Raw genomic sequence first — 55,881 nt, forward strand, 5'->3', positions numbered from 1 at the left:
TTTCTAGTAGCTTTCGAGCTACCGCAAAGGCCCTCGCGCAGGCTCCGCCATTCTCGAAACCCCTGCTGCGAAGTCCGCCGTAGATACGGATAATGGCACGCATGGCTCAAACCTCATCGACATCGCTCAAGCACATGTGGGAAACCCGCCCGCGGCGCATCACGAAAGACCAAGGTGGTCGGGCCGTATTCGGCGGTGTGTGCACCGGTTTCGGTGCCCGCTACGGCTACGACCCGGTGGCGGTGCGTATCGCGTTTGTGCTCACCGGGTTTATTTTCGGCGGTGGCATCTTCGCATACCTGCTGTGCTGGCTGCTCATGCCGCGTCTTGGGGAGGACATGAGCCCGGGCCGGGCGATCTTTACCCGCAAGGATCAGCGCAGCCCCATCGAGCAGAAGGAGTGCCGCACCGGCTGGCTGCTTCTGCTCGGGCTGATCATTTTCATCCCGGCGGCGGCTGACGCAGGCGATAACCGTGTGACCTTTGGCGTGTACGTGATGTTGCTGTTCATGTGGGTTTTCGCCTACGCCGAAAACCCGACGCCACCCGAGCAATGGCGTGACGACGACCTCGTGTGGCGCGACCAGAAACGCCGCCGCGGGTTCAGGCGCTAGCGGTAGCGCTTCGGCACATCCGGCGCGCCGAGCGTGAGCATGAGACGGTTGGCCCAGTTGAAGAAGGCCGACGAGTTGATCACGTCGATGATTGCCAGATCATCCAACCCGACCTCGCGCAGCGCCTCGACGTGCTCGGCACCGAAAGCAAACGGCGTGCGGGTCAGCGCAACCGCAGCCTGGCGGATCGCGTCCCAGGTGTCAGAGCCAAGGTCCGCCTCCACGCCTTCGTCCAGGAGACGGTCGATCGCCTCCGCGTCGCCGCCTTCCTCCTTCGAACGTGCCTGGTGCACGGATGCGCAGTACTCGCAGCCGTTCAAACGGGACGCGACGGTAGCGGCAAGTTCGCGCTCGGCACGGCCCAGGCCACCTTCGGTGTTGTAGAAGATGTCCAGGTCGGTCAGGGTGCGCGCTTTGAGCGCCTGCGGGTCGCGGGCGAGTAGGCGGAAGTACTCCATGCCGATGCGCTCCCGCTTGATCAGGGCGTCGCGCTGCTCGTCGGTGAATTCGGACTCTTCAAGTGGCGCCACCCACGGCTTCCACCCCAGGGAGTGGCTGACAAACTTCTCGGGTGCGACGACCTCCGGTTGCAGGGTCGCCGCTGCGGGAGTCCAGCCCGGGTCGGCGACACCAGCGGCGCGCTCAACAGCAGCATCGCCAGCACCCGAACCACCCGCAGCCGCTCCCCCAGCCAGCACCTGCACACCGTGTGCAACGCGCAGCTGGAACGCAACGAACGAGATGAGTTGGCCGAGTGAGACGATCGCGTCCTCGCTGTAGCCAGCGGTCTGCAGGTGGCCGATCGCAGCCGGGGAAGCGTCCTTCGGGTGGAAGGTCAGCAGGTGGGCGAAGTCGAAGGCGGCGGCGAGTGCGTCGTCGCCGAAGGTGACAAAGTCCCCGCCCGCGTACGGGCCGGTGGACACACCTGCGCGCACCGCGTCTTCGACCACGGCAACGAGCGCCTCGTCTTCGTCGGCAAGCAAATCCGCGTAGAACTCCGCGGCACGCTGTGCACCGGAAATGCCGGCGACGAAGGCGGCGACGGCATAGCGGGTGGATACCGGCAGGGCCTCGATCAGCGCCGGGTTGGTGGGCTCAAACAGGGCCTCGAAGCTGCGCTGGGCGTTTTCTACGGCTTCGGGTCGGCGGCGGCGCAGTTCGGCAAGGTCGGCCGGGGTTTCTGCGAGCAGGTCGATAATGTCGTTAGACAACAAACTCTCCTAACTGTCGGGCACGGAAGACGGTGCCGGGGATGGCATCGATAAGTTCACGAGTGACATCGTCGTGCGGGTGCGAGAACACTTCGTCGGTGGGGCCATATTCCACTTGTTGGCCGCGGCTGAACACACTCACGGTATCCGAGATCTGGCGCACCACTGCCAGGTCGTGGGAGATGAACACGTAGGTCAGCCCTAATTCGCGCTGGAGGTTTTCCAGCAGTTCCAGGATCTGTGCCTGCACGGTCACATCGAGTGCGGAGACGGCCTCGTCGAGCACCACGAGTTCCGGCTCAACGATCAGCGCGCGGGCGATAGCGACGCGTTGGCGCTGCCCGCCGGACAGTTGCGCCGGGGTGCGCGTGGCGAACCGCTCCGGATCAAGCGCCACGCGCTCCAAGTACTCGTTGGCGCGCGCAAGGCTTTCGCGTTTCGACGCCCCCGCGAGGTTGCGCAGTGGCTCCGCCACAATCTCGCCGACCCGCATCTTCGGGTCTAGGGAAGAAAACGGGTTTTGGTACACCATCTGGATGCGGTTGCGGAAGTTGCGCTTCTGCTTCGGGCTCAGCGTGGTCAGTTCCTCGCCGTCGAGGGTGATGCTGCCCTCAGCAGGCTGGTTAAACATGGCGATCGTGCGGCCTGTGGTGGTTTTGCCGGAGCCGGACCCGCCCACCAGCGCATGGGTGGAGCCGCGCGCGACCTCGAAGGAGATATCGGATACGGCGGTGAAGTCGCCGTACTTCACGGCAAGGTTGTCCACGTGCAGGAGGGTGTCGGTGGTGACAGGGGGTCGTCGATACGCATTTGCCACGGACAGCGACGGCACGTTTGCCAGCAGGCGCTTGGAGTAGTCCTGTGTGGGGTTGGTCAGCACTGTGCTCACAGGGCCGTGCTCGACGACGCGGCCGCGCTCCATGATGACCACGTCATCGGCGCGATCGCCCGCCACGGCAAGGTCGTGGGTGATGAAAATGACGCCCAGGCCCAACTCTGCTCGCATCTCGTCGAGCAGGTCAAGGATGGTTTTTTGCACGGTCACGTCGAGTGCGGACGTGGGTTCGTCAGCAATGAGCACCTCGGGCTCGAGCGCCACCGCAGCCGCGATAAGCACGCGCTGCTTCATGCCGCCGGACAACTCGTGCGGGTACTGGTTGTAGCGCTTTTCAGGATCATCGATGCCGACGCGCTCAAGCAGGGCAATTGCTTGACGACGACGCGACGCCGCGTCCCCCACCCCATGAATCTCCAACCCATCCTCCACGGATGCGCCGATGGTTTTCAACGGGTTGAGCGAGTTGTTCGGATCCTGCGGGACCAAACCAATCTTTGCGCCGCGCAGCTCGCGCCGCTCGGCAGCGCTCAGGCTGGCAAGATCCTGGCCCTTAAACCGGATGGAGCCCGCGCGCACGTTGCCGGTGGGACCCAACAAGTCGAGCGCCGCCATGGCGGAAGTGGTCTTGCCAGAGCCGGACTCGCCGACGATCGCGGTCATCTTGCCGGCATCGACAGCAAACGCGATGTTTTCCACGGTCGGCTCGGCATCACCGTACGCAACGGTAAGGCTGTCAACTTCAAGCAGCGGTGTGGTTGCGGTACTCACTTCGCATCACCTTCTGTCTGAATGACCTGGGAGATGTGGTTGGTGGACATCACGGTGGCCACAATGGCCAGACCCGGCAGCAGGATCAGCCACCAGGCGGTGGACATGAAGTCGCGGCCTTCCGCGATCAGCAGGCCCCACTCCGGCACTGGTGGCGGTGCGCCGTAGCCCAGGAAGCCAAGGATGGACAACTGCAGGATTGCGGTGCCGAACTGCAGCGCAGCCAGCGCCAACACTGGGGTCAGCGAGTTGGGCAGCACGTGGCGGAACAACACCTGGGTCTGGGTTGCGCCAGAGCCGTAGGCAGCCTCGACGAAGTCTGCACCGGCAATCTGGATCACCTGCGAACGAGCCAGACGAGCGAACGTGGCCACCGATGTCATACCGACAGCAAACGCCGCCTGCAGCGAACCGAAACCGGTGACGATGATGATGGACAGCGACAGCAAAATGCCCGGGATGGCCAGCAGCACGTCCACGAACCGCATAAGCACGGTCTCTACCCAGCCACGCTGCGTACCTGCAACAAGGCCAATCAAGGTGCCCAGGACCAGGCCGACCACCACGGCGATCAGCGCGCCGAGCAGCGATTGGCGTGCGCCGTAGACCACGCGGGAGTACACGTCGCGCCCCACGGCGTCAGTACCGAAGATGTGCTCACCGTTCGGCGCGAGCAGCGCCACATCCACGCCCTTGTACGGGTCGTAGGTGGCAAACACGCCCGGCAGCAACGCCCACAGGGCAGCGATGACCAGGACGATCAGCGACAGGATCGTCGCCGGCGAGCGCCACCGGCGGTTCTTGCGCGACTTCGCCCGCACGCCAGCGCGCACATTCGCCCGCACGCCAGCGCGCACATTCGCCCGCGCAACAGGATCCGTTGCTGCTTGTGTTGTTTGTGTTGTCATCGGGCGCCCTCCTTCACGGCAGCCTGAGCGGTGCTCTTCTTAGCCTTGTTGCGCTGTTGCCCCGCATCCCGCAGTCGCACATCAAGCACCGGGTAGAGCAGGTCGACGATGAGGTTGATCAGCACGTACGCGGTCGCGGCGATGAGCACCACACCGAGCAGAACCGGCATGTCGCGGCTAGATACCGCGTTGACGGTCAGCGACCCCAACCCGGCGCGGCCGAAGACGGTTTCGGTCACCACTGCTCCGCCGACAAGTTCGCCGAACAGCAGGCCGGCCATGGTGATGGCGGGCAGCAACGAGTTGCGCAGCACGTCGCGCCAGAAGATGCGGGCCTCGCTGGCACCGCGGGCGCGGATGACTTGGACGAATGGTTGGGCGCGGACTTCGTCGATAGACCGGATGAGCACCTGCATCAGCGGCGCCGCCATGGGCACGGCCAGGGTCAGCGACGGCAGGATGAGCCCCTCGAGCGGGGTCGGGTCGACCACGTTGACCCAGCCGAGTTGGAAGGAGAAGAACTGCAGTAGCAGGATCGCGATCCAGAAACCTGGCAGCGACACCATGAACGACGGCAGCGCGCGGAAGAAATTACGCACCGCACCACCACCCGGCAGCGTGGCCACATAGGCGGTCAGCAGCGCGACGATGATGGCAAGTCCTATCGAGGTCGCCGCAAGCGCAAACGTGTGTGGCGCAGCGTCGACGATGAGGTCGAACACCGGCGTGCCCGAGGCAACCGAGAACCCCAGGTTGCCGGTAAACAGCCCGGCAAGGGTGGCCAGGTACTGCTCGACGAGCGGTTTGTCCACGCCCATCTGCTCGCGGATCTCCTCGATCTCTGCCTGGGACAGCCCAAGCGCGGGGTCCGCATAGCGCGCGGCCACGCCGTCCGATGGCAGGGCGGAAAGCAGGAAGAACGCAAGCGTGTAGGCAAGCAGCAGCACGAGCAGCGCCTGCCCAACGCGTTTCAGCACAGTGTTACTCATTTAGTTGTCCTCCCCATCACGGTCGAAGTACACCGAGTAGAAACTCGGGCGGGCCACCGATTCGGTAACAAAGCCCTTCACGTGTGGCGCAAGTGCGTACACCTGCGGCTCCTCGAACAACGGCAGCACGTAGGCCTGTTCTGTGAGGTAGTCCTGCACCGCCTTCGACGCGGCCGCACGGCCCGCATCGTCCGGTGTGGAAACCACCTTCTGCAGCAGTTCCTCGAGTTTGGCATCCACTGGGGTGCCATCTCCTGCGTTGTTCAGCAGCGAGTCGCGGCGGTTCACCGACAAGTGCGACTCAATCACGTCATAATCCGCACGCCCCACCATCGTGTGCATCAACTGCACGCGGTTGATGTCCTTCTGCGCTGCGTTTTGCGTGGCACGATCACCGGCCACCATGTTCAACTCAATGCCGAGGTCACGCAGGTCCGACTGCACCATCGTGACAATCTCTTTCGAGCGCGGCTGCGGCAGCGCGTGGTTGACCGACAGGCTCAACCGCTGCCCGTCTTTCACGCGGATGCCGTCGGGGCCGGGGGTCCAGCCGGCGTCGTGGAGAAGCGCACGCGCACGATCCGGATCGAACGTGTACGCGCCGGGCTGCTCCGCGTAGCCAAGGGCACTCGAGGTCATCGACGACGTGGCCAGCGGGTAGGAATCCGACAGCAGAATGCGGATGATCTCTTCACGGTTGATGCCGTGGATAATCGCCTTGCGTACTCGAATGTCCTGCAGCAACGGGTGGTTAAACCGCATGGCCAATTGGTTGTTCATGCCGTTGGTGGCAGAGGCAACCACCTGCACACCCTGGTCTTTCAGGTGCCGCTCCACTGGCGGAGAGATCGTGCGCGCGGCGTCCGCTTGGCCGGACAGCAACGCGCCGGAGCGGACGGCTTCTTCGGCGGCGAAGGTGTAGTGGATGCCGTCAATGCGCGCCCGGCCCTGGTGCTCGAGCGACGGTGGCGCCCAGTCGTAATCCTCGCGCGTTTTCAGCACGAGGTCAGTGCCCAGCGTTTCACTATCGACGACAAAGGGGCCCGAACCGATCACATTCGCCGCCCCGCCTGGGCCGAAATCCTCGTTGCGCAGCTGCAGGGAGGAATCCGCCAGCAGGCCCGCGTTGTACGAGGACGTAGCCTGCGCAAACCCTGGCGACGGTGCGGTGAAGTGGAAGCGAACCGTGTCCTCGTCGACAACTTCGCCGTAGTCGTAGTTGGAGATCTGCTCCGAGACGTTGAGCAGGCGATCCTTGTCGCCCTGGCCGTAGAGGTCGAAGTTGTCCACGATGTTCTGCGCGGTCATCGGTGTGCCGTCGGAGTAGGTCACATCCGTGCGGATATCGAAGGTGAACACGGTGGCGTCCTCGTTGATCTCCGGCAGGTCGGTGGCAATCCACGGCTGGAGTTCGAGCGTTTCAGGGTCTTGGTAGAGCAACCTGTCTGTTAACTGATTGACCACACCGCCGTTGGGGTAAAACCCGGCAGCCGGCGGGTAGAGGCTGTTAAACCAGTTGGATTCCAGGTAGGTGAGCACATTGTCACCCTCTGCGTGAGATTCAGCGCCACCCCCTGCGGTGCAGCCGCTCAGCAGGGCAACTGCACCTACAAGTACAACTGGGGCCGCGACCGTTTTCTTCGGCACGTTATCGTCCTCTTTTCCCTTGTGGTTTTCGGCACCATACCACTTTTAGACAATTCGGTTCTTTCTTAATAGACTGCGCAGTCTATACACGTTATAAAGATTCATCGAAATCGTGGAGGTACATCGCTGTGGGAGCAGACATCGCCATCGTCGGAGCAGGACCGCGAGGCATCTCCATCACCGAGCGCATCGCAGCCTTCCTCAACGACCGTGGCGCTACACCACTGACGTTGCACATCATCGACGACGCCCAGCTCGGTGCCGGCCGCATCTGGGACACCGAACAAACCCGCACACTGTGCATGAACACCCTGGCTGGCGCGGTAACCCTGTTCACTGAGCCCGGCGCGACCGTCACCGCACCTGTGCTCGAAGGCCCCACCATGTTTGAGTGGATCCAGGCGCTTCGCGGCGAATTCGCGCATCCGCTTATCAGCGACCACCCGCCGGCCGTCCCCAGCACCTTCGACGCTGAAATCCGTGTGACGCGACCTGAATCTAATCCTTCGCGTGCGTTGTATGGCGAGTACTTGCGCTGGGTGTGGCAGGTTGCGCTGGCCGAGCTGCCGGACTCTGTCACCGTGGTTGAGCACCAGTCCCGCGCGATGTCGCTGTACAGCGACGGAGGCCGAGACGCGATCTTGCTTGCGGACGGCACCCTGATCCACGCCGACGCCACCGTGGTTGCCTCCGGCTGGGTGCTGCCCGCCCCGACCCCGGCGCAGCAGGCGTTTGCCAAATCTGGCTTGACCTACATTCCGCCCGGCAACCCGGTTGAGCAGGACGTGGACCGCATCGGCGAGGGCGAGCGCCTGCTCGTGCGTGGCATGGGCATGGGCTTTTTCGACCTCATGGCGCTGACCACCATCAACCGCGGCGGCCGCTTCTTCGAAGACGACACGGCCCGCTCCGGTTTGCGTTACGACGCCACCGGCGAGGAACCCCACTTCATCGTTACCTCTGGCCGCGGCTACCCCTACCTGCCCAAGTCCGAGTACAACTCGCTGCCGCCAAAGGCCGATCTGTCACGCCTGCGCGCCGCTATCGATGCCAACCCTGCCGAGCCCGGCACAGGCACTTTGTCGTTCGGCCGCACCCTGTGGCCAGCGCTCGCCCGCGATGCCTTCGCCGAGTACTACCGCACCCTCGCGCGCGTGCGCCCCGAGGCGCTGAAGGTGCCGCTCGAGGAGATCATCACGCGTATCGACGACACCGACCTGGCCGTCCACGCCTCCCCCGAGGACATCCTGCCGGTCGCCCGCGCCCTGACCGAAGCACTCGAGGGCACAAGCACCGAACCGTTCGACATGGCTGCCTGGGTCGACCCGCCCGCCGGCACGGAAGATCTCAGCCTGGACGAACTCCAGCGCGTGGTCACCGACTCCATGGCGGGCGACATCGCCGAGGCCGTCGCCGCCTGGGACTCCCCGATCAAGGCCGGGCTGTGGGCGATTTCAGCCGGCCGCAAACCCAGCGCCATCGCCACCGAAAACGGCAAAGGCACCCCGGAGGTGGCCCGCTCGCAGTACATGGCGTTCGGTCAGATGGTCGGCTCCGGCCCGCCACTGTTCCGCACGCGCGAACTGCTTGCACTTGCCGACGCTGGCCTGGTGACGTTCCTGGGCCCGCAGCCGGTCGTCGATACGCAAGATGGCGCATTCACCGCGACCAGCCACGGGCGCAGCGCCACCGCGACCGCACTCGCCGACGCGTTCCTGCCTGGCCCGGACATCCGCAACACCAAGGACCCGCTGGTGCGTTCGCTTATCGACGCCAACCGTATCCGCCCCTTCGCCCACACCGCCTCACCTGAAACCGACGATGCCACCCGCCGCGCCGTCCACCCCGACGGCACCTTGGATCCCCGCCTGCACATCGTGGGCATCCCCACCGGTAAGCAGTGGGCGGACACGACGATCTCGCCGATGCCGGGCACGAACCCGCTCATGCTGCAAGAAACCGACAAAACTGCGTTGTCGCTGCTCACCCAGGCGCGCGTGCTCTAGGCCTGTTCTAGGCCGGCACTAGATTAAGCGAACGTGTTATCGTCTACCTACATTCATTCGTTTTCGAGAATTCAGAAAGAGGTTTTTCCTTGAAGTTTGGAACTAAGCTTGCTACTTCTATCGCTCTAGCTTCTGTGCTCGTACCAATGCCAGTCGCTACGTCCGCAGAGATTTCTCAGAACGAGGTTCAGCAGCCAACTAGCACCGGGGCGGGAAATGATGTCCTTGAGGAAAGGATTGCTAAGGCACAAGAGGAGCGACAAGCGCTTCTCGTAATCAATGACGCTGATGAGAGCGGATATTCCGCTGAAGTAGTAAACGGTAACGTTCGCAAAGAAGCGGACACAGTATTTGTAGAAAGCCCGAAGGGCGAAGAAGAAGCTCTGCCCACTTCAAAGACTCTCACTACTGGAGAGAAAGTAAACATCGAATACTCGGTTGAAGGTGACCAGATCACTGCAAAGTATTCAACGAACGTTGATCCAGAGTTAGTCGATGCCGCCCTCATTCAACCTCGGTCTACTGCTGGGTGTGTGGGGGCCATCCTCGTAGGGATCGGAGGGACTACAGCATCTGCAGTCGGAGTCGCCACTGCGCCGCTCACAGGTCCTATTGGCCCTATGATGGCTGCAGCTACCATGGCAACCGCATCTGGTTCTATCGTAACCGCTGCTGATCAGTGCGGATAAATATAAGTACCACGAACAGTAAGGAACGAAATGAGCCTTGGACGCAGAATGCTGATCATTGCGTTGAGTACGAACATTGCCATGCTTTGTTTAGTGAGTGCTGTTCTCCAGATAGTTCTGCCGAACGATGCACCGCAGTGGCTCATCTTTGGAAATATTGTTGTCTTCGTAGCGTGTGTCTACTACACATACAAAGCAGTGACGGTGTGGCCGGATGAAGAAAAGGCAGCCACAATTAGTTGATTGCCAAATTTCCTGGAGCGCTACCCTAAGTCGCGCGCAACCGCCCACCGGGTCAACTGGTGGCGGTTCGACGTCTGCGTCTTGCGCAAAATGTTGGAGGCGTGCGTCTCCACCGTCTTCACCGAAATGAACAGCCGCTCGGCGATTTCCTTGTAGGTGTAACCACGCGCAAGCAGCCGCAACACCTCAAGTTCACGCCGGGTCAGCGAGTCCACCGCCGGGTCGTCCTCCTCCACAACCGGACCAGAGGCAAACGCGTCGAGCACAAACCCGGCAAGCCGTGGCGAGAAGTACGCGTCCCCGCCACGCACCCGCTCAATCGCCTCCGCAAGCTCCTCACCTGCGATGTTCTTGGTCACGTATCCGCGTGCCCCTGCACGGATCAGCGCGATGACATCCTCGGCAGCGTCGGAGACGCTCAGCGCCAAATACGAAGGTCCCGGCGCGCGCTTGAGCACAGCCAACCCGCCGCCGTCGGGCATGTGCACGTCCAGCAACACCACATCCGGGCGCTCCTTTTCGATCCCGCGCACCGCCTCCGCAACCGTGCCCGCCTCCCCAACGATGTCCAGCTGACCGTCGCCTGCGGCAGCCAGTTCGGCCTTCACTCCGGCCCGAAACACCGAGTGGTCGTCTACTAAAAACACGCGCGTCATAGGTCTAACGCTAGTTCGATCTCGGAGCCATTGCCTATCGACGACACCACGTTAACCTCTCCCCCAACCCGCTCAACCCGGCCCACGATGGAATCGCGCAGCCCGTGCCGGTCCGCCGGCACCGCATCCGGGTCGAAGCCGGCACCCCGATCGCGCACAAACACTTCGAGCCTGCCCGCGAGGTGCTCCGCGTAGACGTCGATCGTGTCCACCCCCGCATGCTTTGCGGCGTTGACCATCGCTTCTCGGGCGGCAAGCACGACTGCTTCGGTGCGCTCATCGAAAGGAATGTCCTCGCCCACCGTGACCGGTTGAATCACGACCCCATAGGCGTCCTCCACCTCGCCCGCAGCTTTCTGCAACGCGGCGAAGGTGGTGGTGTGGTTGGACACGGTGTCGTCGAAAAGCCATGCCCGAAGTTCGCGCTCCTGACCACGGGCAAGGCGCACCACCTCGTCCGGATCATCCGCCTGGCGCTGAATCAGCGCCAGAGTCTGCAGCACCGAATCGTGCAGGCGCGAGGCGATCTCCGCGCGCTGATCCGCCACCGCCTTCGCCTCACGCTCCGCGACAAGCGAGTTGGTCAGCTTGGCAATCAGCGGCACCACAAGCACCCCCACACCCAACACCGTCACCAGCACGGAAACAACCACGCCTGCAACCCCGGCGCTCTCCCCAAGCAATGCCACAGCGAGCACCCCGCTCATGATCAACAGCGCGCCTAAAGTCAACGCGGCGATGTTGCCCCACGAATCCGTACCGCGGTCGTACGCCTGCAACGCAATGACCGCACCGACGATGAGCACGCCGATGATGAACACCACCGTGGAACCCGCGCCGGAGGAAATCTGCAGCGACGTCAACGCACCAGCGAAACCTGCAAGCACCAGGAAGATGTCGAGCGCACTCGGGCGCTGCCGCGGCGCGGCACCTTCAGCAACCGGGGTAAACACCCACAGACCTGCGTACAGCAGCACGCCGAAGCCACCAGCGAAACTCGCCGCAACCAAAAACAGACGCACCCATTTCACGTCCACCCCGAGCAGGTCAGCCGCCCCGGACGCCACGCCAGCAATAACGCGGCGGGAACGATCACGGGTCAGCCGAGGATACAACGCAGACATGTCCCCTATCGTTGCACGGCAACCCCCTCAGGCACATCGGGGTAAACCCTGAGATGAAAAATCAGGGTCGTTCCCGATACCGCGCTTGGCGTTGCCTCGCAACAATAGAAGCCATGGAAACCAACACACTGAAGCGCATGTGGGAGACCCGCCCGCCCCGCATCCCACAAGACCAGGGCGGTAAGGCCGTCGTCGGCGGTGTCTGCGAAGGCATCGGTGCCCGCTACCAAATCGACCCAACGCTCATCCGCGTCCTGTTCGTCGTATTGTCAATCGCCTTCGGCGGTGGCCTGTTCCTTTACTTGCTGTGCTGGATCAATATGCCCCGCTTCGGGCTGACCCGCACCCCAGCAACTTCGATCGCCACCCCGAAAGAGCAGCTGACCAAGGTAGAGAAGAAAGAGCGCGACACCGGCTGGCTGCTGCTCCTCGGGCTTGTCATCTTCTTCCCCTCCGTTGCTGTTGCCAGCGACCTGCGCGGTGTTTTGGTTACCTTCGCGCTCTTCGCGCTCGGCTGGTACCTCGCCTACCAGCGCCAGCCAGAGGCACCGGAGGGACTCGTGGTGGGCGTGGAGTCGCAGACAAGCAAAGGCCCTGTTGTGGACACCTCCCACCTGACCGTGCCGGAAGGTTACGAACACCCCGGGCAGAAACCACCCGCATGGGACCCACTCGGCGCGGCACCTGAGCTGTGGCACCTGCCGGACCCTATCGAGCCGGCTCCGGAGCGTGCGCAACCAAAGAAGCGCTACTGGCTGTGGATCCCCGTCACACTGGTGCTAACAACGGCAACGATGTTTGCGCTGGGGGTAACCAGCGAAGTGCGACTTGGCAATTACAGCCGCTTCGGCAGCGCGTACATCACCGTGTACGACGTCGACGAGCTACCAGACCAAATGGGCACCAGCGGCTTCATCGGCGAGTCATACATCGACTTCACCGATCTCGAACCGCTGAGTGAGCCGAAAACGGTCAACATTGCGAACAACATCGGCAGCACCGATATCATCCTGCCGGAAAACGTCCCCGTCGACATCAACTGCAAGGTGAACATCGGCGAGGCCGCATGCCCCGAAGAACGACAAAACGCGGACACAGACAGCGCACTACTGACGATCAACGTGTCGCAGCGCGTCGGATCCGTGTCCGCGTACTACGCCCGCGAGGACGCGGGCGAAGGAAACTGACTTACTCCCACTCGATGGTGGCCGGTGGCTTGGATGTCACGTCCAGCACCACGCGGTTGACGTCAGCCACCTCGTTGGTGATGCGGGTAGAGATCACCTCAAGCGTCTCGTACGGGATGCGCACCCAGTCCGCGGTCATCGCGTCCTCAGATGCGACCGGGCGAAGCACGATCGGGTGACCGTAGGTGCGGCCATCGCCCTGCACACCAACCGAACGCACGTCGGCCAACAGCACGACCGGGCACTGCCAGATCTGGTCATCCAGGCCAGCCTTGGTCAGCTCCTCGCGAGCAATCGCATCAGCAGCGCGCAGGGTTTCCAGGCGCTCCTCGGTGACCTCACCAATGATGCGGATACCCAAGCCCGGGCCCGGGAACGGCTGACGGTTCACGATCACCTCAGGCAGGCCGAGCTCGCGGCCGACCGCGCGGACCTCGTCCTTAAACAGCAGGCGAAGCGGCTCGACGAGTTCGAACTCCACGTCATCCGGCAGGCCACCGACGTTGTGGTGGCTCTTGATGTTCGCGGTGCCGGTGCCGCCGCCGGACTCCACCACGTCCGGATACAGGGTGCCCTGCACCAGGTAATCCACCTTGTGGTCCGACAGCACATCAGCCACGGCGCGCTCGAAGGAACGGATGAACTCCGCACCGATCGCCTTACGCTTGGCCTCCGGCTCGGTCACGCCGGCAAGCTTGTCCAGGAAGGCCTTGCGCTCATCCACAGTGACCAGCTTCGCGCCGGTCGCGGCGACGAAGTCCTTCTCCACCTGCTCGCGCTCACCCTGACGCAGCAGACCGTGATCCACGAACACACAGGTCAAACGGTCACCAATAGCGCGCTGCACAAGCGCTGCTGCCACGGCGGAATCCACGCCGCCAGACAGGCCGCAGATGGCGTAGCCGTCGCCGACTTGGTTACGGACATCGTCGATAAGCTGCTGCGCAATATTCGACGCCGTCCAGTTCTGCTCCAGACCAGCAATCTCCGTGAGGAAGCGGGTCAGCACCTCCTGACCGTGCGGCGAGTGCATCACCTCCGGGTGGTACTGCACACCAGCAAACTTGCGCTCCGCGTGCTCAAACGCAGCAACCGGCGCACCCGGGGTCGAGGCAGTGACTTCAAAGCCCTCCGGTGCCTGCGTCACAGAATCGCCGTGGGACATCCACACCGGGTGCTCATCCAGGCCAGCGTGCAGCACGCCACCCTTGACAGCCATCGCCGTGCGGCCGTACTCGCGGGCACCGGTCTCCTCGACCTTGCCGCCGAGCGCCTGCGTCATCACCTGGAAGCCATAGCAAATACCAAAGATCGGCAGCCCCAGCTCAAAGATCTCCGGATCGAGCTGCGGGGCACCCTCCGCGTACACCGACGACGGCCCACCGGAGAGCACCAACGCCTGCGGGTTCTTCTCACGAACCTCCGCAGCCGTAATAGTCGACGGCACAACCTCCGAGAACACATGCGCCTCGCGCACACGGCGGGCGATCAACTGCGCGTATTGCGCACCAAAATCAACGACAAGAACAGGGCGTTTCTGAGCGGTAGTCACGGCCCAAATACTAGCTGATGGCATATAAATCCGAATATATTGTCCATTCTTCGACGTTTCGCCCCAGAATGATCTGCATGACATTGCGTGCCCCCTCCCCGGTTGAACCCAATACCGACCGCACCGCCGTGTTGTGCATCCTTGGGTCCTGCCTGTTTCTGCAGCTTGGCGCAGCTCTTGCCACGCAGCTTTCCCCCATGCCGGAACCTGGGCGACGAGTTCATTCCGACTACTCATCGCCTCCGTCATCCTGCTTGCAATCTCACGGCCGGCGTGTTGGCGCTGGACTCCCGAACAATGGGGTGCAGCGATCGTGCTCGGAGTGTCGTTAGGCTGCATGAACGGGTTCTACTACGCCGGTATTGCAACTGTGCCACTCGCATCCGCGGTAACCATCCAATTCCTCGGCCCGCTGCTGCTCGCCGCGGTGTTGTCCCGTTCGGTACGCGACGGCATCTCCGTCGGGCTTGCGCTTACAGGTATGGCGCTGCTTGGCGTTGATTCGCTCTCCGGTGAGCCGCTCGACCGCCTCGGCGTGTTCTACATCCTGATCGCAGGCGCTGCCTGGGCGGTGTACATCCTTGCCAACAAGCGCACTGGCCGCCTCATCGCCGGCCAAGGTGGGCTCGCGGTTGCCCTTGCAGTTGGTGGTTTGGTGACGTTGCCCTTCGGTTTCGAAGGCGCACTCGTTATCGTTTCCGATACCAATCTGCTGCTCCTCGCAATTGGTACCGCAATCTTGGCGTCGCTGCTCCCAACATCACTGGAACTGATTGCTATGCGACGACTCCGCCCCCAGGTATTTTCCATCCTCATCTCGTTCGAGCCTGCATTTGCAGCACTCGTCGGATGGCTTGTGCTCAGCCAGGGCCCCTCCCCGCTGAAGCTTGCGGCGATTGCCTTGGTTATCGGTGCTTCCGTCAACCAGACACTCGCCGGCAAGCGACTGCGGCGTCAGGTTTAACGGACCGCAGTGCTGAGGCTGTCCAGAGCCTCGCGCACCTTCTCCGTCGAAGGTGCCTGTGCGAGGCGCTCAGCTGAGCGGTGCAGCTGGTTAATCGAGGCATCAGCAGCAGCCATTGCCTTGTTCACCTGCTCCACCAGCGGTGCGACCTCTTCGCCCATGTCGTTGGTGTTCTCAGACCAACGACGAATCATCTCGAGCGGAATCTTGGTCAGCTCCGTGATGGAGTTAACCTTCAGCTCCACGCGGCGACGGAACGACGAGTGCAAGAACACGGCGTCATCCATGTGCTTGACGTCAGCCTCGAGTGCGTCGACGAGAAGCTGCATCGACTCCTCCACGTTAGCCTCCGTGGAGAACTGTGCGGTCTGTGCGGTGTGCAGACGAGCCAGAGCAATCGCCATACGTGCGTTGGACGTCTTGGCGTAGAGCTCCTGAGCGGTCTCCTCGAGGGTCCTCGCGTTCTCGTCGATAATGCCACGCATCGTCGCCCACACCTGCAGCGGTGCGAGCAGCAGCGTACGCGATGCACCCTCGGTGACCACGTTTTCCATCTCGGCCTTCACGTTGTTGGTCACTGCGTTTTCCTCGACCAGCGTCGCACTGGCCTTGCGCAGCTCCTCAGCAGCGTCCTTAATGGCGGTCTGCACCGTCATGAACTCGTCGAGTTCACGGTAGAGCGTCACGGCAGCCTCGTAGATGTCGCCGGAGCCTTCCGGAAGCGTAAAGCCTGCATCCTCACGTGCCTGGACCTCAGCAGGAAGGACTTCGCGCAGGAATGCGTCGTAGTCCGGCAGCAGCTCCGTAACCTTCTCCGCGCCCATCACTGCACGCTCGCGGCGGCCAACACCGTTGGCCTTCGCCTCGTGCTCAACGATGTTTGCTTCTTGGTAAATACCAGCGGCTGCTTCGAAGTTCTCCGTCATCGGACGGGTACGCACCGAGAGGTAACCGCCGTTTGGCAGCGGCGTAACAGTGGCAAACACGTCGTACGCGGAGCCACTCTTCGCCTTATTACGCACATACGCGGCGAAAGGACGGCCCTCCTCGATGGTGTCCCACATGAGTTTGAACGCCGCACCAGGCATCTCCTCATGACGGATGAGGTTGTGCGGCTTACCGATCATCTCTTCGGCGGAGTACTGCGCGTACTTGATGAACACATCGTTCACATGCGTCATCACACCTTTGGCGTCAGTCACCGAAAAGAAGATGTCGTTCACATCAACTTCGTGGAATGGGCCCTCAGGGGCGTCGCGAAGAATCGTTACACGGCTAGACATAGGTCGATTTCATCCAGTTCTTAGTTACGGATTGCCAAATCGGCTTTCTGGAAAGCTTTGATCCCAGTATAGCCACATTTCGCCATAATTCTTTTCAGTCCACCAATGAGATTCTTCGCACCCCACGGATCGCTCGATGGACCGAAGAGCACGACCTCCAGTGGCGTCGAAGAAGTGAAGTCAGGTTCCTTCCGCACGCTACCTCGCGGAAAACGTGGGTGAGCTGTCTGAGCTTCCCAATACACGCCACCGGCAGCGGCCTCAGTTGCCTTCGTTAATGGGTTGCCAAGCATAACGGCATCTGCACCACAAGCGATGGCTGCAGCAATCTCGCCTGCCCCCCAAATAGTGGTATCCGCAAGAATGTGGACATAACGTCCACCAGTCTCATCGAGGTAATCCCGACGTGCTGCCGCGACATCTGCGATAGCGGTAGCCATCGGGACATTCACCACCGTGTCGGCATCGCCCGAACCGACAATGACACCAGCAACGCCAGCGCGCATCAGGTGGGTCGCGGTCGTGTAGTCATACACACCACCGGCAATGACCGGCACGTCGAGCGAACCGACGAACTCTTTCAAGTTCAACGGTTCCCCACCTTTTTGCACGTGCTCTGCAGACACGATCGACCCCTGAATGAAGAGGATTTCTGCACCTGCGGCGATAACTACAGGCGCCAATTCGCGCACGTTCTGCGGGCTCACGCGCACCGCAACAGTCACGCCAGAGTCACGCACCTGGGCGATACGTTCCGAAAGCAAGTCGTGATCAAGTTCTGCGGCGTGCAACTCCTGCAAGGTGCGCACGGCACGCTCACCTGCCTCGACAAACTCCTGGTACTTCTCAGCCGTATCGACGTTAAAGGGGTCCTCGCATGATTCCACCACCTTCTTCACCGCAGCCTCCAGATCAGCGTGTCGGCCCCACAGGCCTTCCGCGTCAATCACACCGAGGCCACCCTGCTTGCCCATCTCGATAACAAACTCAGGGCTTGCCAACGCGTCCGTCGGATGGGACGCAAGCGGGATATCGAACGTGTAGGCATCAATATGCCAGGAGGTGTCCACATCCTGCGAGGAGCGGGTGCGTCGTTTCGGAACGATCGACAAATCACTCAAGCCGTAAGCCTTGCGGGCTTCGCGCCCAATGCCGATTTCCACGTAGTCACGCATGTTGTGCTGGTTCTCCTACTGGCGGTAGTTCGGTGCCTCGACGGTCTGCGTGATGTCGTGCGGGTGGGACTCACGCAGGCCCGCGGTGGTGATCTGGACGAACTGCTTGGTCTGCAGCTCCTCGATAGTGGATGCGCCTGTGTAGCCCATCGCGGCGCGCAGACCGCCAACGATCTGGTGGGTGATGGAATCCAGGTCACCGCGGAACGGCACGCGCCCCTCAATGCCTTCCGGCACGAGCTTGTCCTCGCTTGCCACATCCGCCTGGAAGTAACGGTCCTTGGAGAAGGAACGCTTCTCACCAGTCAGTCCACGGCCCTGCATTGCACCCATGGAGCCCATGCCGCGGTAACGCTTGTACTGCTTGCCGCCGACAACAACAATGTCGCCTGGCGCTTCCGCCGTGCCCGCCAACATGGAGCCGAGCATGACGGTGGATGCGCCGGCAGCCAATGCCTTAGCCACGTCGCCAGAGAACTGCATGCCACCGTCGGCAATGATCGGCACACCTGCAGCCTTCGCCGGCACGGCCGCCTCGAGGATGGAGGTAATCTGCGGTGCACCAACACCTGCAACCACGCGGGTGGTGCAGATAGAGCCCGGACCGATACCGACCTTGATGGCGTCTGCGCCAGCGTCGATCATGGCCTTCGCAGCGCTACGGGTAGCCAAGTTGCCACCGACAACGTCGACGCGGTCGCCGAATTCCTTCTTCACACGAGAGACCATCTCAAGTACACGGTTGTTGTGTGCGTGCGCGGAGTCGACAACGAGCGCGTCTACGCCCGCCTCAACGAGCAGACCAGCGCGCTCAAATGCGTCCTCACCGGTACCGACGCCAGCAGCGACAAGTAGACGGCCGTTCTCATCCTTCGAGGCGTTCGGGTACTGCTCGCTCTTGACAAAGTCCTTCACCGTGATCAGACCGGCAAGCTTGCCTTCGGAGGTCACAATCGGAAGTTTCTCCACCTTGTTGGCGGATAGCAGATCGAGCGCTTCCTTCTTGTCCACACCCTCCTGCGCTACAACCAGCGGCATCGGGGTCATGACCTCTGCAACCTTGCGCTGAGCATCCGGCTCGAAGCGCATGTCGCGGTTGGTGATGATGCCAACAAGACGGTCAGAACCGTCAACTACAGGAAGGCCCGAGATGCGGAAACGGGCGCACAGTGCATCGACGTCGGCGATGGTCATATCGGGGGTGGCGGTAACCGGGTTAGTCACCATGCCGGATTCCGAGCGCTTGACCACATCGACGTGCTCCGCCTGGTCCTGAGCGCTCAAGTTACGGTGCAGCACACCGATACCGCCCTGGCGCGCCATCGCGATCGCCATACGGGATTCGGTCACTGTGTCCATCGCCGCCGAAATAATCGGCATGCCGAGACGGATATTGCGGGTGAACTGGGCTTCGGTGCTCACCTCAGATGGAACAATGTGGGACTCCGCCGGAAGCAGCAGCACGTCATCAAACGTCAGCCCCCTCAGCGCCACCTTGTTCGGATCGTCGCCACCCGTCCATACTCGTGCCTCAGACATCGACATGTTCTCCTCTCCCGCGCGATTGTTTTCAGCAATGATATAACGCCGCGCAAGCTCTGGGGCTATGCGGGGATGACGCCCTGATTGGCCTAGCAAGCGGCCACTTAATAGGCTGGGCACCGTGAATTACGACGACATGATGCCGCTGGACCCGTTCGCGGACGACCCAAACGATCCGGCGTCGTTCATCGAAGACGATGAGATCGTGGAGCCCCTCTCCCCTGAGGAGCGCGTCGCCGTCATCCAGGACCTTGCACACGTACGCGACGCACAACGAATGCTGAAGCCGCGCGGAATTTTGGGCATCCATTTCCTGTGCGAGGACTGCGACCAAATGCACTACTACGACTGGGAGATCATGGAACAAAACATGATCGCCACCCTCAACGGGGAACTTCCCCCGGTGCATGAGCCCAGCGCGCAACCGAACGTCACTGCGTACGTTCCGTGGGATTACGCGATGGGCTACCTCGATGGTCTCGAGGCACGCTAGCTAGAAATTTTCCGACGAGCCCGCCCCGCCCGGCACTACCGGCGCGGGCGTTGCTGCGTACCGCGATGCAGAATCGACTGGATTCGACGGGACATTATCGCGGACCGTCGGCCGTGCTGGCGGCTGATCTCCTGGGATCGGAGTTTGCTCGCGCGAATCGGACGGCTCCACCACCGTCGGTCGCGGTTGCTCCTGCGGCTGGCGCGGCGGCAAGCTCCCGTTCGAAGGCGCCACGGCATCCGACCCCGGCGCCGGTGCCCCAGCCGGCGGCTGCGCATTCTCCGGAGCAGGCGCAGGGTTCTGCTCCGGCGCCGGCGCAGGCTGCTGCACGCTCGGCGGAACTTCAACTTCATGGACCTCCACCACAGTCGTGGTTTCAGTAACCGTGCGTGGCGCTGGCTGCACTACGTCTTCACCGTTACGCGCCTCACGCATCTTGATACCTGCCATAAGCCCCCTAGCCTGCTCAAGCAGGCTTCGGGCGGCCTCCATATCCCCGCTTTGGTTCGCTGCCTCCAGCTCGTCGAGCGTGGTTGCCAACTCCACCATCGTGGTTTCGTTCGCGGAGCTCTGCGTGCCATACACCGCAGCGCCAGTGCCGACGATAGCCACAGACGCAGCTGCAGCACCGACCACACCTGCGACCCATGGGTTGGCGGTCCGGCGGCGCGCGCGGGCGTCGTCAAGCGATGCAACCGGCGCAACCGGCGCAACCGGGATCACCGTGGGAGCCGCTGGCATCGGGCGATCGACGTCCTGCTTTAGTCCAAGCAGCGCCGCAGCCAGTGGGTCACTGCCGTCACTGGGGTCTACACCACTCGAAAGCGCATCAAGAAACGCATCGTCGCGAACGCACTCTTCTCCAAAGTCGCCGCCACCAAAATCACGCGTCATGGCCTGAATGGTCTCCTTCCAACTGCTCACGCAACTTGGACAGCGCCCTATGCTGCGCGACACGCACCGCACCTGGAGTACTGCCCACTACCTCTGCCGTTTCTTCCGCCGAGAGGCCCACAAACACTCTCAGAATCACAATGTCGCGAGCCTTATCACTTAATGAATCGAGTAATGCGCGAACTTCGTTACTTCCGTCTGCAACAACGGCTGCATCCTCCGGCGTGAACGCAACAACCTCCTGGTCAGGGACATCTTCAGTAGGCGTTGTCTTGTCACGCACCAGGCTGCGGTGCGCATCGGCGACCTTGTTAAACGCAATGCCGTACACAAACGCCATGAACGGCCGCCCGGTATCCACGTAGCGGTCGATGGACGTCGCTACCGCCAAGCAGATCTCCTGAGCGACGTCCTCCGCAGTCGGCATGCGCCCGCCTCCAATGCGCGCCCTGGCGTAGCGCAGCACCCGTGGATGGACGATGGCAATCACACGCTGGAGAGCACGCGCATCCCCTTCGGCGGCACGTGGAACGAGGGTGACAAGTTCATCTTCCTCGTCACCCGCTGTCGCGCCGGTATTGCCAATCACAAGCAAACACTATAAACACTCATTCCCCCGCCATATGAGTTACCGACGCGTATCCAAGAATTCACCAACCTTTAACTCTTGCCATTTTCCCTGCGAATTGCGCTTTTATTCACAAGAGCCTCCGAGAAACGCCCGTGCCGTAACCGCGCGGCAACCCTTTGTTCACCCACCGCCGGAACACTGCACTGCTGGTTGTGTACATCACGTTTTCCACGGCAAAGGAGATCTCACACCATGACGTTGCCACAGCAACTCCCCGGCCCCAATGCAGACTTTTGGGATTGGCAGCTTCACGGCGCCTGCCGAGGCGAAGCCTCGGAAATCTTCTACCACCCCGAGGGTGAGCGGGGCCGCGCCCGCACGCAGCGTGAGAATCGAGCGAAGGCTATTTGCTTCAACTGCCCGGTGCTTACCCAGTGCCGCGAGCATGCCCTGCGTGTGGCCGAGCCCTATGGCATCTGGGGCGGCATGAGTGAATCTGAGCGCTCCACTGCCCTGCGCCGCGGCCTTGGCAGCGTGAAGTACGTCGCCGCCGTCAAGTAAGCGCATGACCGAAGAATCACGCCAAAAGAAAAACAGTGCCCTACCGAAGTGGGGCACTGTTTTAGCGTATCGACGACACCCTAGTGGGCGTGTGCGTGACCTTCCTCGCCGTTTTCGGCCGGCTTGGTCACCACGGATACCTCCGTGGTCAGCACCATGCGAGCCACGGATGCGGCGTTGACCACAGCGTTGTGGGTCACCTTCACCGGGTCGATGATGCCCTGGTCGATGAGGTTGCCGTACTCGAGCGTGGCGGCGTTGAAGCCCTCGCCGTTGTTCATCTCGGCAACCTTGGACACGACGACAGCGCCGTCGAGACCAGCGTTGTCGGCGATCCAGAATGCCGGCTTGGACAGTGCACGTGCCACTGCCAGCACACCGGTCTTCTGCTCGCCTTCGAAGCCTTCAGCAAACTCCTCGAGCTGCTTGGCAATCTGCACCAGTGCGGAGCCGCCGCCGGCGATGATGCCTTCCTCTGCTGCCGCGCGGGCAGCGTTGATGGCGTCCTCGACGCGGAGCTTGCGCTCGTTCTGTTCGGTCTCGGTCGCTGCACCGACGCGCAGCACCGCGACACCACCGGAAAGCTTGGCCAAGCGCTCCTCGGCCTTTTCCTTGTCCCAGGTGGAATCCGTGGTTTCGATCTCGCGGCGGATCTGCTCGCGGCGCTCCTCGACTGCCTCTGCGGTGCCGGCACCGTCGACGATGACCGTGTCGTCCTTCGTCGTGGTTACGCGGCGTGCGGAGCCAAGGTGGTCCAGGGTGGCGTCCTTGAGGTTGATGCCAACCTCTGGGTCGATGACGGTCGCGTCGGTGACAACAGCAAGGTCATCCATGAACGCCTTGCGGCGCTCGCCGAAGTACGGCGACTTCACAGCAACGACCTTGATCACCTTGCGGATCGCGTTGACAACGAGCGCCTGCAGCGCCTCGCCTTCGATGTCCTCGGCCACGACGAACAGCGGCACCGACTCCGATGCAACCTGCTCAAGCAGCGGGAGGAAATCCGGCAGAGAGGAGATCTTGCCGCGTACGAGCAGCACGCGGGCGTCCTCAAGCACGGCCTGGCCGGCATCCGGATCGGTCATGAAGTACGGGGAGAGGAAGCCCTTATCAAAGGAAATACCCTCAGTCAGATCCACGTAGGAATCAATGGACTGAGACTCCTCGACGGTAAGCACACCGTCTTTGCCCACCTTCTCCATGGCACCTGCGACCATCTCACCAACCTCAGGGTCGCGAGAGGACACGGTGGCCACGTTGGCGATCTCAGCGGACGACTTCACGTCGGTCGCGCGAGCCTTGAGCTCCTCGACGACCTTGTCGGCTGCCGCCTTGATGCCCTTATTCAGCTCGATCGGGTTCGCACCAGCAGCCACGTTGCGCAGCCCTTCGGCGACGAGCGCCTGGGCGAGCAGCGTTGCGGTGGTGGTGCCGTCACCTGCAATGTCGTTGGTCTTGACTGCGACGGACTTCACCAGCTGCGCACCGAGGTTCTCAAACGGATCCTCAAGGTCAATGTCGCGGGCGATGGTCACGCCGTCGTTGGTGACGGTCGGGCCGCCCCAGGACTTTGCAAGCACAACGTTGCGGCCACGGGGACCGAGGGTGACCTTCACCGCGTCGGCGAGCGTGTTCACGCCGCGCTGGATGCCCTCGCGAGCTTCCTGATCAAATGCGATGAGTTTTGCCATAGCGTTTTACTTACTTCTCGACGACGGCCAGCAGGTCACGAGCGGACAGCAGGAGGAACTCCTCGCCGCCGTACTTCAGCTCGGTGCCGCCGTACTTGGAGAAGATAACCGTGTCGCCTTCCTTCACGTCCACGGCGATGCGGTTGCCATTGTCGTCGAGACGACCCGGGCCAACAGCGATGACGACGGCTTCCTGCGGCTTTTCCGCCGCGGAATCCGGAATAACCAGGCCGGAGGCGGTGGTGGTTTCAGCCTCAGCGATCTGGACGAGGACCTTGTCCTCCAGCGGCTTGATGTTGACGTTTGCCATGATCAAAAACCTTTCATTGGTGAATGATTCAATAGTTCAGGTCTCACGAGGCGCAGCCGTCGTCGCGGGTGAACAACTGTGCTTCACACAACCTGCCTTAGCACTCTACCTATGAGAGTGCCAGCCAACAACACTGGTGGCGTTTAGCGGTTTTTCACCGCGTTACGCCACAGCTCGAACTCTTCGGGATTGTCGTTGCGGAAGTTTTCCACCGCACGGATCGCGTTGACAACCTCTTCGACCGTGCCTTCGCTGATGCTGCCGCCCCCGCGCGCCGCGAAGATCACCGGCCCGCAGATCGACCGGGTGGGATCCGTAAGAAACTCCGGGGTGTCCGTCTCTGCAGTGTTACGCGCAAGGGACGCAACAGGGTTCGGCTCCGCTCCGACAATTCCAGCGTCAACCCGGTAAATCGCGTGGAACCGGTTGCCGTCGCGGTCAAACGCCACGTCCACAACTCCATCGGTTCCGCCACCGAGCATCTCGCGCGCAGAGTCCTCATCGAACACGATGCGACGGTACGTCAGATCTGGGTTGACGAGCAGCCCGAAGCGTTCGCGTTCGGCCTGCTCTTGGCTAAATTGCTCGGTGGTCACGGAGGATTTCCTTTCACGGGATACAGTTCAGGTGCTCAATATAGCCCCACCCTGGTGACCTCGCTCGGCGAGCGATTACACGAGCGGAACCTCTACCTCGAGCGACGTGTCCGTGCCTACACCCAAATCAGACGGCGTGGCCCCTTCGTGGATGAGCTGACCCGCAAGCGCTGCGATCATCACACCGTTGTCGGTGCAGAGTTTGAACCGTGGCACACGCAGTTCGATGCCGTGGTCGTCGCAACGCTGCTGCGCGAGTTCACGCAGACGACTGTTGGCCGCCACACCCCCGCCGAGCAGCAGGGTGTTCGCGCCGGTGTCCTCGCAGGCCATGATCGCCTTGGCGGTAAGCACGTCGCAGACTGCCTCCTGGAAGGACGCGCACACGTCCTCCAGCGAGATCACGCGGCCCTCACGCTCGGCGGCCTCAACGTGGCGCGCGACCGCGGTCTTCAGCCCAGAGAACGAGAAGTTGTAACGGTGTTCGCCGCGCAGATCCTCCGCACGCGACAGCGCACGAGGGAAACGCACCGCATTCGGATCCCCCTGCGCAGCTAACTTGTCGACGACCGGACCACCCGGATAGCCCAACCCCAGAAGCCGGGCCACCTTGTCGTAGGCCTCACCAGCAGCGTCGTCGAGTGTGGTGCCGAGTTCCTTCATCGGCTTGCCTACCGCGTCGACTTCAAGCAGCTGCGTGTGCCCACCGGAGACCAGCAGCGCAATCGAGTGCGGCAGACTCTCCCCCTCGAGGTTGGCCACAGCGACGTGGCCGCCAAGGTGGTTCACGCCGTAAAAGGGCACGCCCCAGGCGGCGGCGTATGCCTTCGCGGCGGAAGCGCCAACCAGCAGTGCGCCTGCAAGACCGGGCCCGATCGTGGCTGCTACGGCATCTGGCTTCTCAATACCAGCGTCCGCCAGCGCCTTTTCCATCACCTGCGGCATCGCCTCCAAGTGTGCACGGGAGGCGATCTCCGGCACCACACCACCAAAGCGGGCGTGCTGTTCCATCGAGGACGCGACGACGTCGGCAAGGATTTCCATCGTGCCGTCGTCATGAAGGTTGATGATGCCTACGCCAGTCTCGTCGCAGGAGGACTCGATACCGAGGACAATCATTGCTTACACCCTTTCGCTCTTGCGCGGGCGCGTCATGGTGTACGCGTCCATGCCGGAGGCCTGATAGTAGTTCTTCCGCACGCCGGCGGTGAAAACTCGAAACGTTTATACAGCGCGATCGCGGGCTCGTTATCCACCCGCACCTCAAGATAGACCGGACCATCCATGAGGTCAGCGGTGTGCATCATCTGGTCCATCAACGCCCGGCCCAGGCCGCGGCCCTGCTGTTCGGGGTCCACCCCGATGGTGTGGATTTCAAACTCTGGGTCGTCGCGCGGGCCCAGCATTGCAAGCCCCGCGTAACCAAGCATCCGGTCTGCTTCAAACGCACCGAGGTAAAACGTGTGGGGCGCAGCAATCTCTGAACGAAATGCTGCCTCCGACCACGGGTTATCCCCGGCGAACAGGACAGCCTCTATCGCTGCCGCCGCGGCCGCATCGCCGACTGTCAGTTCACGGAACTCCATCACGGCAGCGCGGGCGACTTCGGAGCTTGCTTCGGTGGCACCGCATCCGGCCGACGCAAATACAGCGGGACGAGAGGCTCCGGGGTGGCGCTCAGATCCGCCACGGCAACCAACCCAGCCGGGGTCGGCGCATGGTACGCAATAGTGCCTGCTACGACCGTGACCTGCTCTGCAAGGTTGTCGGGCACGCTCAGCACGTCCACCTGCTCCACTGGCAGATCCGCCGGCTTACATACCTCGGGGCCTGCAACACGGGCACCGTCGTTGTACCGGGCCCAGTACACCTCGCGGCGGCGGGCGTCGGTCACCACAAGCACATCGCCTTGGCGGTCTACCGCTACCGCATCGTGGGTGCATACCCCATGCACCGGAATGCCAAGCGCCTGGCCAAGCGCAGAGGCGGTGGCCATCCCGACACGCAAACCGGTAAACGGGCCCGGCCCGCAACCGACAACGATGGCGTCGAGGTCGGCGAAGGTGAGCGAGGCTTCGTCGAGAAGCACCTGCACTGTCGGCACAAGCTGCTCGTTGTGCGCACGCGTAGCAACGGTTGCCTCAGCAAGCGTTTTCGCCGCCTCGGTATCCACGACACCTGCGACCAAATCCGTAGTCGCCGTGTCGAGGGCGAGCACCAGCATTACTGGCCCATCCCCAGAGCCCACTGGCCCTTCGTGTTGTAGAACGGCATTGCGGTGTTCAGCGGGAAAGTCTCCGACTGCGGAACAGTGCAGATGTCGACCTTCTTCAACTCAACCGGGTCGATCAGGGCAGTCTCACCCTCCGCTGGGATCAGCAGCACGTAACCCATCTCGCCGTTGAGGTCCACATCCTCATCCGTCAGCGCGAAGGCTTCCTTCTTCGCCTTCACCAGCTCCTCCGGCTCGCCTGGGCACAGCGTGGTGTACCCCATGTACTCGTTTGCGTCGTACACCCTGGACGGGTCAACGAGCTGCGCGGCAACCACGTCACCGCCCGGACGGGTCTGCAGCAACGCACGCGTCAGCGAGTTCGTCGGCTTCACCTCGTCCACAGCGTTCGAGCCACGGGACTGCGGAATGAAGATGATCCCGATCAGGATCACCAACCACAGCACCGCCGCAAGAATGATCCAACCACGGGCTTTGCTACTCGTTTTCAGCATGGGTGTAAGCCTACATCCCCTCCACGACACGCCAGGAAACTATCCTGCCCTCAGTCTCCGCGAGAGTCTCCCGATCCAACTGCACGAGAATGTGGCGCGCCCCCAACTGCTCCATCAAACCGCCGCCCCATTCTGCGACCACCACGGCATCTTCCAACTCGGTATCCAGGTCGAGCGCATCGAGCTCACCCAGCGGATCGTCGCCGAGACGGTAGGCATCCACATGCACCAACGCGGGCCCGCCCACAGTGGAAGCGTGCTGGCGCGCGATGACAAACGTCGGGCTGGTCACGCGTCCCTTCACCTGCATGCCACGCGCAATACCTTGTGTGAACGTGGTCTTGCCGGCGCCGAGCGGGCCATCCAGGATCACTAGATCCCCCGCCTCAAGTGCTGCGCCGAGCTCCTCACCAAGCTGTTGCGTATCGACGACCCCCTCACACACCCGCTTTCCTTCACACGCAAACGTGTCCTTCACTTACTCCTCCCCTACATAGGTGCGAAGCGTTCGGCCCTCCGGCGCGCACACAACCTCATAGTTGATCGTGCCGGCGGCCTTAGCCAGATCAGTTGCGCTGCGACCACCCGCACCGAAGATGATTGCCTCGTCGCCTGCCTGGACGTTGTCCTCGTTTGCGCCGAGCCACACCACAATCTGGTCCATGCTCACACGCCCAACCTGGGTGTAGGTCTGGCCATTGATGGCGATCTCCAACGCACCCTGCCAGCTACGGTGCACGCCGTCTGCATAACCGGCCGGAATCACTGCGGTGTAGCCGTCCTCGGGTGCTTCCCAGGTGCGTGCGTAACTGGTTACTTCGCCCTGCTTCATCGGCTTAACCGCGATGACCTGTCCCACCCACGTCATCGCCGGTTTCAGGTCGTGGTCAAGCCCCGCCACTGGTTCGAGCCCGTACAGGCTCACGCCGGGGCGCACCATGTCAAAATGCAAATCCTTGCGCGTCCAAGTCGCTGGCGAGTTCGCCATGTGGTTTCGCTCCACACGCAATCCGGCCGCACGCGCCGCCTCGATCGCCTTGCGGAAGTTCTCCGCCTGGAAATCCGTGTAGGGGTCGACCGGGTTGTCGGCGCACGCCAGGTGCGTCATCAAACCAGCAACCTCAATCTTGCCGGCCTGCTCCGCCTCAAACGCCATCTTGAACGCCGCTTCCCACTCCGGTTCGTCGATACCGGAGCGGTGCATGCCCGTATCCACCATGAGGTAGACGGTGCGGTGCGTGGGTTCGTCGATAAGCAACTGCAAATGGGCAACACTCGGCGCGCCAAGATCGATGCCCTCCGGTAACTCCTCGTGGATACTCCACAACCAGGCGAGCACAGGCTTCTGTGTGACCTCACGGACACGACGAGCCTCAGCCAACGTGGCCACGCCGAACGCATCTGCGCCATTGCGATCCATCACCGGAACACACTTTTCGACGCCATGGTTATAGGCGTCCGCCTTCACCACACACATGAGTTTCGCCTCGCCTGCCTGCTCTTTCAGACGGCGAGTGTTGTGCGCAATCGCACCTAAATCAATCGTTGTACGGAGCGGAAACATACGCCCCATTGTGCACCACCTACAGCAGGTGCACGACACCCAGCACAGTCAGCATTACTGCCACAGCCCACGTCGCGGCTGCCGTCACCTGCTGCGGGTGGCTGCGCGCCCACGCAAACCCCCTGCCTGCGAGACTTTCAGGACGAGCGCGCACCAACCCGACCAGCAGCGCACACAGCGTTGGCAGCGACAACGCCACCGAGGCGTACAGCGGAATCGCCGCGTAACGCACCTGCGCGTCAATACCCGAGGCGGACAGCAACGCAAGCCCGCCGAAAAACGGTCCCGAGGTTGCGGACTGCACCAGCCCCAAGACAAAACCCGTCAGCACCGTCAGCGGACCGGGCGTGTTCAGGTGCTGCATGATCTTCTGCGTCAGCGCCTGGTTGTCACCGCCACGCATGGCAAGCACCGCCGTCAGCAAACCCGTTGCGATCAGCAACACACCGAAGACAGGGCCGTTGACAAAACGTTCAACGGCGGAGCCCAACCCGTCGAAAATGACAAGCATCAGCAGCGCAAGCCCCGCCACCCCCAGCCAGTCACCGGCAATCAGCAACGATGTCGTCTTGGCGTAGCGGCCGTTTCCCCGTGGCACCGCAATACCTACTGCAACGATGACCCCGATGAGCAGAAGGTTCACCGAATCGACGAATGCGAGCTGTAACGCGCCGAGCATCCTGCCTCCTGAGTAACCCCGCCTGCAACGATGGACTCACCCTAGTCCAGACAAAGATGCAGTAGGATCGTCGGCGTGTCTGCGAAGCTAAAGAAACTCTCTGACCTGACCAAGCGTGGCCCCCACCGCGTCCTTGAAGGCGACTTGGGCTACACGGGCCTGCCCGGCAAGGTGTACACCCCTGCCGAGGGCAAGAACCTGCCCGCTGTCGCGTTCGGCCACGACTGGACGAAAGACGTCGACGACTACCACGGCACACTGCGCCACCTGGCCAGCTGGGGCATCGCAGTCGCAGCACCCAACACCGAAACCGGGTTTAGGCCAGATCACCGTGGCTTTGCTGCAGACCTGGAGACGAGCCTGCAGATCCTCGCCGGCGTGCGACTGGGCAACGGCAACATCTCTGTCTCCCCAGGCAAACTCGGCATCGTTGGCCACGGCATGGGTGGTGGCGCCGCAGTGCTTGCGGCGGTAGACAACCCGAAGGTGAAGGCTGTGGCGACGGTGTACCCGGCAAACGTCGCACCGTCCGCGGTGGAAGCAGCCCGTGCGCTCTTCGCCCCCGGCATGGTCATCGGTCCCGGCGAGGACGGCGATTCCTTGTTCGACCCGGGCAACCCCGCAAAGCTTGCCTACAACTGGGCGGGCGATGTGGTCTACCGCGCGCCGAAGAAGGGCGATCAGCAGTCCTTCTCCGAAGACGGCATGATCAAGCGCATCCTCGGCGTGGGCAAGTCCGACCGTTCGCTGCAGGAAACCGTGCGCGGCTTGCTCGTGGGCTACTTGCTGCACGTGCTAAACGACGAGAAGGCCTACGCCGGCTACGCGGAAGCCGACGCCGAAGGCTCTGGCGTGGTCTCCCTTTCTGGCGAGAAGCTCGCCAAGGCCGCGGGGCTGGCCCGCGACAACGCCGGTTTCTCCCTGTTCTAGGGCGGCGCGCTTCCGCGAGGTTCTCACTCGCGGGTTAGGCCTCTTCGCCCACGCCGGGCTGCTCCGGCGGAGTCCCCCGGGCCTGGCTTTGCAGCACCGCATGCACCTGCGCCCTTCTTGCGCGACGCGCCGCAGACACACGCGAGCGTTCCAAGGTGTAATCCCCACGCGGCGCGACCGGCTTCGGCCGTTCCATCGTCTCGCGCGCTCTGGCGTAGTGCTTCGCAGTTTGTTCCATCTTGTTCTGGTGCTCGCGCATCATGGCCTCAAAATCAGCCATGCGTTTTTGCGTCCTACGTTGGAACTGGAGCACAAACAACTCGTAATCCATTGGTTACCACTCCCCCGTTTTCTTCATTGCCCACGGATCCTGCCCGCCCTGAGCGCCTGATTGTGCCCCGTCTGCGCCACCTACGGAAGCAGCCGTTGTATCGACGTGCTGTGCCTTCTTCGGCGGTGGTGGCGGCTCTTGCACCTGCGACAGTTCTGGCGGTGGGGCGATAACCCCATCCTTAGTCGGTGTCGGTGCAGGTGCAGGCGGTGGCGGTGGCGGTGGCGCCGGTGCTGGAGCAGGTTTCGGTGCTGGTTTCGCCGGCGGTTCAGGCTCCGGCTTCGGTGCTTCCTCCGGCGGGCATTCCACCTCTCCTTGTGCGAGGTCGAGCTCAACGCCCAGCTTCAGCCCCACATCGACCGAGATATTCACGCCGGCGGCCACAGTGCCGACCGAGGAGCTTGCAACCGTGTCGCATGGTTTCTCCACCGCAGGCTCTGGCTGGGTTTGCGCCGCCTCACCAGTGCACTCGGCAATGCTGTCGAGGCACTCCCGGATCACCCCATTTCGGTCCGTGGTCGTTGCCGTTGCACACCGCAGCGCTTCGATGATCACCTCTACGGCGATCTCCACAATCTGAGTGATCCCGCAACGCTGCGCGATTTCGAACACACGGCGCGCAGGTTCCAAGATCGCACGAATCGCCATATCAGCTGAGCGCACGATCGCTTCTATCGCCGAAGAGCACTCTCCAATACGCTGGCCTACCTGCTTGACGTGTTCAAAGTGGTCGGTCTCGCGGGCTTCATTTCGGCACTCCCGATCCCGGATGCCCACCTCTTCAAACCATCCGCTGTTATCTGCCGTGCACGTGCGCGCTGGCGTATCCGGACGCCCACAACTCAACGCCAATTGCAAGCCGATCTGTGCGAACACCGAAAGGTCGAGCCCGTTGATACAGGAGGACTCGGACATCAACTCACCGGCAAGGCCTCGCACGGCATTGCGCTGGTGTTCTGGCACCTCAGGTGCAACCTCGACCGCTTCGACGAGGGTGCGGACATCATCTTGCACTGTCGGCATCATGGCTGCTCCACCCCCTCAAGTACCTCGGCTGCGAGTGCATCGGCGGCCACGATGTCGTCGGTAAGCGCGAGCACCTGCTCCCAGTTCTCGCTACGGACCTCTAAAAACCGCTTCGACGTACTGTGAAGCGCCTCAAGTGCCTCAGCAACACGCCGGCCTTGCTCCGCGAAGCCATCGCCGAAAGCAGACGGGTCCACCGTGATGCGCCTCGTGTCGAGGTCGTGCGCCGCAGCACGGTACGCGTTAATCGCGGCACCGTACTGCGTTCGAACATTGTCAACGTCAACGTCGACAGCACTGACATGTCGTGTCATTTCCCACCCCTGAAAAGATTCCAGTCCAACTATTTCTACTTAGTTAGACTCCCCCAACGCCCCGGCGGTTCCCTGCCGGGGCAAAAAACTTCTTACTCAGAAGTTACACGGCTGCGACGACCGCCGCGAGCTGTCCGGCAACCTTTCGTGCCTGTTCTTCCTCAGCTGCTTCCACCATCACGCGGAACAGCTCCTCGGTACCCGACGGACGCAGCAAGACACGACCGGTATCGCCCAGCTCCGCTTCAGCTTCGCGGATCGCGGCGGTAACGGATTCGTCGTCAAGAATGCGCGACTTGTCTGAGACCGGAACGTTGATCAGCGTCTGCGGCAGCACGGTCATCACACTCGCCAACTCAGCGAGCGACTTCCCGGTTTCAGCCATGCGTGCCATGAGCATCAGACCGGACAGCACGCCATCGCCGGTGGTCGCATGCTCCGGAACCACAATGTGGCCGGACTGCTCGCCACCCAAGGAGAAGTCGCCACGGTTGAGCTCTTCGAGGACATAACGGTCGCCCACTTTGGTCTCCCGCATCTCGATGCCCTCGCGCTTCATTGCCTGCTTCAGCCCCAGGTTGCTCATCACCGTGGCCACCAGCGTGTTGGAGCGCAACGAGTTGTTGTCGCGCATCGCGGTTGCCAGTACAGCCATGATCTGGTCGCCGTCGACAACATTGCCCTCGGCGTCCACAGCCAAGCAACGATCCGCGTCACCATCGTGCGCCAAACCAAGGTCCGCGCCGTGCTCAACCACTGCGCGCTGAATCTGCTCCATGTGCGTGGAGCCTGCGCCGTCGTTGATGTTGTAGGCGTCGGGCTTGTTAAAGATCGCGGTCACGTCAGCTCCCGCTGCCGCATACGCCTTCGGGGCCACCTCGAACGCTGCACCGTTCGCGCAGTCCACCACAACCTTGATGCCCGACAGGTCGGTGCTCACCGCATCAGCCAGATGCGCCAGGTAGCGGCTCTGCGCATCTGGGGCCTCCTCGATCACACGGCCGATGCTGGTGCCGGTCGGACCGGTTTCCTCCAGCTCGTCCATGGCGCGCTCAATCTCGTCTTCAATATCGTCCGGCAGCTTGTGACCACCAGCGGAGAAGAACTTGATCCCGTTATCCGGCATCGGGTTGTGGGAGGCGGAAATCATTACACCGATGTCGGCTCCGTAGTCGTCCGTAAGAAACGCCAAGCCAGGCGTCGGAATCACACCGACACGCAGCACGTCCACGCCCTTCGACGCCATGCCGGCTGCCATCGCTGCCGCCAGCATCTCACCGGAGACGCGCGGGTCGCGCCCAATGAGCGCTACTGGGCGACGCTTCCCGGAGCGACGGTCCTTCGTCAGCACCGTTGCCGCAGCCGCGCCGAGCTTCAACGCCAACGGCGCTGTCAACGCCTCGTTGGCCAAGCCGCGAACACCATCAGTTCCAAACAATCGAGTCATGCCCACAATTATGCATGCTTGCTGCAATTGCTTATCGACGAACCCTCGCAACCGGTCCGCTCACCAACAACGACAGAAGAAACGGCAAACGCCGCCACCCAGAACATGGGCGACGGCGTGTGGAGTAAGCCAGCGATTAACGCTTGGAGTACTGCGGTGCGCGACGGGCCTTGTGCAGACCAGCCTTCTTGCGCTCCACGGCACGAGCGTCACGGGTGAGCAGGCCGGCCTTCTTCAGGGTCGGGCGCTCAGCCGGGTTGTAGATGTTCAGTGCGCGGGCGATAGCCAGACGCAGAGCACCGGACTGGCCGGTCGGGCCACCACCGGAGATGTTGGCCTTGATGTCGAACTGGCCCTCGCGCTCGAGCAGCGTCAGCGGGGTCAGGATGTCCTGCTGGTGCAGCTTGTTCGGGAAGTACTCCTCGAACTCACGGCCGTTGACCGTGATCTTGCCTTCGCCCTCGACGACGGTCACGCGAGCGATTGCGCGCTTACGACGACCAACAGTCTGGATCGGGCCCTCGTGCAGCGGTGCGACCTCAACGGTCTCCTCAGCAGCGTCAGCCTCCGGCGCAATTGCGTCACCGATGGTGTAGTTGAACTCCTCGGTTGCTGCGGTTGCGGCATCGACGTCGGTGTCGGCAGCGAGGTTGTCGTAGTTGTTCGGCTCGGTCATTACTGTGCCACCTGCTTAAACTCGTAGGTTTCCGGCTTCTGAGCAGCGTACGGGTGCTCGGAGCCGACGAAGACGTGCAGCTTCTTGATGGACTGGCGGGAGAGCTTGTTGTGCGGCATCATGCCCTTCACAGCTTCCTCGATCACGCGGTCCGGACGCTCGTCCAGTGCGCGGCCCAGGGTCATGGACTTCAGACCACCCGGGTAGCCGGAGTGGCGGTAACGCATCTCGCGATCGCGCTTGTTGGAGGAGATGTGGATCTTGTCGGCGTTGATCACGATGACGTGATCGCCGGTGTCAACGTTCGGTGCGAACTGCGGCTTGTGCTTACCGCGCAGCAGGTCTGCTGCGGTGGAAGCAAGCTTGCCCAGCACCACGTCGGTTGCGTCGATGACGTACCAGTTACGGGTCACGTCACCGCTCTTCGGGTGGTAAGTAGACATGCATGACTCCTTAAAGTCTGTCTAGATTGCTGCCGGCCATACTTCGCATGTTCCTCGACGGTTCCGGCGGCCGGTGGAGACCCGAAACGCGCGTCAGGCGGGACACACAGGGGTTAAACACTACGGCAATCTGGCCACAAAACAAAAACGCCGCCGCAGGTGTTCCCCATAGTCACCTGCGGCGGCGTTTCCCCCGAGTCCCCCTTTTTTGTGGATGCGCCGGAGACGGGTCTGCCGCGCCCTATCCCCCGATGGTCGGCGTTGTCGCCCCGACGCAAGTCTGTTGGTTAGCCCCAGCTGTTCGCTGCAGCGTTGTTGACGGCCAACATGGTGGAGTTGCCATCTTCAACGGTCTGCGCGATCTGGGTGAGGATCTGGTTGAGATCCTCTGCCGCTTGATCCCACTTGGCTTGGTGTGCCTGGTAGGCGGTGGCGGCGGTACCTTCCCAGGTCTGGACCATGGGCTGGAGCATCTGCTTCAGTTCGGCCAGGTCGCCGTTGATGCGGGATGCGGATGCGCGCATGTCTTCGGATGCGCCGGCGATCTGAGCGAAGTCGTATTTGATCTGCATGGTGGTTCCCCCTTGTGGTTAGAGTGCGAGTCCGCCAGCGAGCTGACGGAGGCTGTCGGTGTTGGTTGCGTCGGTGGACTCGTAGTGCTTCGCGTTGTCGCGAATGTTCGCGGAGATCGCGGTCAACGCCTCCGACAAACGCTTTTGAGCGTCGTCGTAGCGCATCATCAGGTCGTCGAAACTGCGCTGCGCGTTGCCCACCCAGTAGTTGCGAGTGGATTCGACTACCTGTTGGATGCGATCGATTTCACGGTTGACGTTTGCGTTGGTGTCGTCGGTACGGTCTGCGGCGGCGCGCATGACCTCCGCTTCAGTGGCGAACAGCTCCATGGTTTCCCCCTTGTGTGTTTAGGTTGGATGAACGGTGTGTGTTTGCCGTTCATATATCTGACTGACATTTGGTGCTTTCGGTTCCATCGAATTCAAAAGTTTTTCATGTCCGCATGTCAGCCCCCTTAAATTCAGCGGTTTCCATGGCCATTCGACACGTTGCGCGTTGCACTGTGGTGGGTTCATGGCGCGTGTGACAGCCCACGAAAAGCTGGGTGGTGCCGTGCGGCCAGGTCTTCCAGAGCGCCTGCGATCCATCCGCGGCGCGCTCCAGGTAGGTCACCGAGGTGCCGTCCGTGTCCACAAGTTCTGTTTGCGGGTCCGCCTCAACATCGGCGAGGAGTTGCTCGGCCATAGTCTTGGCCGGTAGTTGGTACAGCCTCTCAACGGCGATGTGGAGGCGGAAGTTCGGATCATCGCCGGTTGCGCGCCATGTGCCATCGTCGGCCTCAAGAGCGAACCCGGCAGGCAGTTCCACTTGAAGGCCGTCTTGTTCAAGCAGGACGGTCTGCGGTGCTTCTTCGCGTATCGACGACTCCACCGCCACAGACGGCGTTGCCCCCGCCGCAGCTTCAGTAGCCGTCGGTGTCGCAATTGAACTGTCCGTGTTCGCTGCACTGCTGGCGCTGCCGGCACTGCCAACGCTGCCTTTCCAGACAACGTTGAAGATGACCACCGCACACACGACTGCGACCACCACGACGACTGCGGCGATGATCCAGACGCCGATGTTTGACGAGCGGTTGTCCGCAATCGCCGCGAACGTGTCTGTCGGCGGGTCCCGTGGCGGATCCCACGGCGCAGGTGGCGCGGAGGGTGCGTTGAGCAAACGTGGCACGTCTGCCGGATCGGGACCAAGGAGTTCGGTGGTTAAGTCAATGTCGTAGTCCGCCAAGGCGTACTCGAGCTCGCGTAGGCGCGTGTCGTCTGCGGTGATGTGCACGTGTGCCCCGTCTGGGTTCGGCCCCAGCACAGTGCGGATCGTGTTCGCGATTTCACGGCTGCTTGGCGCGTCGAAGCGGTGGACGTCGGCCGCACCGGTGAACACGGTCGACGCATCGGTCGCGGTAATGCGCAGGTCTGTCATTTAGTCCCCCATATTCAGCATCGGCAGTTGGATCATGCCCTTCGGCTCGCCCTGTACGAGCGTTGCGCGCCCTGGTGGCTGCGGTGCCGGTCGGACGCCGAAGAGTGCGCCTTCGTCCTTGGTGCCGTCCAGAATCAGCACGTCTGGGTGAAGGTCTTTCACAGCGGCGAGGAACGGGCCAAACATGGCACGCCCAACACCGCCGAACTTGCGTGCCACCACGATGTGCAAGCCGATGTCACGCGCGTGGGGCAACAAGTCGATGATTGGGCGCAGTGGTTCGTCGCCGACCAGGTCGAGATCGTCGATAAGCAAGTAGAGCTCTGGGCCTGCCCACCAGGACCTGTCTGCCAGTTGGGCGGGCGTGACGTCGCTGCCCGGCAGTCGCGAGGTCAGCGTGGTGGCCAGCGAGCGCACCGCATCGGTGAGCGCACTCGAGGAAGCTGCGTACGCCGCGACCATGTCGCTGTCCGCATGAGCCAGGTGTGCCCGGCGCGGGTCGCAGATCACCATGCGGGCTTGTTCGCGTGGCATCGCTGAAATAGCCGCAATCGTGCTGGCGATGAAGGCGGATTTGCCCGCGCCGCCTGCACCGATGGCCAGGATGTGGCCGGTGGAGTACAGCGGTGCAAGGTCCGCTCCGCCAATGCCGAGTGGGATGCGGGTGCCGTCGATAAGCGGTTGCGCGTCGACTCTTGCTGGCAGCACGCGCAGGCGTGGCACCGGCGTCTGGCTCGCCGCCTGGGCTGCGATGTGTGCGATGTCTTCGGCGCTGGTCAGCGCGACATGCATGACTTTGCCGTCCGGGGTGAGCGCACGTCCCGGCACGGCGGCGAGACGTTCTTGGGCCTTGCGGTCGATCAGCGAATCCATCGGCTCGGTCAGGCGCATCTCGATGCGGGTGCCGATGAGGTCGCGCACATTCGCACGCACTGCGTTCCACCGCTGTGTGGTAACCAGCAGGTGCACGCGTGCAGCAGGGCCTTCGGAGGCGATCCGTGCCAAAGGATCGCGCAGGTCCTCAAGTTTGGAATCGTTGGCCAGCAACGCATGCCAACCATCGACAACGAGCAGTGTCGCGCGCGAGGCAGGCACATCCAGAAGTCCGGTGACCTCGTCGATAACACGGCGCGTGCGTTCTTCGTCCTTCGCGTTCGCCACACCCGCCACGTGTGGCAGGGACTCGATGTCGCTGTAGTCGCCGCCGCCTGCGTTGATGATGTAGATCGCCAACTCATCGGTTGTGCGACACAGCGCTTGCTTGGCGACGATCGACCGCACCGCCATCGACTTCCCCGTCTGCGGCGCACCAGCAATGGCAACATGCCCACCGGCACGGGAAAAGTCCACGGCGAAGGGGACTTGGAGTTGGCGATAGGGCTCGTCGACGAGGGCGATGGTGTCGTCGACAAGCGAAGAAAGCGCGAGCGTATCCGGCAACGGTGGCAGCCACACCTGGTGGGCGCGCATGCTCCGGGTTGCGGCGACGTCGCGGGCTTTCTCCACAACGGCGTCGAACAGCGTTGTCGAATAGTCGGTATCGGTAACAGTTTGCGGGGCGATTTCTATCTCGTCGCCGGTAAACAACCGCACTGTCGGCGCGTCCGCTGGGTGCGACAACACCTGGCGGGTCAGCGGACCGGACACGTAAGAACCCCTGAAGCGGGTGAGTTCCATACCTGACTTGAGGTAACCCGAGCCCGGCTCACTGGGCAGTTCATAGGCATCCGGCACGCCGAGGACTTGGCGCGACTCCCCTGCGGAAAACGTCTTCAACCCGATGCGATACGACAAGTGGGAATCGAGCCCGCGCAGCTTTCCTTCCTCGAGCCGCTGCGAGGCGAGCAACAAGTGCACACCAAGTGAGCGGCCCAGGCGCCCCACCGCGACGAAAAGGTCCGCGAAGTGCGGGTGTTGCGAGAGCAGTTCTGAAAACTCGTCGACGATGATCACCAGCGACGGCAGTGTGTGCCCGGCGCGGGTGTAGTCGGTGATGTTGGCAAAGTTGCCTGCGGCACGCAGCAGTTCCTGGCGGCGGTTCAACTCGCCGGAGATGGCATCAAACATGCGCTCGACCAGCACGGCCTCGTCTTCAAGGTTGGTAATCACAGCACTGGTGTGAGGCAGGTCCTCGCAGCCGAGGAAGGTTGCGCCGCCCTTGAAGTCCACAAGCACCAAGTTGAGCTCGTCCGGCGAGTGCGTTGCGGCAAGCGCAACAACGATTTCCTTAAGCAGTTCGGACTTACCACTACCGGTAGCTCCGATGCAGAGCCCGTGTGGGCCCATGCCACCGAGCGCTGATTCTTTGAAGTCCAGGTACACCGGCTGCCCATCGGGGGTCGCGCCGATGGGCACGACAAGCTTGTTGCGCATCCCCGGCCACATTGTGGTGGCATCGAGTGCATCCAGGTCCGTAATCCCCAGCATGGCAAGCAGATCGCCCGTGACTTCACTCGCACCTTCTGGGCGTCGGTAGAACCCGAGGTGGCGAGCGATGAACTCGGCCTGCGCGTCAGTGAACGAGTCCGGAAGGCCGAGTTGCTCCATGCCCTGTTCGGTGACCGCAGCGAGCGTATCGGTGCACACGAGGTGGAAGGCATCCGGGTCCACAAAGTAGTGCTCGTCCGGGTGGACGACAATCACACAGTCGGCGTCGGGGGCGTGGAGGTGCTCCACGGTGGCGTCGATTAGCACCACGCGAAAACGTGCATGTTCCGCGCGAGCGTGCGGCAGCCACTTCGTCCACGCGAATGGCGCGTCGATGCTGACCAACTCGGGCCCATGAAAGAACGCGAGTTGGCACACGATGGAACGCGCCACCTCATGCGCGCCGGGACCAGCCAGGGTGACCGCGGGAAATGCATCGAGCTGCACAACAATCGGCATGCCAGGCACGGTGCTTACGGCAGCGACAGTGCGACGAAGACTCACCGCGCACACCGGGTCAAGGTCCTCTGGGCTTCCCGGATCCTCTACATCGACAGGCGTGCACAGCGCACCGCTGCCAGTCCCCAACCGGACGGTCAACGCCAGCGGTGACGCCGCAGTGCGCTCCCAAACCCGCTCCACCGGTGTCGCAGCAACAAGATCTGCCGGAGCCGGGTGCAACCCTGTCGCGTGCGCGCGCTGTTGCGCTGCGTTCGCGCGCGCCTTCCGGGTCAACGCATCCAGGTGGCGCAGGTACACCCGGCGCGTTTCGTTGATATCTCCCTGCCGATCTTGCGGATTGATCATGCCCAACAGTCCGAAAAGCATCATCAGCGGGAAGATCAACATCATTGGGCTCACAGTGCGTCCAGATGTCATCATCAGCGCCATCACCGCACCAACGGCAACCACCATCACAATTGGCAGCAAGATTTTGATCACCGGCTGCGTCTGCGGCTTTTGCGCTGTTGGGACTGGCTCTGCACGCAGTTGTCCTGTTGGCAGTGCCGGCACGTCAGGTGTGCCCGCAGTTGGTGCGAGCACAGCATCGTGGTCTAACCCGAGCATTCGTGGATCCCCCCTTTTCACCCCATGTGGCCACAGTTCCCCCGAACTGTGTTGGGCATAGTGTTGAGCGCAGTGTAGACCATTTGCCCGCCAAAGGGGTACGAAAAGCTGGACTGCAGCGTAACGGTGCGCCATACTGGCCCAAGTTGCGTGGCAAATGGGGGCCACGCGTTGAGACTTCCGGGGGAAGAGTTTTGGTTGCTACTTCGGCGCACCATATTGTGCGCGTAACCGTACGTGTTTCTGTTGCGGCGTTTCACCGCGATATCGATGTCACACTGCCGACATCCTCAACGTTTGCAGAGGTGCTGCCCGAATTGGCGCGTCTTGTGGAACTGCCGCAGATCCACCGCCCGTGGGAAATCTCCACGGCAGGCGGGCGCCCACTCGATATGCATACGCCGTTGTACGCGCTCAAGCTTCACGACGGCGCCGTGATCGCCCTGCGCCCCAAAGAACCCATCGCCCCTCCCGTGGTACGCGACGCCGCCGACGCCCTCGCGCACGCAGGCCGCAATGCCCGCAGCGTGCGCGGCCTCGACGCCGCCGCAACCCTCGTAGGGTTAGCGTGCATTGCGTTGCTGCTCAGCATGTTTGCCCCATCTCCCGCGACCTTCGCCGTCACCGGGTTATGCGCGCTCACCCTCGCTGCTGTTGCGAAATCGCCCGCCGTGTTTGCTGCCGCGCCGTTGTGCCTCGGCTGGGCCGCCGCCACATGGGTCATCGGTGGCACAGAACCAAACCTGCACAGCACAGACGTTGCTCTTGGCGCACTCGCAGGCGTCGTCACAGCCTTCATCACCGTCGGCATTGGAGTGGCTCTGCGCCTTGCGGGCCCTGCATTGGTGGCGTTTGCTGTCACGGTTGGGGTGCTCAGCGGCAGTGGCACGTTAGGCACCTGGCTGCCCGCCGCAAACTCGCCTGCTGCGTTATCCGTCCTCACCGGCCTGTTTACGGTTGCCGCCACACCCGGCATCGCCACCCGTGCTGCAGGCCTTGCCGTGGCGCACGTGCCCACCGCCGGCGAAGAATTCGATCGCGCCGACGAATACCAACCAGACGTCGACGCACGCAGCCGAGTCGCCACCACCATCGCCAGCGCAGTCACCGCCGGAATTGCCACAGTGAGCATCCCTGCGCTCCTCCAGATCGGCAGCAGCGGCGGTGCATGGAACTTCGTGTTCTGCACCTGCATCGCCGGCGCACTCGTCGTCTACGCATCGCGCCACCACTGGGCTGCAACCCGCATTGCGCTGATGGCGATAGCACTCGCGGCAGTCATTGCTTCCGCCATCAGCGTTGTGCGTATCGACGACCCGCATCCCGCCCTCATCACCATCGCCGTCCTCACCGCACTGGCTGCTACAACCACCGTGCTGTGGGCCCGGCGCGTACCCGACCTAGAACCGACAACCGTTGTCTGGTTCGAACGTGCCGAAATCGCCGCCCTCATCGCCGTCATCCCACTCGCGGTACACCTCACCGGGGTCTTCGACCTGATTCGAGGGCTGTAACAATGCGCACACGTTCCCTGCCCGCTTCCGCACTGTTGCCACTGATGCTCGCCATGCCTGTACTCTGCGCACCTGCAGCACTCGCGCCGGGCTCGCTTACCTACGCCTCCGCCCAAGACATCGCCTGCGCCGTGCCTTCGGCAGCACAACCACCAGGTGAGACACCTGCGGAGCTCCACGAGCTCCGTCGCTTCGCCACCGGAGCCGGCGTGCGCGTCGCCGTCATCGACACTGGCGTCGCTCCACACCCGGAACTTAATCACCTGCGCCCCGGAGCCGACTTTGTCGGCGACAACGCGCTTGCGGACTGCGACAGCCACGGCACCGTCGTCGCCGGCGTCATCGCTGGGCGCACGCTCGGCATCGCACCAGATGCGGAGATCCTCGCGGTGCGCCAAACGTCAGCCCATTACCGCGGTGGCCGCGGCCAATCTGTCGCGGGGGACCTTGAGACGCTCGCCTCTGCAATCAACAACGCGCTCGACGAGGGGGCGCGCGTGCTCAACGTCTCTGTCGTGTCCTGTGTGGACCCGGGGCTTGCCTCGCGCATCGACCTCAATGGGCTGCGCGGCGCGTTGCACCGTGCCGAGGCCGACGGCGCAGTCGTCGTCGCCGCATCCGGCAACACCAGCGCCGATTGTGAACCAGGCTTTAGCGTGATCCCAGCTCTGTTTCCCACGGTGCTTGCTGTGGGGGCTCGCGAGGACACCCACACGCTCGCGTCATACTCCTTGCCAGCGGAAATCTCCGCAGCCGGTCTTGTCCCACACGCGCTCGCATCCAGCGGCAACGGCTGGGCCGACGGCACGCTCACCCGCGACGGGTCACGCCCCTACGTTGGAACCAGCTTCGCCGCACCGGTAGTCAGTGGTGCGGCCGCGTTACTCATGCAGCGCTACCCCGGCATCACGCCGGACCACGTGCGCACGCTCATCACCGCCGCAGCACAACACGGCGGCGGCGCAATCACCCCGCACAACGTGATCAGCCAACTCACGCCGGACGACATCGCGCCCCGAGACACCGTCACCGTGGCCCCAACAGAGCGCACCGCCTCCTTAGCCGTGAAACGGTTCAGCAGTGTCGGTCTCGGCGCAGTTGTGTTCGCTCTGCTGGGTGTCCTTGTAATGTGTGCTGTTAGTACGTGGCGGTCAAAGCCGCAGCCCGGGTCAGCTCCTCGCCCTCCGGCAAGAGACTGACAATCTCCCAAGGCACGCGCTCGACATGCACCGCACCGACCGTGGCAAGTGTTTCCGCATCGGGTGCACGGTGGCGCAACCCGTTGCTCGCCACGACGTGGAAGCCATGTCCGGAATCCACACCGATCGAGCCATCCGCAAGCCCCGCAAAATGTGTCGCCACCGACGCCCCAGACAACGCAATCGCCGAAGCATCACCGGATCGCACTGCGCCGTACCGTGCTGTACCGGCGTGTTCTGTACCGTCGTGTTTTGTACCGTCGTGTTCTGTACCGGACTGCACCGCGCCACCACGGTCCTGGTCCACGCATACCGTCTGCTGCACCGGGTCAACCCACTGCGGGCGACGCTCTGGAATCGTCAGCCCTAAGTCCCCGTCCTGATACGTGGCTAACTGTTCGCGGCCGATGCTGCGTTGCTTCGCGCCAGCATCCAACAGCACTGCCTGCTGCACCTCACTGAGCGGCTCGATTCTCCCGTTGAACAGCGCCCACGCACCGCTCTCAGCGACCAATACTTCTGGCAACCGGTCGGGCGTAGGTACTGATACCGGTGGCAATTCCTTCAGCGCCGTCATCACCTGCAACGGTGGCTCCCACACCGGAGTGGTGTGCCCGACCCCCAACGCACGGCGCACGATACGCCCCTGCGGGGACGCCGCATCAGGCAGCAACTGTCTGCCCTCACCAGTCACCAGCCATTGGCGGGTGCCGTCGGTGGCCAGCACGGTATCGTCGCCAAGCAAAGGCTCCGGACGCTGCCCCGCAACCACCGTCACACGGCCCGGCACCGCACACACCGACCATGCAGCATCAACCGCACCCTCCGGCGCAAACATCGCCGGCGCAGCCACAATACCCACCTGAACGCCACGTGGCATCGCCGCCAAATGCTCATCACCCACCCGCGACGGATCAGCCGCCGCACCAGCAATCAAGCGTGCAGAAGAAAGATTGGTCACCGGATGAACAGTGTCATCAACACGCACATACAGCGTGCCGTCCGACGCCCGCAGAATCGGGGCATCCCCCGGATCTGTATTCGGACGCATCCACGCAAACAACCCCATCACCCCGGCGATCATCACCACCGCAGCAACACCAAACACCGTGGCGCGATGGCGCGCCGACAACGGGTCATGAATCATCCGGATATCCCCGAACAACAACCCATGCTCCATACGACGGCGCATGAACTGGTGGCCCGAAACCTGGGCACGTGTAGTAGGCAAAAGTTTCGCCATAATTCCCCCTCCCCCGAGTAAGTACTCAACAGGCTACAGCCTTAGCACCCCGCGCGCATCTACCAGGCGGCTACACCGGCATCTTCAAGCTCGAATAGCTCATCCGAGCCGTGGTCCTGTCCGTCTTTGCGCATCGCCCGCAACTGGGCGGTGGAGAACTCGCTGTTGACCGCAAACACCGACGTCGTGCCCTTGCGATACACCGGCGTCACCCCGTTTGACGCCCAGAACGCCCGCAGCATCGGATACTGCGGTTTCTGGTCCGCCCAAAACGACCCCGGGCTGAGCACAAAGAACCGTACGTTCAAGTCCTTCAGCGCCTGCTCCACCACTTCGCCGTTGTCTTCTCCGATGAAGTCCGCGTGCTGGAAAATTGTGTCGTGCGCTGAGCCAATCCCGCCGGTCGGCCATAGGTAATGGCGGGAAACCGACGGCAACCCGTTGTAGGCATACATCCACGAATACCCATCCGCAGGATCGCCCATGATCGTGCCTTCCCACGCTGCGTCCTGGGTCGCCAACCAGTCAAACACCTGGAGGTCCTCCGCGCTTACCATCCGTCCGCTTTGGCGCGGGGTAGCAAACGCGTCCTGTGCACCAGCCTCAGTGTGGTTGCGTACCTGTGGCACCGCCGCCGACCCGGCGATCACCGCCACCGCGATCGACGCCAGCACCGTGGCTCGCTGCCCCGTACCGGTTCGTGCTGCGAGTGGAGCGAAGGTGACAAGGCGGATAATCACAGCAATGCCGATGGCGGCCGCTGCCCACACGCACATCACCACCGGCATGATCAGCCGGTGCCCCGTGCTGTAGTGCAGGTTGCCCACCATGGCCAGTACATCGCCCCACGCGTTATCGAATGGTGTGAGCGCATTTGCGGTCACCGCAAGCGAAACCACATACAACAGCACAGGCCACACCTGGCCACGCCACAGCACCAACGCCAGCGCGCCTGCACCGGCGAGCCACAGCATCACCGTCGGGTCGAAGTCCGGGAAAAACTGAGAGACGTGCCGGGTGTCCATCCGAAACGCACTCCCCCACGCGCCGCCGCGGCCCAGTTTCTCCTGCGGCGCCCACGAGGCAACCTCACTCGCCTGGTCCGACCCCGCCAGCACTTGGGGCAAAAACACAAGCGTTGCTGCGGCTGCCGGGAGTGCCATCCACACCGTATCGCTGCGACGCGAGCGCACCGGGCGAACCAGCAGCGACGTCGCCCACGCGAAGATGACACCGAGCACCACTACGGTCACCGCTGCCGGGTGTGTGCACAACACGCCAAGGAACCCGATCGCAGCAGGCAGCGCACCCGCATGCCGTGCCGGCACTTCAAGGAACTGCCAAACCACGATGCCGGTCAGGGTCATCGCAAACAGGTACGGCCACATCCCCACGTAGTCAGGCACCCACAGCAGCTGCGGGGCCGCGTACGCCATGATCGCGGCAAACGCGGCGGCAATCTGCGCGGTGAGCCCAGTCGAGCGCATAAACGCGAACACCAGACACACCATGGTCAGTGGCAGTGCCACCGCTGGCAACACCGTCGACGCGATGTTGACCGCCCGAATCGGCTCAAGACCAGCAGCCTCCGCAAAGAGAGCAACGCCCGCGTGGAATCCCGACGGGTAGAACAGCCGCGCGTGCGTTTCGAAGTTCTGCAGCTCGCCCATGCGTGTCGACGACGCCACGCCCGTCTCCATCACAAACCGCACCGCATTCGCATGCCACTGCGAATCCCACCCCTGGACGATGTTGTCCGCACCGTTGGGCATCTGAGCCAACCACGACAGCCGGTCCGTAACTGCCATCCACGCCGCGACCACTACCCCGACAAACGGAATGCCCCAGTGCGTCCACTCCACCTTGCCGGGAAAAAGCGCACGGCGCCACGGCACATCACCACCGCGGCGGGCCTTGCGCGCAAACGCATAGCGCCACCCGCCAGCCACCGCGAGGGCAAGCACCATGCTCACCCCGAACGTCCACAGGTTAAACGGCGCACTAGTCACGCCCCACATCCACGACGACACTCCGATAACACCGAAGGTCACCGGCAGCGCCGTGGTCACCGCTGCAGGAACTCGGAGGCCTGCAACCCACGCCACCAGGAATCCGGGAAGCAGGAAAAACACAACTGCAAACCATGCTGCGGCTGCTGTGGTCATCGCACCTCCCAGATTGTCAGTAACCCAAGCATGCTACATCTCGCGACGCGCGCGGGTAGCTTCGGCGCGGGCAGCTAACTCAGAATCAGCGGGATACTCGACGCCGACCAACGTCAGGCCACGAGCGGGAGCGAGTGGGACTTCGGGCGCGCGTTCGTCGCGAAGCAAGAGCTCCTTTGGCCAGTCACTCCCCCGGCGGCCCTCCCCGACGGTTAAACACGTCGCGGTCAGCGCGCGAACCATATTCCAGCAAAACGCATCCGCAACAATGCGCGCTTCGTACACGGCGTCCTCGACCTGCGACCACTCGAAAGAATGCACGTCGCGGATCGTGGTGGCATGCTCCTTCGGGCGGCAAAACGCCGCAAAGTTGTTCAAGCCCACAAGCGCATCGGCACACGCCTGTGTCGTCTCAAGGTTGATAGGTTTTGGCCACACCGCCGTATCGCGCGCCCGTGTTGGCAACGCACCTGCCGGATGCGTAGTCACCCGATATACGTAGGTGCGAGCCAACGCCGAGAAACGCGCGTCAAACCCCTCTGGCGCTTCCACGACATTAAATACGCGGACGTCTTCCGGGAGCAGTTTTGCTAATCGACGAACCAACCGTCCCGGGTCCCCCTCAATCGAACGCTGATCAAGGCTGCTGCGAGGAATATCCACATGGGCGGTCTGTCCCGAGGCATGGACTCCTGCGTCGGTGCGTCCAGCGACGGTAAGGGAGACGCCACTACGCAGCACCAGGCTCAACGCCTCTTCGATGGTCTGTTGGACTGTGCGGATGCCGCTTTTCTGGCGCGCCCAACCGTGAAAATCGGTGCCATCGTAGGCGATATCCAAACGCAGCCGCATCGTCTCATCCATGGCGATCAATCTTATCTGGGCAATACAAAACGCCCAGCTACACGGGGTAGCTGGGCGTTACGCGAGGAAGGAAGTAAGTTTACTTCTCTTCCTCAGCAGCGGTCTCCTCTGCCGGAGCCTCGGTGGTCTCCTCTGCCGGAGCCTCCTCAGCCTTGGCCTCCTCAGCCTGGCGGGATGCAGCTGCGCGTGCAGCGCGGGTTGCCTCGGTGGTAACGGTCTCCTCGAGCACCAGGGAAATCTGGGTCATCGGAGCGTTGTCACCGGAGCGGTTCGGGAGCTTGATGGAGCGGGTGTAGCCGCCCTCACGGTTCTCGAACTTCGGCGCGAGCTCGTTGAACAGGTAGTTAACAACCTGCTTGTTCGGCAGCTCAGCGAGGACTGCGCGGCGGTCAGCCACAGTGCCCTTCTTCGCCTTGGTGATCAGCTTCTCAGCGTACGGACGCACGGCACGTGCCTTAGCGTCCGTCGTCTTGATAGCGCCGTTCTCGAAGAGGGACTGCGCCAGGTTGGCCAGAATGTGCTTCTGGTGCGAGGCGGACCCTCCGAGGCGGGCACCCTTCTTGGGGGTAGGCATATTCGAACTCCTCGTATGCGGTTAGTTGAGCGCGTGCTCTGTTGTGTTACTCGGTCTCGTCCGCGCCGTCGTCCACGAAATCGCCAGTTTCGGCGTCGTAGCCTTCGAGCTGGGTCGGGTCGAAATCTTCCGGAGCGTCCTTCAAGGTCAGGCCCAGGTTAGCGAGCTTGATCTTGACCTCGTTGATCGACTTCTGGCCGAAGTTGCGGATGTCCAGCAGGTCGGTCTCGCTGTACTCAGCAAGCTCGCCCACGGTGTGGATCTCCTGACGCTTCAGGCAGTTGTAGGAACGAACAGAGAAGTTCAGGTCCTCGATCGGCGTGGAGTACGCAGCGATGTACTCGGACTCCTGAGCCGACGGGCCGATCTCGATGCCCTCTGCAGCGGTGTTGAGCTCACGAGCCAGGCCGAAGAGCTCCACCAGGGTGGAACCAGCCGACGCGAGCGCGTCACGTGCGGTCATCGAGTTCTTCGTCTCAACGTCGATGATCAGCTTGTCAAAGTCGGTGCGCTGCTCAACACGAGTTGCCTCAACCTTGTAAGCAACACGGGTCACCGGCGAGTAAATCTGGTCGACCGGGATACGGCCGGCCTCTCCACCGGAGTTCGGCATAGCCGGGACGTAGCCACGGCCGCGCTCGACAACAAGCTCCATCTCCAGGCGTGCCTGCTCGTTAAGGGAGGCGATGTGCAGATCCGGGTTGTGGATCTCCACGCCTGCCGGTGGCTCGATGTCACCTGCGGTGACGTCGCCCGGCCCCTCGACTGCAAGCTGCATGACTACCGGCTCGTCAAAGTCGGAAGACAGCACGAGGTCCTTGATGTTGAGGATGATCTCGGAGACATTCTCCTTGACACCGTTGATCGTGGTGAACTCGTGGAGCACACCGTCGATCTTGATGGACGTCACGGCTGCGCCCGGGATGGACGACAGCAGCGTGCGACGCAGGGAGTTGCCCAGGGTGTAACCGAAACCAGGCTCGAGCGGCTCGATGACGAACTTCGAGCGGTTGGTATCGATGTACTCCTCGGTCAATTCAGGACGCTGAGAGATGAGCATGAACTTCTCCTTTGGCTCCCGCTATATGAAGCCGGTAGGGACTGATATGGAAGATTCCGTGCACCGTGGACGGCGCGCGGGGTGAAGCAAACGTGTGAAAGTTTACTTCGAGTAAAGCTCGACGATGAGCTGCTCCTGCAGCGGCACCTCGATCTGAGCGCGCTCGGGCAACTGGTGCACGAGGATGCGCAGGGTGTCCGGAACGACCTGCAGCCAAGCCGGAACGACAGCGTCCAGGAGGTTGTCCTGAGCCTCTTCGAACCACAGCATGTTGCGGGACTTCTCACGGACGTCGATGATGTCGTACTGCGTTACCGCGAACGACGGAACGTCGATGCTCTTGCCGTTGACCGTGAAGTGGCCGTGGGACACGAGCTGACGTGCCTGACGGCGGGTCTTAGCCAGACCAGCACGGTAGACAACGTTGTCCAGACGGGACTCCAGCAGGATGAGCAGGTTGTCGCCGGTCTTGCCCGGACGACGGTTCGCTTCTTCGTAGTAGCGACGGAACTGCTTCTCCATCACGCCGTAGGTGAAGCGAGCCTTCTGCTTCTCCTGCAGCTGGAGCAGGTACTCGGATTCCTTGATGCGAGCGCGACCAGCCTGCCCCGGAGGGTACGGGCGACGCTCGAAGGACATGTCGCCGCCGACGAGGTCGACGCGGAGGCGACGGGACTTACGGGTAGCAGGGCCGGTGTAACGAGCCATGTCTCTTTACCTCTTTTCCTTTCAGCCTTAAACGCGACGACGCTTCGGCGGACGGCAGCCGTTGAACGGCTGAGGCGTCACGTCGGAGATCGAAGACACCTCCAGGCCGGCAGCCTGGAGCGAACGGATAGCGGTCTCGCGGCCGGAGCCCGGACCCTTGACGAAAACGTCGACCTTCTTCATGCCATGGTCCATTGCCTTGCGGGCAGCGTTCTCTGCAGCCATCTGCGCAGCGAACGGCGTGGACTTACGGGAGCCCTTGAAGCCAACGTGGCCGGAGGACGCCCAGGAGATGACGTTGCCCTGCGGGTCCGTGATGGACACGATGGTGTTGTTGAAGGTGGACTTGATGTATGCGTGGCCTGCGGCCACGTTCTTCTTGACGATGCGACGTCCGCGACGTGCACCGGAACGAGTCTGAGTAGCCATAGGTTACTTCTTCTTTCCTGCGATGGTCTTCTTCGGGCCCTTGCGGGTACGCGCATTGGTCTTGGTGCGCTGGCCGCGGACAGGCAGGCCACGACGGTGGCGCATGCCCTGGTAGGAGCCGATTTCGATCTTGCGGCGGATGTCTGCCTGAACCTCGCGGCGCAGGTCGCCCTCGACGGTGTAGGAGGACTCAATCGCGTCACGCAGAGCGGAGAGCTGGTCATCGCTCAGATCGTCCGTGCGCAGGTCCGGAGAAATGCCCGTCTTCTCGAGCAGTTCCTTGGATCGGGTTGCACCGATGCCATAGATGTAGGTGAGAGCGATCTCCATGCGCTTATTGCGCGGGAGATCAACACCAGCTAGACGTGCCATGAGGTACGTACCTTTCGGGTTGTTACGGTGGTTTTCTCCCCACCCGTCCACGTCAACCAACGCTTTATCCGGACCGTGCCGGAGGATGGGTTGGGATTACACGCGGCTCCAGCCACCGTGGCCGGAGGTAAACGACCCACTATGAGCAGGTCTGGGTGAGGAGGCTGAAATGCTTACTTGTAGCGGTAAGTGATACGCCCGCGTTCCAGGTCGTAGGGAGAGAGCTCCACCACGACACGGTCCTCAGGGAGGATGCGGATGTAGTGCTGGCGCATCTTGCCACTGATGTGGGCGAGAACCTCGTGCCCATTGTCGAGTTCGACACGGAACATGGCGTTCTTCAGGGGCTCGACGATGCGGCCCTCAACCTCGATTGCGCCTTCTTTTGCCATACACTCCACTTCCTACACTGCCCGCAAATGTGCAGGCAGAAACGTTTTCTTACCGTGACAGTCGGTACCTGCCAACACTTCGTGGCAGCACCGTTGGACTACTTTATCCGCTCACCTGCGAAAACGCAAAAGGCCCCAGCATTTCGCCGGGGCCAATATGCAACAAAGATGCCTAGTAGACGTAGACCTTGTCACCGATCTGCAGATCGTTGAAGTAGCGCTGTGCATCTCCGCGGTACATGCGGATGCAGCCGTGGGACAGGATGCTCGGGTCCCCTTCGTGGAACGCGATGCCGTTGTAGGTGAAGTACGTGGCGTACGGCATTGGAGCGTTGCCGAACTCCCAGGAGATCTCGTCCTTGACCTTACGGTTGACGTAGAAGGTGCCGCGCGGCGTCTCGTAGCCCGGTCGGCCCGGACCAATCAGGCCCGACTGGTAGTACATGACACCGTTGTTCTGCAGCCAGGAACGGCGACCATCAATGTCAATGCAGGCCTTGGCATCGGCCGGGCACGGACCGTAGTCAAAGCCAGCACGCGGGTTCGGAGCCGGCGCCGGAGCAGGAGCTGGTGCCGGAGCGGGAGCCGGCTTCGGTGCAGGCTTCGGTGCAGGCTTCGGCTTCGGGGTCTTCTCGGCGATGAGTCCGGGGAAGAAAACCTCCACGATCTCGTCGATACGCTGCTTCGCCTTCGCCGGCAGATCCGGGCTGATATTCGCCAACCCATCTGCCTGCAAGCGCAGGTTGTTGCGAAGATCCCAAGCTGCATCCCGTGCAGACTTATCCAGGTTTGCAAACGCGGTGTTTGCCGACGAGGACAGCGCATCAAGGCTGGAGGTTGCAACCGGATTCGGGGCCGGAGCAGGCGCTGCCTGCGCAGTCACAGGTGCAGCAAGCGTAGCGACGACACCGAGACCGGCAGCGAACGTAATTGCGCGTCGCTTCAACGGCGACTGCTTTGCATGGCGAGGACGGTAAGACATGCCGGAAGTATAACCGTATAGCTATGAATCACGCATCGACGCGCCAGCCGTTTATACGCGCGGAGTAAGAATTCGTGGTCCCTGAGCGGTCGCTGCCACGGTGTGTTCCCAGTGTGCTGCCGGTGAACCATCGAGGGTGGTAACCGTCCATTCGTCGTCAAGTACGCGCGTGTCGTAGCCACCACCCAGGATCAACATCGGCTCGATCGCCAACACCGAACCTTCCTGAATCACAGGACCCCGATTCGGCTTGCCCTCATTAGCCAGGTACGGGTCTTCGTGCATCGTGCGGCCAATGCCGTGCCCGCCGTAGCCATCCACAATGCCGAGCTCAACGCCGAAACTCTCCTCGGCGGCGTAGGTTGCCAACTCCAACGCGTGAGACACGTCAGTGAGCTTGTTGCCCGGAACCATGGCTTTCAGGCCTTCTGCGAGCACCCACTCGGTTGCGCGGTTGAGCGCGTCCACATCCGGTGCAAGTTCACCGATACCGAACGACCAGGCACTGTCCCCTACCCAACCGTTAAACGTCGCGCCGCAGTCGATGGAAACCAGGTCCCCTTCATTGAGCACCACGTCGGCGGATGGAATGCCATGGACCACCACATCGTTGACCGACGCACAAATCGACCCAGTAAAACCGTGGTATCCGAGGAAGGTCGGCACCGCGCCATGGTCGCGAATGACGGTTTCCGCCAACTTGTCAAGGTCAAGCGTGCTGACACCCGGCTTTGCCGCAGCACGGACCTCCTGCAGCGCGACACCGACAATGCGGCCGGCTGCCTCCATCGCATCGAGTTCGTCGGGGGTTTTGGCGGCAATCTTGCGTTTGCGGAATGCCATAGCGGGGTGCTCCTTTGTGGTGGTCGTCGATAAGCAAAAGCGAAAGGCCGGTGCGAACACCGGCCTTGAGCGTATTCGGGCTACTTGCCCAGCTGCGCCATGGCGCGCTGGTTGATCTCGTCGACGTCGCCCACAGCGTCGATAGAAATGATCTCCTCACCGTAGTGATCGATCAGCGGTGCGGTCTCATCGCGGTACACGGCGAGACGGGTGCGGATGGTCTCCTCGTTGTCGTCTGCACGACCACGGGCGAGCATGCGCTCCACGACAACGTCCTCATCAACGACGAAGTTGAGCACGCCGTCGAGCTTCTCGCCCTTCTTCGACAGCAGATCAGTCAGGATCTCGGCCTGCTCCACCGTGCGCGGGAAGCCGTCCAGCAGGAAGCCGTCCTTCGCGTCGTCCTGGTTCAGGCGATCCTCAACCATGCGTGCGGTGACATCGGTCGGCACAAGCTTGCCGGCGTCAATGTAGCTCTTCGCCTCAACACCGAGCGGGGTGCCCTCGCCAATGTTGGCGCGGAACAGATCACCGGTGGAGATGTGCGGAACACCGAGCTTTTCGGAAAGGATAGCGGCTTGGGTGCCCTTGCCGGCACCGGGAGGGCCAAGGAGAACGAGACGCATTATCGCAGAAGTCCTTCGTAGTTGGATTGCAGAAGCTGGGATTCAATTTGCTTAACCGTGGTCAAAGCCACGGAAACCATAATCAGGATGGCCGTACCGCCAAACGCGCTCATACCCATCCGGCCGGAGCCGGTGATACCGGCGTCCATTGCCAGGTTCGGCAGCACTGCGATCAGCGCGAGGTAAATCGCGCCGACGAACAGCAGGCGGTTCATGACGAACGCGAGGTATTCAGCAGTCGGACGGCCCGGACGGATACCCGGGATAAAGCCACCGTACTTCTTCATGTTCTCTGCCTGATCGACCGGGTCATACTGGATCGACACATAGAAGTAGGAGAAGAAGATGATCATCACGACGTAGGTGAGGATGTACTGCCACGAACCCGGGTTCTGCAGCCATGCCATCACGTGGTTCATCCACCAGTTGTCCGGCGGAGTCGGGTTATTCATGGTCACGATCTGTGTGATCAGAACCGGCACGTACATCAGCGACGAGGCGAAGATGACCGGGATAACGCCAGCCTGGTTGACCTTCAGCGGCAAGTAGGTGGAAGAGCCACCGTACTGGCGACGACCCACCATGCGCTTGGCGTACTGCACCGGGATGCGACGCTGGCCCTGCTCAATGAAGACAATGCCGACGACCAGCGCAACAAGCGCGAGGATGACGAGGATCAGCGTCAAGGCACCGGAGTTCTGGAGGATGAACGCACCCTCGGACGGGATCTGGGTTGCGATACCCGCAAAGATGAGCAGGGACATACCGTTGCCCACGCCCTTTTCAGTGATGATCTCGCCGAGCCACATGATGAGCACCGCACCGGAGGTCATCACAAGGATCATCATGATCAAGGTCCAGACATTGCGGTCTTCCACCAGCACCGGCATTCCCTGGCCGAGCAGCTGCTCGCGGTCTGCCAGCGCGACGATACCTGCGGACTGCAGCAACGCCAGCGCGACCGTGAGGTAGCGCGTGTACTGCGTCATCTTCGCCTGGCCGGACTGGCCTTCCTTCTTCAGCTCCTCGAACTTCGGGATCACGACAGTGAGCAGCTGCACGATAATCGACGCCGTAATGTACGGCATGATGCCGATCGCGAAGATCGACAACTGCAGCAGTGCACCACCGGAGAACAGGCCAATGATGGAGAACATCGTGGCACGGTCACCCTGGGCAACCTCTTCGAGTCGCTGGTTGATCAACGCGTAATCAACGCCCGGGGACGGGATCTGGGCACCTACGCGGTACAGAATCATCAGCGCAAGGGTGATCAAGATCTTCTTGCGAAGGTCAGGATCCTTAAACGCCTGAGCAATTGCGGACACATAGCCTCCTGGCTTCCACCTGAACCGCGGCGGAAGGTAGTGGATAGTGCAGCGCCGACTCGTGCATGAAGGCACACAAAACGGGCCGTCGCCGTGTTTGACCCCACTACCCTAGCAGCTGTGCTTAAAAAGTTGATACTCACGGTCGACTTTACCGCTACAGCACAGCGAAAACCCCCACACCGGACAGTGATTGTCCAGTATGGGGGTTATCTCAAGCGCGGAAAGCGTTACGCTTTCGGCTCTTTACGCGTCCTTCGGAGCGCGCTTGGAGAACTCGACGACGGTGGCGGAGCCGCCAGCAGCCTTGAGCTTCTCCTCAGCGGACTTGGAGAACTTGTTTGCGGTGACGTTGAGTGCGACGTTGATGTCGCCCTCTGCCAGCACCTTCACCGGCTGCTTCGGGCGAACGAGGCCCTTAGCGACGATGTCGGCAACTGCAATGTCGCCACCCTGCGGGAATGCTTCCGCGAGGTCCGCGACGTTGACCACCTGGTACTCGACGCGGTTCGGGTTCTTGAAGCCCTTGAGCTTCGGCAGACGCATGTGCAGCGGCATCTGGCCACCCTCGAAAGCAGCGGAAACCTGCTTACGAGCCTTGGTGCCCTTGGTACCGCGGCCAGCGGTCTTGCCCTTGGAGGCCTCACCGCGACCAACGCGGGTCTTGGCCTTGTTGGCGCCCTCTGCCGGGCGCAGATCATGGAGCTTGATGATGTCAGCCATGTTTTATCTACTCCCCTGCAACTTCTTCGACGGTGACGAGGTGACGCACCTTGAGGATCTGGCCGCGGGTAGCAGCGTTGTCCTTCTTCACCACGGACTGACCGATCTTGCGCAGACCGAGAGCCTCGAGGTTCTTGCGGGTCACCGGCTTCTCACCGATCTTGCCGTGGTGCAACGTAATCTTCAGTGCCATTGTTCTTAGGCCTCCTGTCCTGCGCGAGCGCGCAGCATACGTGCCGGGGCAACGTCCTCGACAGCCTTACCGCGCTTCGCTGCGACCTCTTCCGGACGCACGAGCTGCTTCAGGCCTGCAACGGTGGCCTGAACCACGTTGAGGGCGTTGTCAGAGCCGAGGGACTTGGCCAGGATGTCCTGGACACCAGCGGCCTCGAGCACCGGGCGGACTGCGCCACCGGCGATCACACCGGTACCCGGAGCAGCCGGGCGGAGCATGACGATACCGGCGGCTTCTTCAGCCTGAACCGGGTGAGGAATGGTGCCACCGATCATCGGGACGCGGAAGAAGTTCTTGCGAGCCTCTTCTGCACCCTTCTGAATTGCGGCAGGAACTTCCTTCGCCTTGCCGTAGCCAACGCCGACCATGCCTTCACCGTCGCCGACGACGACGAGAGCGGTGAAGGACATGTTGCGGCCACCCTTAACGGTCTTGGCAACACGGTTGATGGTGATGACGCGCTCGATGTACTTATCGCGCTCGTCGTTCTG

59 protein-coding genes and 1 pseudogene (1 of these 60 running past the window's edge) are annotated in these 55,881 nt (G+C 62.3%); 11 read left to right on the forward strand and 49 right to left on the reverse strand.

Features of this window, described 5'->3' with window-relative positions; all coding sequences use genetic code 11:
- The first annotated feature begins 101 nt into the window (after window positions 1-101).
- Entirely contained in the window at window positions 102-614 is a 513-nt protein-coding gene (locus tag HMPREF2656_RS00730) for a PspC domain-containing protein (RefSeq protein ID WP_070815582.1), read from the forward strand.
- Here HMPREF2656_RS00730 and HMPREF2656_RS00735 read toward each other — a convergent pair.
- Genes HMPREF2656_RS00735 through HMPREF2656_RS00755 form a run of 5 tightly spaced genes read right to left on the reverse strand, consistent with a single transcriptional unit; the run spans window position 611 to window position 6,975 of the window.
- Complete coding sequence (locus HMPREF2656_RS00735; RefSeq protein WP_070815583.1) at window positions 611-1,825, reverse strand: alkylhydroperoxidase domain protein; 1,215 nt, start codon at window positions 1,823-1,825, stop codon at window positions 611-613. The genes HMPREF2656_RS00730 and HMPREF2656_RS00735 overlap by 4 nt on opposite strands.
- Window positions 1,818-3,431 carry a dipeptide ABC transporter ATP-binding protein gene (locus HMPREF2656_RS00740; protein ID WP_070815584.1) on the reverse strand — a complete coding sequence of 538 codons (1,614 nt, stop codon included), beginning with the start codon at window positions 3,429-3,431 and terminating at the stop codon, window positions 1,818-1,820. Before HMPREF2656_RS00740 ends, HMPREF2656_RS00735 begins: the two co-directional genes overlap by 8 nt.
- On the reverse strand, window positions 3,428-4,276 hold the full coding sequence (locus HMPREF2656_RS00745; protein WP_070815652.1) for an ABC transporter permease: 849 nt from the start codon (window positions 4,274-4,276) through the stop codon (window positions 3,428-3,430). Before HMPREF2656_RS00745 ends, HMPREF2656_RS00740 begins: the two co-directional genes overlap by 4 nt.
- A gap of 59 nt (window positions 4,277-4,335) precedes the next feature.
- Window positions 4,336-5,328, reverse strand: coding sequence for an ABC transporter permease (locus tag HMPREF2656_RS00750; protein ID WP_070815585.1), 993 nt, complete (start codon window positions 5,326-5,328; stop codon window positions 4,336-4,338).
- Window positions 5,329-6,975 carry a TIGR04028 family ABC transporter substrate-binding protein gene (locus tag HMPREF2656_RS00755; RefSeq protein ID WP_070815586.1) on the reverse strand — a complete coding sequence of 549 codons (1,647 nt, stop codon included), beginning with the start codon at window positions 6,973-6,975 and terminating at the stop codon, window positions 5,329-5,331.
- Window positions 6,976-7,103: 128 nt separating this feature from the next.
- On the opposite strand from HMPREF2656_RS00755, the gene HMPREF2656_RS00760 reads away from it, so the two are divergent.
- From HMPREF2656_RS00760 to HMPREF2656_RS00765, 3 genes are all read left to right on the forward strand, one after another.
- Entirely contained in the window at window positions 7,104-8,981 is a 1,878-nt protein-coding gene (locus tag HMPREF2656_RS00760; RefSeq protein WP_371440638.1) for an FAD/NAD(P)-binding protein, read from the forward strand.
- Window positions 8,982-9,070: 89 nt separating this feature from the next.
- A complete protein-coding gene (locus tag HMPREF2656_RS12360; RefSeq protein ID WP_224213059.1) occupies window positions 9,071-9,670 on the forward strand; it encodes a hypothetical protein in 600 nt (199 codons plus the stop codon).
- A gap of 30 nt (window positions 9,671-9,700) precedes the next feature.
- Window positions 9,701-9,913, forward strand: a complete 213-nt coding sequence (locus HMPREF2656_RS00765) for a hypothetical protein (RefSeq protein WP_224213060.1) — start codon at window positions 9,701-9,703, stop codon at window positions 9,911-9,913.
- 20 nt (window positions 9,914-9,933) lie between these two features.
- Here HMPREF2656_RS00765 and HMPREF2656_RS00770 read toward each other — a convergent pair whose 3' ends face one another.
- Both HMPREF2656_RS00770 and HMPREF2656_RS00775 read right to left on the reverse strand, forming a co-directional pair.
- Complete coding sequence (locus tag HMPREF2656_RS00770; RefSeq protein ID WP_070422782.1) at window positions 9,934-10,569, reverse strand: LuxR C-terminal-related transcriptional regulator; 636 nt, start codon at window positions 10,567-10,569, stop codon at window positions 9,934-9,936.
- Window positions 10,566-11,693, reverse strand: coding sequence for an ATP-binding protein (locus HMPREF2656_RS00775; protein WP_070482456.1), 1,128 nt, complete (start codon window positions 11,691-11,693; stop codon window positions 10,566-10,568). The genes HMPREF2656_RS00770 and HMPREF2656_RS00775 overlap by 4 nt, the downstream gene beginning before the upstream one ends.
- 113 nt (window positions 11,694-11,806) lie before the next feature.
- On the opposite strand from HMPREF2656_RS00775, the gene HMPREF2656_RS00780 reads away from it, so the two are divergent.
- Window positions 11,807-12,880, forward strand: a complete 1,074-nt coding sequence (locus HMPREF2656_RS00780) for a PspC domain-containing protein (RefSeq protein ID WP_070422780.1) — start codon at window positions 11,807-11,809, stop codon at window positions 12,878-12,880.
- Window position 12,881: 1 nt separating this feature from the next.
- Here the strand turns inward: HMPREF2656_RS00780 and guaA are convergent, their stop codons facing one another.
- Entirely contained in the window at window positions 12,882-14,456 is a 1,575-nt protein-coding gene (gene guaA / locus HMPREF2656_RS00785; protein WP_141760959.1) for a glutamine-hydrolyzing GMP synthase, read from the reverse strand.
- Between the two features lie 313 nt (window positions 14,457-14,769).
- On the opposite strand from guaA, the gene HMPREF2656_RS00790 reads away from it, so the two are divergent.
- A complete protein-coding gene (locus tag HMPREF2656_RS00790) occupies window positions 14,770-15,396 on the forward strand; it encodes an EamA family transporter (protein WP_246825045.1) in 627 nt (208 codons plus the stop codon).
- Here the strand turns inward: HMPREF2656_RS00790 and HMPREF2656_RS00795 are convergent.
- The 3 genes from HMPREF2656_RS00795 to guaB are packed head-to-tail and all read right to left on the reverse strand — an operon-like array spanning window position 15,393 to window position 19,393.
- Window positions 15,393-16,679, reverse strand: coding sequence for a PAS domain-containing protein (locus HMPREF2656_RS00795; protein ID WP_070815588.1), 1,287 nt, complete (start codon window positions 16,677-16,679; stop codon window positions 15,393-15,395). The two genes, HMPREF2656_RS00790 and HMPREF2656_RS00795, sit on opposite strands and share 4 nt — an antisense overlap.
- Window positions 16,680-16,699: 20 nt before the next feature.
- Window positions 16,700-17,854 (reverse strand): GuaB3 family IMP dehydrogenase-related protein, encoded by a 1,155-nt coding sequence (locus tag HMPREF2656_RS13250; protein ID WP_070815589.1) that lies wholly within the window; start codon window positions 17,852-17,854, stop codon window positions 16,700-16,702.
- 15 nt (window positions 17,855-17,869) lie between these two features.
- Window positions 17,870-19,393: an IMP dehydrogenase gene (gene guaB / locus HMPREF2656_RS13255; protein ID WP_070422775.1), complete on the reverse strand. Its 1,524-nt coding sequence runs from the start codon at window positions 19,391-19,393 to the stop codon at window positions 17,870-17,872.
- A gap of 124 nt (window positions 19,394-19,517) precedes the next feature.
- Here guaB and HMPREF2656_RS00810 point away from each other — a divergent pair, with 124 nt between their 5' ends.
- A complete protein-coding gene (locus HMPREF2656_RS00810) occupies window positions 19,518-19,889 on the forward strand; it encodes a DUF5319 domain-containing protein (RefSeq protein ID WP_070422774.1) in 372 nt (123 codons plus the stop codon).
- Here the strand turns inward: HMPREF2656_RS00810 and HMPREF2656_RS00815 are convergent, their stop codons facing one another.
- Both HMPREF2656_RS00815 and HMPREF2656_RS00820 read right to left on the reverse strand, forming a co-directional pair.
- Window positions 19,890-20,783: a hypothetical protein gene (locus HMPREF2656_RS00815; RefSeq protein WP_070815590.1), complete on the reverse strand. Its 894-nt coding sequence runs from the start codon at window positions 20,781-20,783 to the stop codon at window positions 19,890-19,892.
- Window positions 20,773-21,372 carry a sigma-70 family RNA polymerase sigma factor gene (locus tag HMPREF2656_RS00820; RefSeq protein ID WP_224213064.1) on the reverse strand — a complete coding sequence of 200 codons (600 nt, stop codon included), beginning with the start codon at window positions 21,370-21,372 and terminating at the stop codon, window positions 20,773-20,775. Before HMPREF2656_RS00820 ends, HMPREF2656_RS00815 begins: the two co-directional genes overlap by 11 nt.
- A gap of 234 nt (window positions 21,373-21,606) precedes the next feature.
- Between HMPREF2656_RS00820 and HMPREF2656_RS00825 the strand changes: the two genes are divergently transcribed.
- Complete coding sequence (locus HMPREF2656_RS00825) at window positions 21,607-21,915, forward strand: WhiB family transcriptional regulator (RefSeq protein ID WP_070422772.1); 309 nt, start codon at window positions 21,607-21,609, stop codon at window positions 21,913-21,915.
- An 80-nt stretch (window positions 21,916-21,995) separates the two neighbouring features.
- On the opposite strand, the gene groL is transcribed toward HMPREF2656_RS00825, so the two are convergent.
- The 10 genes and pseudogenes from groL to HMPREF2656_RS00875 all read right to left on the reverse strand — a co-directional run bounded on the left by groL (window position 21,996) and on the right by HMPREF2656_RS00875 (window position 29,482).
- Window positions 21,996-23,606 (reverse strand): chaperonin GroEL, encoded by a 1,611-nt coding sequence (gene groL, locus HMPREF2656_RS00830; RefSeq protein ID WP_070815591.1) that lies wholly within the window; start codon window positions 23,604-23,606, stop codon window positions 21,996-21,998.
- A 10-nt stretch (window positions 23,607-23,616) separates the two neighbouring features.
- Complete coding sequence (groES, locus tag HMPREF2656_RS00835) at window positions 23,617-23,916, reverse strand: co-chaperone GroES (protein WP_070422770.1); 300 nt, start codon at window positions 23,914-23,916, stop codon at window positions 23,617-23,619.
- Window positions 23,917-24,059: 143 nt separating this feature from the next.
- On the reverse strand, window positions 24,060-24,512 hold the full coding sequence (locus HMPREF2656_RS00840) for a hypothetical protein (protein ID WP_070570595.1): 453 nt from the start codon (window positions 24,510-24,512) through the stop codon (window positions 24,060-24,062).
- Between the two features lie 75 nt (window positions 24,513-24,587).
- Window positions 24,588-25,631, reverse strand: a complete 1,044-nt coding sequence (gene tsaD / locus HMPREF2656_RS00845) for a tRNA (adenosine(37)-N6)-threonylcarbamoyltransferase complex transferase subunit TsaD (protein ID WP_070815592.1) — start codon at window positions 25,629-25,631, stop codon at window positions 24,588-24,590.
- 3 nt (window positions 25,632-25,634) lie between these two features.
- A pseudogene (gene rimI, locus HMPREF2656_RS00850) lies at window positions 25,635-26,098 on the reverse strand (ribosomal protein S18-alanine N-acetyltransferase).
- Window positions 26,098-26,736 (reverse strand): tRNA (adenosine(37)-N6)-threonylcarbamoyltransferase complex dimerization subunit type 1 TsaB, encoded by a 639-nt coding sequence (gene tsaB / locus HMPREF2656_RS00855; RefSeq protein WP_070570600.1) that lies wholly within the window; start codon window positions 26,734-26,736, stop codon window positions 26,098-26,100. The pseudogene rimI and the gene tsaB overlap by 1 nt, the downstream one beginning before the upstream one ends.
- Window positions 26,736-27,239: a hypothetical protein gene (locus tag HMPREF2656_RS00860; protein ID WP_070422765.1), complete on the reverse strand. Its 504-nt coding sequence runs from the start codon at window positions 27,237-27,239 to the stop codon at window positions 26,736-26,738. Before HMPREF2656_RS00860 ends, tsaB begins: the two co-directional genes overlap by 1 nt.
- Window positions 27,240-27,249: 10 nt before the next feature.
- Entirely contained in the window at window positions 27,250-27,717 is a 468-nt protein-coding gene (gene tsaE / locus HMPREF2656_RS00865) for a tRNA (adenosine(37)-N6)-threonylcarbamoyltransferase complex ATPase subunit type 1 TsaE (RefSeq protein WP_083284743.1), read from the reverse strand.
- Window positions 27,718-28,803, reverse strand: a complete 1,086-nt coding sequence (alr, locus tag HMPREF2656_RS00870; protein WP_070570639.1) for an alanine racemase — start codon at window positions 28,801-28,803, stop codon at window positions 27,718-27,720. It lies immediately after the preceding gene.
- Window positions 28,804-28,822: 19 nt separating this feature from the next.
- On the reverse strand, window positions 28,823-29,482 hold the full coding sequence (locus HMPREF2656_RS00875; protein WP_070450563.1) for a GAP family protein: 660 nt from the start codon (window positions 29,480-29,482) through the stop codon (window positions 28,823-28,825).
- Between the two features lie 75 nt (window positions 29,483-29,557).
- Here HMPREF2656_RS00875 and HMPREF2656_RS00880 point away from each other — a divergent pair, with 75 nt between their 5' ends.
- Window positions 29,558-30,412: a dienelactone hydrolase family protein gene (locus HMPREF2656_RS00880; protein ID WP_070815593.1), complete on the forward strand. Its 855-nt coding sequence runs from the start codon at window positions 29,558-29,560 to the stop codon at window positions 30,410-30,412.
- 34 nt (window positions 30,413-30,446) lie between these two features.
- Here the strand turns inward: HMPREF2656_RS00880 and HMPREF2656_RS00885 are convergent, their stop codons facing one another.
- The 10 genes from HMPREF2656_RS00885 to eccCb form a co-directional block, all read right to left on the reverse strand.
- The gene (locus HMPREF2656_RS00885; RefSeq protein WP_141739346.1) at window positions 30,447-30,692 is read right to left on the reverse strand and encodes a hypothetical protein; all 246 of its coding nucleotides are present in this window, start codon (window positions 30,690-30,692) and stop codon (window positions 30,447-30,449) included.
- Between the two features lie 54 nt (window positions 30,693-30,746).
- Window positions 30,747-31,769, reverse strand: a complete 1,023-nt coding sequence (locus HMPREF2656_RS00890; RefSeq protein ID WP_070815594.1) for a hypothetical protein — start codon at window positions 31,767-31,769, stop codon at window positions 30,747-30,749.
- A complete protein-coding gene (locus tag HMPREF2656_RS00895; RefSeq protein WP_070450572.1) occupies window positions 31,766-32,083 on the reverse strand; it encodes a hypothetical protein in 318 nt (105 codons plus the stop codon). Before HMPREF2656_RS00895 ends, HMPREF2656_RS00890 begins: the two co-directional genes overlap by 4 nt.
- Before the next feature lie 103 nt (window positions 32,084-32,186).
- Window positions 32,187-33,530, reverse strand: a complete 1,344-nt coding sequence (gene glmM, locus HMPREF2656_RS00900; protein WP_070482481.1) for a phosphoglucosamine mutase — start codon at window positions 33,528-33,530, stop codon at window positions 32,187-32,189.
- A gap of 136 nt (window positions 33,531-33,666) precedes the next feature.
- Entirely contained in the window at window positions 33,667-34,206 is a 540-nt protein-coding gene (rpsI, locus tag HMPREF2656_RS00905; RefSeq protein WP_070815595.1) for a 30S ribosomal protein S9, read from the reverse strand.
- Window positions 34,206-34,649 carry a 50S ribosomal protein L13 gene (rplM, locus tag HMPREF2656_RS00910; RefSeq protein ID WP_070422756.1) on the reverse strand — a complete coding sequence of 148 codons (444 nt, stop codon included), beginning with the start codon at window positions 34,647-34,649 and terminating at the stop codon, window positions 34,206-34,208. Before rplM ends, rpsI begins: the two co-directional genes overlap by 1 nt.
- 287 nt (window positions 34,650-34,936) lie before the next feature.
- Window positions 34,937-35,221, reverse strand: coding sequence for a WXG100 family type VII secretion target (locus HMPREF2656_RS00915; protein WP_070422755.1), 285 nt, complete (start codon window positions 35,219-35,221; stop codon window positions 34,937-34,939).
- Window positions 35,222-35,239: 18 nt separating this feature from the next.
- A complete protein-coding gene (locus tag HMPREF2656_RS00920; protein ID WP_070422754.1) occupies window positions 35,240-35,551 on the reverse strand; it encodes a WXG100 family type VII secretion target in 312 nt (103 codons plus the stop codon).
- A 103-nt stretch (window positions 35,552-35,654) separates the two neighbouring features.
- Window positions 35,655-36,638 (reverse strand): type VII secretion-associated protein, encoded by a 984-nt coding sequence (locus tag HMPREF2656_RS00925; RefSeq protein WP_070815596.1) that lies wholly within the window; start codon window positions 36,636-36,638, stop codon window positions 35,655-35,657.
- Window positions 36,639-40,133: a type VII secretion protein EccCb gene (gene eccCb / locus HMPREF2656_RS00930; RefSeq protein ID WP_070815597.1), complete on the reverse strand. Its 3,495-nt coding sequence runs from the start codon at window positions 40,131-40,133 to the stop codon at window positions 36,639-36,641.
- Between the two features lie 221 nt (window positions 40,134-40,354).
- Here eccCb and eccD point away from each other — a divergent pair, with 221 nt between their 5' ends.
- Both eccD and HMPREF2656_RS00940 read left to right on the forward strand, forming a co-directional pair.
- Window positions 40,355-41,647 (forward strand): type VII secretion integral membrane protein EccD, encoded by a 1,293-nt coding sequence (gene eccD, locus HMPREF2656_RS00935; protein ID WP_070815598.1) that lies wholly within the window; start codon window positions 40,355-40,357, stop codon window positions 41,645-41,647.
- A gap of 2 nt (window positions 41,648-41,649) precedes the next feature.
- The gene (locus tag HMPREF2656_RS00940) at window positions 41,650-42,846 is read left to right on the forward strand and encodes a S8 family serine peptidase (protein ID WP_141760960.1); all 1,197 of its coding nucleotides are present in this window, start codon (window positions 41,650-41,652) and stop codon (window positions 42,844-42,846) included.
- Here HMPREF2656_RS00940 and eccB read toward each other — a convergent pair.
- The 16 genes from eccB to rpsE all read right to left on the reverse strand — a co-directional run.
- A complete protein-coding gene (gene eccB, locus HMPREF2656_RS00945) occupies window positions 42,785-44,077 on the reverse strand; it encodes a type VII secretion protein EccB (RefSeq protein ID WP_246825047.1) in 1,293 nt (430 codons plus the stop codon). The genes HMPREF2656_RS00940 and eccB overlap by 62 nt on opposite strands.
- 71 nt (window positions 44,078-44,148) lie before the next feature.
- The gene (locus tag HMPREF2656_RS00950; protein WP_070815600.1) at window positions 44,149-46,254 is read right to left on the reverse strand and encodes a DUF6541 family protein; all 2,106 of its coding nucleotides are present in this window, start codon (window positions 46,252-46,254) and stop codon (window positions 44,149-44,151) included.
- A gap of 33 nt (window positions 46,255-46,287) precedes the next feature.
- A complete protein-coding gene (truA, locus tag HMPREF2656_RS00955) occupies window positions 46,288-47,118 on the reverse strand; it encodes a tRNA pseudouridine(38-40) synthase TruA (RefSeq protein WP_070815601.1) in 831 nt (276 codons plus the stop codon).
- 79 nt (window positions 47,119-47,197) lie between these two features.
- Window positions 47,198-47,692, reverse strand: a complete 495-nt coding sequence (rplQ, locus tag HMPREF2656_RS00960) for a 50S ribosomal protein L17 (RefSeq protein ID WP_070422747.1) — start codon at window positions 47,690-47,692, stop codon at window positions 47,198-47,200.
- A gap of 46 nt (window positions 47,693-47,738) precedes the next feature.
- Window positions 47,739-48,752 (reverse strand): DNA-directed RNA polymerase subunit alpha, encoded by a 1,014-nt coding sequence (locus tag HMPREF2656_RS00965; RefSeq protein ID WP_070422746.1) that lies wholly within the window; start codon window positions 48,750-48,752, stop codon window positions 47,739-47,741.
- Between the two features lie 102 nt (window positions 48,753-48,854).
- Complete coding sequence (gene rpsD / locus HMPREF2656_RS00970) at window positions 48,855-49,460, reverse strand: 30S ribosomal protein S4 (protein WP_070422745.1); 606 nt, start codon at window positions 49,458-49,460, stop codon at window positions 48,855-48,857.
- A gap of 27 nt (window positions 49,461-49,487) precedes the next feature.
- Complete coding sequence (gene rpsK / locus HMPREF2656_RS00975; RefSeq protein ID WP_070422744.1) at window positions 49,488-49,889, reverse strand: 30S ribosomal protein S11; 402 nt, start codon at window positions 49,887-49,889, stop codon at window positions 49,488-49,490.
- A gap of 3 nt (window positions 49,890-49,892) precedes the next feature.
- Window positions 49,893-50,261, reverse strand: a complete 369-nt coding sequence (rpsM, locus tag HMPREF2656_RS00980) for a 30S ribosomal protein S13 (protein ID WP_070422743.1) — start codon at window positions 50,259-50,261, stop codon at window positions 49,893-49,895.
- A 173-nt stretch (window positions 50,262-50,434) separates the two neighbouring features.
- A complete protein-coding gene (gene infA / locus HMPREF2656_RS00985; RefSeq protein ID WP_070422742.1) occupies window positions 50,435-50,653 on the reverse strand; it encodes a translation initiation factor IF-1 in 219 nt (72 codons plus the stop codon).
- 172 nt (window positions 50,654-50,825) lie between these two features.
- Window positions 50,826-51,635: a L,D-transpeptidase gene (locus HMPREF2656_RS00990; protein WP_070815602.1), complete on the reverse strand. Its 810-nt coding sequence runs from the start codon at window positions 51,633-51,635 to the stop codon at window positions 50,826-50,828.
- A gap of 51 nt (window positions 51,636-51,686) precedes the next feature.
- Window positions 51,687-52,478 (reverse strand): type I methionyl aminopeptidase, encoded by a 792-nt coding sequence (map, locus tag HMPREF2656_RS00995; protein ID WP_070815603.1) that lies wholly within the window; start codon window positions 52,476-52,478, stop codon window positions 51,687-51,689.
- Window positions 52,479-52,558: 80 nt separating this feature from the next.
- A complete protein-coding gene (locus tag HMPREF2656_RS01000; RefSeq protein ID WP_070815604.1) occupies window positions 52,559-53,104 on the reverse strand; it encodes an adenylate kinase in 546 nt (181 codons plus the stop codon).
- A complete protein-coding gene (secY, locus tag HMPREF2656_RS01005; RefSeq protein ID WP_070422738.1) occupies window positions 53,104-54,432 on the reverse strand; it encodes a preprotein translocase subunit SecY in 1,329 nt (442 codons plus the stop codon). Before secY ends, HMPREF2656_RS01000 begins: the two co-directional genes overlap by 1 nt.
- A 246-nt stretch (window positions 54,433-54,678) precedes the next feature.
- Window positions 54,679-55,155, reverse strand: coding sequence for a 50S ribosomal protein L15 (rplO, locus tag HMPREF2656_RS01010; RefSeq protein WP_070422737.1), 477 nt, complete (start codon window positions 55,153-55,155; stop codon window positions 54,679-54,681).
- Between the two features lie 7 nt (window positions 55,156-55,162).
- Entirely contained in the window at window positions 55,163-55,348 is a 186-nt protein-coding gene (gene rpmD / locus HMPREF2656_RS01015) for a 50S ribosomal protein L30 (RefSeq protein WP_034997282.1), read from the reverse strand.
- A 5-nt stretch (window positions 55,349-55,353) separates the two neighbouring features.
- Window positions 55,354-55,881, reverse strand: the 3' portion of a protein-coding gene (rpsE, locus tag HMPREF2656_RS01020; protein WP_070422736.1) for a 30S ribosomal protein S5. 105 nt of this gene lie beyond the right edge of the window; 528 of the gene's 633 nt are visible here — the last part of the coding sequence; the start codon falls outside the window, past its right edge; the stop codon is at window positions 55,354-55,356.

Origin of the sequence: Corynebacterium sp. HMSC034B08, assembly GCF_001835805.1 — a bacterium.
GTDB classification, from domain to species: domain Bacteria; phylum Actinomycetota; class Actinomycetes; order Mycobacteriales; family Mycobacteriaceae; genus Corynebacterium; species Corynebacterium coyleae.

Excerpts from the sequence above, each read along its gene's own strand:
- HMPREF2656_RS00730 (WP_070815582.1), top strand. The coding sequence starts at position 102 with ATGGCTCAAACCTCATCGACATCGCTCAAGCACATGTGGGAAACCCGC.
- HMPREF2656_RS00750 (WP_070815585.1), bottom strand. The coding sequence starts at position 5,328 with ATGAGTAACACTGTGCTGAAACGCGTTGGGCAGGCGCTGCTCGTGCTG.
- HMPREF2656_RS00765 (WP_224213060.1), top strand. The coding sequence starts at position 9,701 with ATGAGCCTTGGACGCAGAATGCTGATCATTGCGTTGAGTACGAACATT.
- HMPREF2656_RS00770 (WP_070422782.1), bottom strand. The coding sequence starts at position 10,569 with ATGACGCGCGTGTTTTTAGTAGACGACCACTCGGTGTTTCGGGCCGGA.
- HMPREF2656_RS00775 (WP_070482456.1), bottom strand. The coding sequence starts at position 11,693 with ATGTCTGCGTTGTATCCTCGGCTGACCCGTGATCGTTCCCGCCGCGTT.
- HMPREF2656_RS00780 (WP_070422780.1), top strand. The coding sequence starts at position 11,807 with ATGGAAACCAACACACTGAAGCGCATGTGGGAGACCCGCCCGCCCCGC.
- guaA (WP_141760959.1), bottom strand. The coding sequence starts at position 14,456 with ATGCCATCAGCTAGTATTTGGGCCGTGACTACCGCTCAGAAACGCCCT.
- HMPREF2656_RS00790 (WP_246825045.1), top strand. The coding sequence starts at position 14,770 with ATGAACGGGTTCTACTACGCCGGTATTGCAACTGTGCCACTCGCATCC.
- HMPREF2656_RS00795 (WP_070815588.1), bottom strand. The coding sequence starts at position 16,679 with ATGTCTAGCCGTGTAACGATTCTTCGCGACGCCCCTGAGGGCCCATTC.
- HMPREF2656_RS13250 (WP_070815589.1), bottom strand. The coding sequence starts at position 17,854 with ATGCGTGACTACGTGGAAATCGGCATTGGGCGCGAAGCCCGCAAGGCT.
- guaB (WP_070422775.1), bottom strand. The coding sequence starts at position 19,393 with ATGTCTGAGGCACGAGTATGGACGGGTGGCGACGATCCGAACAAGGTG.
- HMPREF2656_RS00815 (WP_070815590.1), bottom strand. The coding sequence starts at position 20,783 with ATGACGCGTGATTTTGGTGGCGGCGACTTTGGAGAAGAGTGCGTTCGC.
- HMPREF2656_RS00825 (WP_070422772.1), top strand. The coding sequence starts at position 21,607 with ATGACGTTGCCACAGCAACTCCCCGGCCCCAATGCAGACTTTTGGGAT.
- groL (WP_070815591.1), bottom strand. The coding sequence starts at position 23,606 with ATGGCAAAACTCATCGCATTTGATCAGGAAGCTCGCGAGGGCATCCAG.
- groES (WP_070422770.1), bottom strand. The coding sequence starts at position 23,916 with ATGGCAAACGTCAACATCAAGCCGCTGGAGGACAAGGTCCTCGTCCAG.
- tsaD (WP_070815592.1), bottom strand. The coding sequence starts at position 25,631 with ATGATTGTCCTCGGTATCGAGTCCTCCTGCGACGAGACTGGCGTAGGC.
- tsaB (WP_070570600.1), bottom strand. The coding sequence starts at position 26,736 with ATGCTGGTGCTCGCCCTCGACACGGCGACTACGGATTTGGTCGCAGGT.
- HMPREF2656_RS00860 (WP_070422765.1), bottom strand. The coding sequence starts at position 27,239 with ATGCTGAAAACGAGTAGCAAAGCCCGTGGTTGGATCATTCTTGCGGCG.
- alr (WP_070570639.1), bottom strand. The coding sequence starts at position 28,803 with ATGTTTCCGCTCCGTACAACGATTGATTTAGGTGCGATTGCGCACAAC.
- HMPREF2656_RS00875 (WP_070450563.1), bottom strand. The coding sequence starts at position 29,482 with ATGCTCGGCGCGTTACAGCTCGCATTCGTCGATTCGGTGAACCTTCTG.
- HMPREF2656_RS00885 (WP_141739346.1), bottom strand. The coding sequence starts at position 30,692 with ATGGCTGATTTTGAGGCCATGATGCGCGAGCACCAGAACAAGATGGAA.
- HMPREF2656_RS00890 (WP_070815594.1), bottom strand. The coding sequence starts at position 31,769 with ATGATGCCGACAGTGCAAGATGATGTCCGCACCCTCGTCGAAGCGGTC.
- HMPREF2656_RS00895 (WP_070450572.1), bottom strand. The coding sequence starts at position 32,083 with ATGACACGACATGTCAGTGCTGTCGACGTTGACGTTGACAATGTTCGA.
- glmM (WP_070482481.1), bottom strand. The coding sequence starts at position 33,530 with ATGACTCGATTGTTTGGAACTGATGGTGTTCGCGGCTTGGCCAACGAG.
- rpsI (WP_070815595.1), bottom strand. The coding sequence starts at position 34,206 with ATGACCGAGCCGAACAACTACGACAACCTCGCTGCCGACACCGACGTC.
- rplM (WP_070422756.1), bottom strand. The coding sequence starts at position 34,649 with ATGTCTACTTACCACCCGAAGAGCGGTGACGTGACCCGTAACTGGTAC.
- HMPREF2656_RS00915 (WP_070422755.1), bottom strand. The coding sequence starts at position 35,221 with ATGCAGATCAAATACGACTTCGCTCAGATCGCCGGCGCATCCGAAGAC.
- HMPREF2656_RS00920 (WP_070422754.1), bottom strand. The coding sequence starts at position 35,551 with ATGGAGCTGTTCGCCACTGAAGCGGAGGTCATGCGCGCCGCCGCAGAC.
- HMPREF2656_RS00925 (WP_070815596.1), bottom strand. The coding sequence starts at position 36,638 with ATGACAGACCTGCGCATTACCGCGACCGATGCGTCGACCGTGTTCACC.
- eccCb (WP_070815597.1), bottom strand. The coding sequence starts at position 40,133 with ATGCTCGGGTTAGACCACGATGCTGTGCTCGCACCAACTGCGGGCACA.
- HMPREF2656_RS00940 (WP_141760960.1), top strand. The coding sequence starts at position 41,650 with ATGCGCACACGTTCCCTGCCCGCTTCCGCACTGTTGCCACTGATGCTC.
- HMPREF2656_RS00950 (WP_070815600.1), bottom strand. The coding sequence starts at position 46,254 with ATGACCACAGCAGCCGCAGCATGGTTTGCAGTTGTGTTTTTCCTGCTT.
- truA (WP_070815601.1), bottom strand. The coding sequence starts at position 47,118 with ATGGATGAGACGATGCGGCTGCGTTTGGATATCGCCTACGATGGCACC.
- rplQ (WP_070422747.1), bottom strand. The coding sequence starts at position 47,692 with ATGCCTACCCCCAAGAAGGGTGCCCGCCTCGGAGGGTCCGCCTCGCAC.
- HMPREF2656_RS00965 (WP_070422746.1), bottom strand. The coding sequence starts at position 48,752 with ATGCTCATCTCTCAGCGTCCTGAATTGACCGAGGAGTACATCGATACC.
- rpsD (WP_070422745.1), bottom strand. The coding sequence starts at position 49,460 with ATGGCTCGTTACACCGGCCCTGCTACCCGTAAGTCCCGTCGCCTCCGC.
- rpsK (WP_070422744.1), bottom strand. The coding sequence starts at position 49,889 with ATGGCTACTCAGACTCGTTCCGGTGCACGTCGCGGACGTCGCATCGTC.
- rpsM (WP_070422743.1), bottom strand. The coding sequence starts at position 50,261 with ATGGCACGTCTAGCTGGTGTTGATCTCCCGCGCAATAAGCGCATGGAG.
- infA (WP_070422742.1), bottom strand. The coding sequence starts at position 50,653 with ATGGCAAAAGAAGGCGCAATCGAGGTTGAGGGCCGCATCGTCGAGCCC.
- HMPREF2656_RS00990 (WP_070815602.1), bottom strand. The coding sequence starts at position 51,635 with ATGTCTTACCGTCCTCGCCATGCAAAGCAGTCGCCGTTGAAGCGACGC.
- map (WP_070815603.1), bottom strand. The coding sequence starts at position 52,478 with ATGGCATTCCGCAAACGCAAGATTGCCGCCAAAACCCCCGACGAACTC.
- HMPREF2656_RS01000 (WP_070815604.1), bottom strand. The coding sequence starts at position 53,104 with ATGCGTCTCGTTCTCCTTGGCCCTCCCGGTGCCGGCAAGGGCACCCAA.
- rplO (WP_070422737.1), bottom strand. The coding sequence starts at position 55,155 with ATGGCTGACATCATCAAGCTCCATGATCTGCGCCCGGCAGAGGGCGCC.
- rpmD (WP_034997282.1), bottom strand. The coding sequence starts at position 55,348 with ATGGCACTGAAGATTACGTTGCACCACGGCAAGATCGGTGAGAAGCCG.